At 33.2% G+C, this 47959-nt stretch carries 40 protein-coding genes (1 of these 40 running past the window's edge); 18 read left to right on the forward strand and 22 right to left on the reverse strand.

What is annotated here, in order from left to right; genetic code table 11:
- Positions 1-1494 carry the 5' end (the start) of an immunoglobulin-like domain-containing protein gene (locus HHX25_RS17190; protein WP_169676059.1) on the reverse strand. 2364 nt of this gene lie to the left of the window's left edge, so the window shows 1494 of its 3858 coding nt (coding positions 1-1494); its start codon is at positions 1492-1494; its stop codon lies off the left edge, out of view.
- 208 nt (positions 1495-1702) lie between these two features.
- Between HHX25_RS17190 and HHX25_RS17195 the strand changes: the two genes are divergently transcribed.
- A complete protein-coding gene (locus HHX25_RS17195; RefSeq protein ID WP_169676061.1) occupies positions 1703-2416 on the forward strand; it encodes a 3'-5' exonuclease in 714 nt (237 codons plus the stop codon).
- Complete coding sequence (locus HHX25_RS17200; protein ID WP_169676063.1) at positions 2416-4095, forward strand: ABC transporter ATP-binding protein; 1680 nt, start codon at positions 2416-2418, stop codon at positions 4093-4095. The genes HHX25_RS17195 and HHX25_RS17200 overlap by 1 nt, the downstream gene beginning before the upstream one ends.
- A gap of 390 nt (positions 4096-4485) precedes the next feature.
- Here the strand turns inward: HHX25_RS17200 and HHX25_RS17205 are convergent, their stop codons facing one another.
- The 9 genes from HHX25_RS17205 to trhO form a co-directional block, all read right to left on the reverse strand.
- Complete coding sequence (locus HHX25_RS17205; protein ID WP_169676065.1) at positions 4486-5139, reverse strand: 3-oxoacid CoA-transferase subunit B; 654 nt, start codon at positions 5137-5139, stop codon at positions 4486-4488.
- A gap of 95 nt (positions 5140-5234) precedes the next feature.
- The gene (locus HHX25_RS17210; protein WP_169676067.1) at positions 5235-5936 is read right to left on the reverse strand and encodes a CoA transferase subunit A; all 702 of its coding nucleotides are present in this window, start codon (positions 5934-5936) and stop codon (positions 5235-5237) included.
- Positions 5937-6101: 165 nt separating this feature from the next.
- On the reverse strand, positions 6102-8432 hold the full coding sequence (locus HHX25_RS17215) for a penicillin-binding protein 1A (RefSeq protein ID WP_169676069.1): 2331 nt from the start codon (positions 8430-8432) through the stop codon (positions 6102-6104).
- 267 nt (positions 8433-8699) lie between these two features.
- Positions 8700-11006 carry a penicillin-binding protein 1A gene (locus tag HHX25_RS17220; protein ID WP_169676071.1) on the reverse strand — a complete coding sequence of 769 codons (2307 nt, stop codon included), beginning with the start codon at positions 11004-11006 and terminating at the stop codon, positions 8700-8702.
- A gap of 69 nt (positions 11007-11075) precedes the next feature.
- The gene (locus HHX25_RS17225) at positions 11076-11570 is read right to left on the reverse strand and encodes a gliding motility lipoprotein GldH (protein WP_169676073.1); all 495 of its coding nucleotides are present in this window, start codon (positions 11568-11570) and stop codon (positions 11076-11078) included.
- Positions 11557-12750: a PSP1 domain-containing protein gene (locus HHX25_RS17230; protein WP_169676075.1), complete on the reverse strand. Its 1194-nt coding sequence runs from the start codon at positions 12748-12750 to the stop codon at positions 11557-11559. The genes HHX25_RS17225 and HHX25_RS17230 overlap by 14 nt, the downstream gene beginning before the upstream one ends.
- Positions 12751-12864: 114 nt before the next feature.
- Complete coding sequence (locus HHX25_RS17235; protein WP_169676077.1) at positions 12865-13095, reverse strand: ferredoxin; 231 nt, start codon at positions 13093-13095, stop codon at positions 12865-12867.
- Entirely contained in the window at positions 13095-14339 is a 1245-nt protein-coding gene (locus tag HHX25_RS17240; RefSeq protein WP_169676079.1) for a peptidase U32 family protein, read from the reverse strand. The genes HHX25_RS17235 and HHX25_RS17240 overlap by 1 nt, the downstream gene beginning before the upstream one ends.
- A gap of 1 nt (position 14340) precedes the next feature.
- A complete protein-coding gene (gene trhO / locus HHX25_RS17245; protein ID WP_169676081.1) occupies positions 14341-15369 on the reverse strand; it encodes an oxygen-dependent tRNA uridine(34) hydroxylase TrhO in 1029 nt (342 codons plus the stop codon).
- Between the two features lie 673 nt (positions 15370-16042).
- On the opposite strand from trhO, the gene recA reads away from it, so the two are divergent.
- The 4 genes from recA to HHX25_RS17265 all read left to right on the forward strand — a co-directional run bounded on the left by recA (position 16043) and on the right by HHX25_RS17265 (position 19935).
- Positions 16043-17041, forward strand: coding sequence for a recombinase RecA (recA, locus tag HHX25_RS17250; RefSeq protein ID WP_169676083.1), 999 nt, complete (start codon positions 16043-16045; stop codon positions 17039-17041).
- Positions 17042-17149: 108 nt separating this feature from the next.
- A complete protein-coding gene (locus HHX25_RS17255) occupies positions 17150-17560 on the forward strand; it encodes a hypothetical protein (protein ID WP_169676085.1) in 411 nt (136 codons plus the stop codon).
- A 33-nt stretch (positions 17561-17593) separates the two neighbouring features.
- On the forward strand, positions 17594-18136 hold the full coding sequence (locus HHX25_RS17260; protein ID WP_169676295.1) for an RNA polymerase sigma factor: 543 nt from the start codon (positions 17594-17596) through the stop codon (positions 18134-18136).
- On the forward strand, positions 18136-19935 hold the full coding sequence (locus HHX25_RS17265; RefSeq protein WP_169676087.1) for a hypothetical protein: 1800 nt from the start codon (positions 18136-18138) through the stop codon (positions 19933-19935). The genes HHX25_RS17260 and HHX25_RS17265 overlap by 1 nt, the downstream gene beginning before the upstream one ends.
- A 169-nt stretch (positions 19936-20104) precedes the next feature.
- Here the strand turns inward: HHX25_RS17265 and HHX25_RS17270 are convergent, their stop codons facing one another.
- Entirely contained in the window at positions 20105-20848 is a 744-nt protein-coding gene (locus HHX25_RS17270) for a lysophospholipid acyltransferase family protein (RefSeq protein WP_169676089.1), read from the reverse strand.
- 67 nt (positions 20849-20915) lie between these two features.
- Here HHX25_RS17270 and HHX25_RS17275 point away from each other — a divergent pair, with 67 nt between their 5' ends.
- From HHX25_RS17275 to HHX25_RS17305, 7 genes are all read left to right on the forward strand, one after another.
- A complete protein-coding gene (locus tag HHX25_RS17275) occupies positions 20916-21158 on the forward strand; it encodes a GlsB/YeaQ/YmgE family stress response membrane protein (protein ID WP_169676091.1) in 243 nt (80 codons plus the stop codon).
- A 132-nt stretch (positions 21159-21290) separates the two neighbouring features.
- The gene (gene trpS, locus HHX25_RS17280) at positions 21291-22259 is read left to right on the forward strand and encodes a tryptophan--tRNA ligase (protein WP_169676093.1); all 969 of its coding nucleotides are present in this window, start codon (positions 21291-21293) and stop codon (positions 22257-22259) included.
- Between the two features lie 59 nt (positions 22260-22318).
- Complete coding sequence (locus HHX25_RS17285; RefSeq protein ID WP_169676095.1) at positions 22319-26260, forward strand: hybrid sensor histidine kinase/response regulator transcription factor; 3942 nt, start codon at positions 22319-22321, stop codon at positions 26258-26260.
- A gap of 116 nt (positions 26261-26376) precedes the next feature.
- Positions 26377-27432, forward strand: coding sequence for an NHL repeat-containing protein (locus tag HHX25_RS17290; protein ID WP_169676097.1), 1056 nt, complete (start codon positions 26377-26379; stop codon positions 27430-27432).
- A complete protein-coding gene (locus HHX25_RS17295; RefSeq protein WP_169676099.1) occupies positions 27433-29742 on the forward strand; it encodes a PSD1 and planctomycete cytochrome C domain-containing protein in 2310 nt (769 codons plus the stop codon).
- A 12-nt stretch (positions 29743-29754) separates the two neighbouring features.
- On the forward strand, positions 29755-31209 hold the full coding sequence (locus HHX25_RS17300; protein ID WP_169676101.1) for a DUF1501 domain-containing protein: 1455 nt from the start codon (positions 29755-29757) through the stop codon (positions 31207-31209).
- A 6-nt stretch (positions 31210-31215) separates the two neighbouring features.
- On the forward strand, positions 31216-33336 hold the full coding sequence (locus tag HHX25_RS17305) for an FN3 associated domain-containing protein (protein ID WP_169676103.1): 2121 nt from the start codon (positions 31216-31218) through the stop codon (positions 33334-33336).
- 3 nt (positions 33337-33339) lie between these two features.
- Here HHX25_RS17305 and dprA read toward each other — a convergent pair whose 3' ends face one another.
- Positions 33340-34443, reverse strand: a complete 1104-nt coding sequence (gene dprA, locus HHX25_RS17310; protein ID WP_169676105.1) for a DNA-processing protein DprA — start codon at positions 34441-34443, stop codon at positions 33340-33342.
- A gap of 105 nt (positions 34444-34548) precedes the next feature.
- On the opposite strand from dprA, the gene HHX25_RS17315 reads away from it, so the two are divergent.
- From HHX25_RS17315 to HHX25_RS17335, 5 genes are all read left to right on the forward strand, one after another.
- Positions 34549-35484, forward strand: coding sequence for an HU domain-containing protein (locus HHX25_RS17315; protein ID WP_169676107.1), 936 nt, complete (start codon positions 34549-34551; stop codon positions 35482-35484).
- A gap of 85 nt (positions 35485-35569) precedes the next feature.
- Positions 35570-36079 (forward strand): acyl-CoA thioesterase, encoded by a 510-nt coding sequence (locus HHX25_RS17320; protein WP_169676109.1) that lies wholly within the window; start codon positions 35570-35572, stop codon positions 36077-36079.
- 54 nt (positions 36080-36133) lie between these two features.
- On the forward strand, positions 36134-36346 hold the full coding sequence (locus HHX25_RS17325) for a DUF6515 family protein (protein WP_169676111.1): 213 nt from the start codon (positions 36134-36136) through the stop codon (positions 36344-36346).
- A 286-nt stretch (positions 36347-36632) separates the two neighbouring features.
- Positions 36633-37670 carry an alpha/beta fold hydrolase gene (locus HHX25_RS17330; RefSeq protein ID WP_169676113.1) on the forward strand — a complete coding sequence of 346 codons (1038 nt, stop codon included), beginning with the start codon at positions 36633-36635 and terminating at the stop codon, positions 37668-37670.
- 200 nt (positions 37671-37870) lie between these two features.
- Positions 37871-38413: a DUF7010 family protein gene (locus tag HHX25_RS17335; protein WP_169676114.1), complete on the forward strand. Its 543-nt coding sequence runs from the start codon at positions 37871-37873 to the stop codon at positions 38411-38413.
- Positions 38414-38420: 7 nt separating this feature from the next.
- Here HHX25_RS17335 and HHX25_RS17340 read toward each other — a convergent pair whose 3' ends face one another.
- From HHX25_RS17340 to HHX25_RS17385, 10 genes are all read right to left on the reverse strand, one after another.
- Positions 38421-39533 carry a murein hydrolase activator EnvC family protein gene (locus tag HHX25_RS17340; protein WP_240964563.1) on the reverse strand — a complete coding sequence of 371 codons (1113 nt, stop codon included), beginning with the start codon at positions 39531-39533 and terminating at the stop codon, positions 38421-38423.
- A 116-nt stretch (positions 39534-39649) separates the two neighbouring features.
- A complete protein-coding gene (locus HHX25_RS17345; RefSeq protein WP_169676118.1) occupies positions 39650-40417 on the reverse strand; it encodes a DUF4292 domain-containing protein in 768 nt (255 codons plus the stop codon).
- Entirely contained in the window at positions 40417-41778 is a 1362-nt protein-coding gene (locus HHX25_RS17350) for a tetratricopeptide repeat protein (protein WP_169676119.1), read from the reverse strand. Before HHX25_RS17350 ends, HHX25_RS17345 begins: the two co-directional genes overlap by 1 nt.
- Before the next feature lie 112 nt (positions 41779-41890).
- The gene (locus HHX25_RS17355) at positions 41891-42910 is read right to left on the reverse strand and encodes a sugar phosphate nucleotidyltransferase (protein ID WP_169676121.1); all 1020 of its coding nucleotides are present in this window, start codon (positions 42908-42910) and stop codon (positions 41891-41893) included.
- A 186-nt stretch (positions 42911-43096) separates the two neighbouring features.
- Positions 43097-43531 (reverse strand): dUTP diphosphatase, encoded by a 435-nt coding sequence (gene dut / locus HHX25_RS17360; RefSeq protein ID WP_169676123.1) that lies wholly within the window; start codon positions 43529-43531, stop codon positions 43097-43099.
- A gap of 1 nt (position 43532) precedes the next feature.
- Complete coding sequence (locus tag HHX25_RS17365) at positions 43533-44960, reverse strand: oligosaccharide flippase family protein (protein ID WP_169676125.1); 1428 nt, start codon at positions 44958-44960, stop codon at positions 43533-43535.
- Positions 44961-45019: 59 nt separating this feature from the next.
- On the reverse strand, positions 45020-45529 hold the full coding sequence (locus tag HHX25_RS17370; protein ID WP_169676127.1) for a hypothetical protein: 510 nt from the start codon (positions 45527-45529) through the stop codon (positions 45020-45022).
- A gap of 217 nt (positions 45530-45746) precedes the next feature.
- Positions 45747-46301, reverse strand: a complete 555-nt coding sequence (locus HHX25_RS17375) for a hypothetical protein (RefSeq protein WP_169676129.1) — start codon at positions 46299-46301, stop codon at positions 45747-45749.
- The gene (locus HHX25_RS17380) at positions 46298-46789 is read right to left on the reverse strand and encodes an RNA polymerase sigma factor (RefSeq protein WP_169676130.1); all 492 of its coding nucleotides are present in this window, start codon (positions 46787-46789) and stop codon (positions 46298-46300) included. The genes HHX25_RS17375 and HHX25_RS17380 overlap by 4 nt, the downstream gene beginning before the upstream one ends.
- A gap of 4 nt (positions 46790-46793) precedes the next feature.
- Positions 46794-47636 carry an alpha/beta fold hydrolase gene (locus tag HHX25_RS17385; RefSeq protein ID WP_169676131.1) on the reverse strand — a complete coding sequence of 281 codons (843 nt, stop codon included), beginning with the start codon at positions 47634-47636 and terminating at the stop codon, positions 46794-46796.
- Positions 47637-47959 lie beyond the last annotated feature (323 nt).

Raw genomic sequence — 47959 nt, forward strand, 5'->3', positions numbered from 1 at the left:
TGAAGACGAATTATTTCCAAAAGCAATAGCGTGTTGGTCGGCATGAACTTCTTGATGTCCAAAACCACCATACCAATGTGAAAGTTGTGACCAAGAAGTCCCCCCATTAGTTGTTTTAAATAAATCAATTCCCCCAACATAAACAATATTATCGTTTGAAGGATCTGTTTCAATAACTAAATTATAAAACGCTTGATCCCTACAAAAGTCGTTAGCCGCAATTCCAGGGTCTGCATCATTAGGAAGACTTGTAGAGGAAATGCTCGCAAAACCATTTGTAGTGCTATAAATATGAACCGGAGAAGCAACTCCCTGTGTTAGGGCATAGAATGTATTCGCATTGGTTGCAGATGGTTCAAGTTCAACCCGATTAGAATCTGTTAAAGGAGAAGCTGCAGCCTCGGTCCATATACTCCCATTTGTAGAGCTAAATACACGACCACCGCCTTCTCCAAGAGCAGAGCCTATGGTGCCCATCCATAATTTATTATCAGCACCTACCTCTAGATCATTAGGAATATAATAATAGGTTAAACCTCCAAACGTATGCTGCATGTTTGCAGATTCAATTCTACTCCAAGTTGCACCTCCATTAGTTGAGCGATATAATCCAGAGGATTGTAACCCCAACCAATTTGTTGGACTCGAAGAATCTCCGTAAGCATGAGCGCCAACAGCAACAAATAATTCTGTTGAAGTACCGTTATCCCAAGCTAGAATATCATTTACATAATAAATCCCTGAAAGAAATAAATTTGTTGCGCTAAAATTTATATCGCCACTATCTGCTGGAGGAATATTTATGGCACTCCATGTTGTTCCTCCATCTGTCGTTACATATACACCATTACCAACAACATCCCCTGCCGTGTACTGCTCCCCTGTTCCAACATACCAAATATTGGAATTTCTAGGGTCTACGGTAATCGAAGTCACTGATAAATTACCAGGAACATTTTCTATTCTGGTCCAAGTAGAAGTACTACTGCTTATATTCGTATTTTTCCATAAGCCTCCACTTACACCTCCTGCATAAACAGTGTTATTGGAAGTATCATTTGGATCGAACATAATCACTCTTGTTCTACCTCCTACATTATTTGGACCTCTTTCCTCCCAAACATTGGCAGCATTGCCAGGATTACGCTGGGTTAAACTACTTGAAAACCCTTTCTTTTTACGCTCTTTTTTTAATTGCTCTCTCAAATTAGTAAGTCCTTCAACATCTAGCTTTCCCGTACCTGGATTTATAGTTAATTCCCACATTTGTTCGAAATAACGGTTTGGAGGTAAGCCTTTTTGTTTTCTTGTTTTTTTATCCCAAGTAAGTGTCTCAATAAATGGGCTATTTTTCATAAATTCGGCATGTTGTTCTCTTTGTTTAGTAATTTCATCTTTCAATGACTTTTCATTACTCAAATAAAAGATAAATCCAACTGATAGACATATTAAAAAAAGTAAAAAGCTTTTTTTAATAATTGATTTTTTAGGCATAATAAATTGTTTTAGTTTTTTAAATTTAAACAATAAATTCGATGATTTAATAACAATTAATCAATGTTTTTTGCAAAACACCTATAATAAATCAATATTACGGGTTTTCCACAGTTTTAAAGAAAGAAAAAGATTACTTTTAAAAAATATTTTAACCTACAATAACAAAATGTAAAAGCTTACATTTTTTAAAGAATTAAGATCCATTATGATTTCAAAACTCCATTTAGAACACATTTTATTTCTGGATATTGAAACTGTTCCAGAAATGCAACACTTTTCTGAGTTAAATGAAGATAAGCAAGCACTTTGGGATAAAAAATCCCAATACCAGCGAAAAGATGATTTTACTGCAGAAGAATTTTATGATCGTGCAGGTATTTGGGCAGAGTTTGGAAAAATAATCTGTATCTCGGTTGGCTATTTTAATATTTTAAATGATGTTCGAACTTTTAGGGTCACTTCTTTTTATGGAGATGAAACCAAAATTTTAAAAGATTTTAAAAATTTATTGATATCACATTTTAGTGAAACAAAGCATCTGTTATGTGCACATAATGGTAAAGAGTTTGATTTCCCTTATATTGCACGCCGTATGATCATTAATAATATTGAGCTCCCTTATAAGTTAAACCTTTTTGGAAAGAAACCTTGGGAAGTACCTCATTTAGATACCCTCGAATTATGGAAGTTTGGTGATTATAAAGCCTATACATCTCTAAAATTACTGACTAATGTTTTGGGAATACCATCTCCAAAGGATGATATTGATGGAAGTGAGGTGTATCGTGTATATTATGAGGATAATGATATTGATCGAATTATTATTTATTGCGAAAAAGACACCATAGCTGTGGCTCAAATATTCTTGAGACTACGCGGTGATGACCTATTAATTGAAGATGAAATTATCCATATCTAATGCAGGACAACACTATCTTAGACATAAAAGGGCTTTCTATTACATTTGGTAAAAATGAAGTGATTCATAATATTTCCTACTATCTAAACAAAAATGAAATCTTGGGTATTGTGGGAGAATCTGGTTCGGGAAAATCAGTATCTTCCTTAGCTATTTTGGGTTTATTACCAAAAAAGATTTCAAAAATTACTTCGGGGAGCATTCATTATAACAATCAAGATTTAACCACAATTCCGCTTAAAACATTTCAAAAGATTCGTGGAAAAAAAATTGCAATGATTTTTCAAGAACCCATGAGTTCTTTAAATCCCTCGATGACCTGCGGAAAACAAGTTCAGGAAATTTTATTGCAGCATACTAAGCTTTCTAAACTAGAGGCAAAAGAAGAAACCCTTTTATTATTCGAAAAAGTAAAACTCCCAGACCCCAAAAGAGTGTTTAATGCTTATCCGCATGAGATTTCTGGCGGACAGAAACAACGAGCTATGATTGCTATGGCTATAGCCTGTAAGCCAGATATTTTAATTGCAGACGAGCCTACAACAGCACTCGATGTTACGGTTCAAAAAGAAATTATCAAACTATTAAAAGCATTACAAGTCGACACAAAAATGAGTGTTATTTTCATTACGCATGATTTGGCTTTAATTTCTGAAATAGCCGACAGGGTTCTAGTTATGTATAAAGGTGATATTGTTGAACAAGGTCCTGTTTCAACTATTTTTAACACCCCAAAACATATCTATACAAAAGCACTTATTAACTCACGTCCTTCATTAGATACAAGATTAAAAACACTCCCTACCATTGATGATTATCTAAACAGTAAAATCTCAAACGAGGTAATCACTGCAGAACAGCGTAAACTCCAGCATGAAAAACTATACAGTAACACCCCACTTTTAGAAGTTATAAATGTTGAAAAAGAATATATTTCAAAATCGGGTTGGTTTACTAAACCCCAATCATTTAAAGCGGTAAATAATGTTAGCTTTTCATTATATGAAGGAGAAACATTAGGCCTGGTAGGGGAGTCTGGCTGTGGCAAATCTACACTAGGAAATGCTATTCTTCAATTAGACAAAGCTACAGCAGGACAGATATTATATAAAGGTACAGATATTACCAAGTTACCCAATTCTGAAATTAAAACGCTTCGGAAGGATATACAAATTATTTTTCAGGATCCGTACTCTTCACTTAATCCTAGAATTCCAGTTGGAGAAGCCATCATAGAACCCATGAAGGTTCATAATCTCTATCATTCAGATAAAGAAAGAAAAGAAAAAGCCATTGATATTTTAAACCGCGTCGGCTTGTCTGAAGACTATTTTGATCGTTACCCTCATGAATTTTCTGGCGGACAAAGACAGCGGATAGGTATTGCTAGAACAATTGCGTTACAACCTAAATTAATTGTATGTGATGAATCTGTATCGGCCTTAGACATATCGGTTCAAGCACAAGTTTTAAACCTTTTAAACGAGCTTAAGGAAACCTTTGGTTTTACCTATATTTTTATTTCACACGATTTAGCTGTAGTGAAATACATGTCTGATCAATTATTGGTAATGAATAAAGGTCAAATAGAAGAATTGGATGATGCAGATGTTATTTATAGCACACCGAAAAAAGAATATACAAAGAAATTAATTGAAGCCATACCCAAAGGGTTATAGCATAAATATCTTTTTAGTTAAATACAGTAGGCTTTTTAAAAATCGTAAATTCTCCTTGAGAGTTTCTTTAAATTTACTTTCATTTAATGTAGGTTGTTCAGGTAGATTTGTTGCAAATTTCATAAGTTTTCAATTTATGGTAGATTTGGGGAAATCTATGTTTATTTGGTTTGGTTTTTTTGGGGACTGCTAATATGATATTTATTTTTAATATAATCGTTTAAAAACATAAAAAATCGATGAAATGCATTTTTATTTAACACTTTTCATCGATTCCAAATTATTTGTCTCTTTTTTATTTGCCTTTTTTACATTCGTTTCTAATTTATAGATCTTTTTTTAAGCAGGTAAAGCATATTTACACAATCATTATAGTAAGTGCTTAAACCTTTAAATATTCATTTCTGGAATATCACCTTCAACAATTAAATTCCCTTCTGTAGCTTCCTTAATGGCTTCCACAGTTACTCCTGGAGCACGTTCTAAAAGCTTAAAGCCCATGTTAGCTACTTCAAGTACTGCCATGTTAGTCACGATCTTTTTAACACAGCCCACACCCGTTAATGGTAATGAACATTGCTTTAAAAGTTTTGATTCACCCTTCTTATTAGTATGCATCATAGCCACTATAATATTTTCAGCACTAGCAACTAAATCCATGGCACCTCCCATACCTTTTACCATTTTACCAGGAATCTTCCAATTTGCTATATCACCATTTTCTGCGACTTCCATCGCACCCAAAATGGTGAGATCAACATGTTGTCCACGTATCATAGAAAAGCTCAGGGCCGAATCAAAAAAGCTAGCTCCTGCCAATGTTGTTATGGTTTGCTTTCCTGCATTTATAATATCGGCATCTTCTTCACCTTCAAATGGGAAAGGCCCCATCCCTAAAACACCATTTTCACTTTGAAACTCTACTTCTATATCACTTCTTACATAGTTTGCAACCAAAGTTGGTATTCCAATTCCAAGGTTCACATAATAACCATCTTTTACTTCTTTTGCTATGCGTTTCGCAATTCCTGTTTTATCTAACATAACTTTTGTTATTCCCGTGAAAACGGGAATCTTTTTAATTGAAACTTAATTTTAAATGCCAACTCCCGTCTTAACAGGAATAACAATCCCTCCCTTTAATCTCTTTGTCTTACAGTTCGTTGTTCAATGCGTTTTTCATAATGGGCTCCTTCAAAAATACGTTGCACAAAAATGCCTGGAATATGAATTTGATTAGGATCCAAAGCACCTAAAGGAACTAACTCTTCGACCTCAGCAACCGTTATCTTTGCAGCACCACACATATTCGGATTGAAATTTCTGGAAGTACCTTTAAAAATTAAGTTGCCCGCAGCATCACCTTTCCAAGCTTTTACAAAGGCAAAATCAGCTTTAAAGGCATGCTCCAATACATACATTTTCCCATCAAAGTTCCTGGTCTCTTTGCCTTCAGCGACTTCGGTTCCATAACCCGCAGGCGTATAAACAGCAGGAAAACCAGCTTGAGCAGCCCGACATCGCTCTGCTAAAGTCCCTTGAGGGATAAGCTCAACATCCAATTCTCCTGAAAGCATCTGGCGTTCAAATTCATCATTCTCTCCCACATACGATGAGACCATTTTTTTTATTTGTTTTTTTTGAAGTAGCAGCCCCAATCCAAAATCATCAACCCCTGCATTATTAGAAATACATGTTAATCCTTTCACTCCAAGTTTTACCAATTCGGAAATAGCATTTTCTGGAATACCGCTAAGTCCAAAACCTCCAAGCATACATGTCATGTTATCCGATACACCTTTTAGAGCATCTTGAACATGAGCAACCTTTTTATTAATCATTTTATTAAATTTTTACTGTATAAATGTACATATAAATGAATTATTTTTAAAATAATTACCAAATAAGTTATTTATCAATAAAATTAAGTGATTAGTCTAAGGTTAAATTCACAAAAAAACCATTCATTTTGAATGGTTTTTATTATTAGTAAAAATATATCTCTATTAGAATCCTCCTAAATCTTCAGGGATAATATCATCTGGGTCATCATCAGTGGCTCTTGAAACCTTAGAACAATCTACATTTATAGATAAGTTTTTCGGCTTTTCAAATGCTCCTTTAGAAATATTTAATGTCTCATCTGCGTAACAACTTTTCATATAAAGTCCCCAAATAGGTAGTGCCATGGCTGCCCCTTGTCCATAAGTTATGGATCTAAAATGTGCCGCTCTATCCTCAGCACCTACCCAAACACCTGTAACTAGATTAGGCACCATACCCATAAACCAACCATCACTTTGGTTTTGTGTGGTTCCTGTTTTTCCTGCTATAGGGTTTTTAAACCCATAAGGATAACCAGTAATAATTTCTTTATAATCTGTTCTACTGGCTGCATAGGTATGTCTTAATCTTGTCCCGGAACCTCCATGTGTAACACCTTCCATAAGTTGTACCGCGACGTAGGCCGTTTCTTCATTTAAAACATCACGGGTTTCTGGCTTGAACTGATATAAAATGGTTCCATTTTTATCTTCAATAGTGGTCACCATAACAGGTTTGGTATATACCCCTTTGTTAGCAAATGCTGCATAGGCACCTACCATTTCGTAAACGCTGATGTCTGGTGTCCCTAAAGCAATAGAAGGTACAGCAGGTATTTCAGATTCAATTCCTAATTTTTTTGCTAAATCAACAACAGGCTGTGGTCCTACCTTATCAATTAATCTCGCCGTTATGGTATTTACTGAATTTGCCAAAGCATTCTTTAAAGTTCTGGTGCCTCCATAATCATTTTCTCCTCCAGAGTTTTTAGGACACCATTCTTCAGGATTACCATGTTTATCTTTTTCTATACAGAAAGGAGTATCTGGAAATTCATCACAAGGGGAATAATGTAACTGATCTATAGCTGCTGCATACACAAGTGGCTTAAACGTAGACCCTATTTGACGCTTTCCCTGCTTCACCATATCGTATTGAAAATGCCTGTAATTCATACCACCTACCCATGCTTTTACATGCCCCGTTAAAGGATCCATAGACATCATACCAGGTTTTAAAAACGACTTATAATATCGCATAGAGTCATACGGCTTCATAATAGTGTCTACCTCTGAAGCTTTTCCTTCTTCCCATTTAAAAACAGTCATTTTGGTTGGTTTGTGAAACGATGCTTCAATTTCTTTATCAGACTTCCCTGCTTTTTTCATTATTCTCCAGCGTTCACCTAGTCTCATTGAACGTTTCATTAAGGCATCTATTTCTTTCCGTGTAAGCTCTAAAAATGGTGCTGTTGGATTACGTTTAGGTGTATTTTGATTAAAAAACTCCGCTTGTAATCTAGGCATATGCTGTCCCACTGCTGCCTCGGCATATCGCTGCATACGGGAATCTATAGTCGTATAAATTTTTAAACCATCGTTATATAAGTTATATTTTGTCCCATCTGGTTTTGGATTTTTCTTAATCCAATCTTTCATAAAACCATCTAAATACCCTCTAAAGTAAGTTGCGATACCATCACGATGTGATTGTGGGGTGTAGCGTAAATCCAATTCTGTTTTTTGAAGCGAATCTTTTACAGCTTCACTAATATAGTCGTAGTATTCTAGTTGATATAAAACAACATTTCTTCTGTTTTTTACGCCAACAGGATTTCTTCTTGGGTTATATAACGAAGAGTTTTTAAACATCCCAACCAGCATAGCCGATTCTTTCATGGTTAATTCATTTGGCTCCTTATTAAAATAGATTGCTGCCGCACTACGAATACCATCCGCATTATTTCCAAAATCATAAATATTAAAATATTGAGCTATAATTTCTTCTTTAGTATATTGACGTTCTAAACGAATAGCTATAATCCACTCTTTTATTTTTTGAGTAATCCTCCCTAAAGTACTTCGAGATGCCACACCAGTGAATAATTGTTTTGCCAATTGTTGCGATATGGTACTGGCTCCTCCTCCTGAACCTAAGGTAGCAATTGCCCTAAGTGTTCCCCTAGCATCTATGCCTGCATGATCATGAAAACGTATATCTTCTGTAGCAATTAAAGCATCTATTAAATTTTGTGGTAGCTCATTATAACCAACAGGTGTTCTATTATCATTTAAATAAAATTTGCCCAAGGTTTTTCCATCAGATGAAATAATTTCAGTCGCCAAATGAGTCTTGGGGTTTTCTAATACGGTATGATCTGGTAAATCTCCGAAAATAGATGTAGATAAGAAAAGAAGTGCCACAAAAAGGACGCCTCCTGCAAATAAAATCCAAAACCAACGTATGTATTTTGAAAAATCTTGAGTTGCTGTTTCTTGCTTTTTTTTCGCCATTTAACTTTAATAATATTTAATAGATATAATTCTTTATTTCTTTCGTGGTTTTTCAATTCTAAAACCAATATCGTGATTACCCCAAGCTCTACAACACCATTAATCAGCTATTTCCTCTCGTATTAGTACCTGTCCAAAACAAATACTTTAAAACTTATCAGACAACCTGCAAGACATAATATCTTACCTAATTTTACTCAAATATATCTTTTTTATTCTTTGAATATATTTTTTAATATGTGTCTAAACCTTCAGTCAGTGATACCATTACCAAAATTCATCATTAATAGTCTCTGGAACATCAGAACAGTTTATATTTATAGATAGATCCTTAGGTTTTTCAAATAGTTCTTTAGAAATATTTAATGTTTTATCTGCATAACAGCTTTTCATATATAAACCCCAAATTGGTAATGCCATGGCGCCACCTTGTCCGTAAGTTATGGACCTAAAATGTACAGCTCGATTTTCTGCACCTACCCAAACGCCTGTTACTAGATTAGGTACCATACCCATAAACCAACCATCACTTTGGTTTTGTGTGGTTCCTGTTTTTCCTGCTATAGGATTTTTAAATTTATAGGGGTAGCCCGTGATTATTTTTTTATAATCTATTCTGTTAGCTTTGTGATCATGTTTTAAGTTTGATCCTGAACCACCTTCTGTGACACCTTGTAGAAGGTTCACCACAACATAAGCTGTTTCTTCGCTTAATACATCTCGTGTTTCTGGTTTAAATTGATACAAAACATTACCATTTTTATCTTCAATAGTGGTCACCATGACGGGTTTTGTATATACACCTTTGTTCACAAAAGTAGAATAGGCACCCACCATTTCATAAAGACTTATCTCTGGGACCCCCAAAGCTATAGAAGGCATAACTGGAATTTCAGATTCAACCCCTAGGCTTCTTGCCAAATCTACAACAGGTTGCGGACCAACTTTATCGATCAACCTTGCCGTTATGGTATTTACAGATTTTGCCAAAGCATCTTTTAAAGTTCTACTACCCCCATAGTCATTTTCACCATTAGCATTTTTGGGGCACCATTCTTCTGAATTACCATATTTGTTTTTTTCTATACAAAAAGGTGTATCTGGAAATTCATCACAAGGTGAATAGTGTAATTGATCTATGGCTGTTGCATAAACAAACGGTTTAAAGGTCGAACCTACTTGACGTTTGCCCTGTTTTACCATATCGTACTGAAAATGCCTGTAATTCATACCGCCAACCCATGCTTTTACATGACCTGTTAAAGGATCCATAGACATCATCCCTGGTTTCAAGAACGACTTATAGTATCTCATAGAGTCTATAGGTTTCATAATGGTATCCAGCTCGGAAGGCTTACCGTCTTTCCATCTAAAAATAGTCATTTTAGCAGGCTTATCGAATGACGCTTCAATCTCAGCATCAGATTTTCCCGCTCTTTTTAATACCCTCCATCGTTCACCTTGCCTCATGGCACGCTTCATTAAAGCACTTATTTCCTTTTGACTGAGGTCTAAAAATGGTGCCGTAGGGTTCTTTTCAGGCGTGTTTTGGTTAAAAAACTCGGCTTGCAACCTAGACATATGCTGTTGTACGGCTTTTTCTGCATATTGCTGCATCCGTGAATCTATAGTGGTGTAAATTTTTAATCCATCGAGGTATAAATTATATTTTGTTCCGTCTGGTTTTGGATGCTTTTTAATCCAATCTTTCATAAAACCTTTAAGATATGATGTTCTAAAATAAGTAGCAATACCATCACTATGAGACTCAGGAGAATAATTTAAACCTAATGCTGTTTTTTGTAATGAATCCTTGACCTCTCCAGAAATATACCCATACTTATACATCTGTGCCAGCACCACATTACGCCTATTCCTTGTTGGCTCAGGTTTCGTCCTGGGGTTAAATAAATTTGAACTTTTAAACATCCCAACCAGCATAGCTGATTCTTTTAAATCTAGATCTTTGGGCTCTTTACCAAAATAAATACGTGCTGCGCTTCTAATTCCATCGGCATTATTTAAAAAGTCATAAATATTGAAGTACTGAGCTATAATTTCTTCTTTGGTATATTGACGTTCTAACCGTATAGAGATAACCCATTCCTTTATCTTTTGAGTATATTTATCCCACCCCTTTGACCTGACACCAACAAATAATTGGCGTGCTAATTGTTGGGAAATAGTACTAGCTCCTCCTTTTTTTCCTAGAAAGAAAAACGCTCTTAAAGTTCCTCTAGCATCTATACCCGCATGGTCATGAAAACGTGCATCTTCTGTCGCAATCAACGCATCTACCAAACTTTGTGATAATTCGTCGTAACTAACCGAGGTTCTATTCTCGCTTAGATAGAATTTACCTAAGGTTTTTCCATCGGATGAAATAATTTCGGATGCTAAATGGGTTTTAGGGTTTTCTAATACAGTATGGTCTGGCATGTAACCAAAAACTCCCCATGAAGCAAGTAAAAAAAGAAATGCTACAAAAAAGATACTTCCAGCAAATAACATCCAAAACCAACGTATGTATTTTGAAAAATCCTGAACTGCAGTCGCTTTCTTTTTTTTTGCCATATAACTTTTAAGTGCTAAATACTTACCAGATACAATTCTAATAAAACTCAGAATTATTGGAAATTCTATTTATTCGTTTCGTAGTTTTTCAATTCTAAAACCAATATCTGTAATACCTTCCAGCTCTATAACACCATTAACCTTCCCATTTTCCCGCATAGCATGCTGTATATTAACGTTATAGTCTCCTTTTTCTTTAAAAACGACCTCTTCTTTATACCAAAGTTTATTCTCCTTAATATCTGTAAGACCAGTGCCTAGTAATTTTCCGCTTGGATCTGCCATTCTATACTCTAAGGTGTCTTTAATAGTTTTACCATGAGGAAAGCCCATTTCAACAATTAAAAACAAGTTGTTGTACTTATAATCGTTAGTATTTCTTAGGTTTACAAATAGATTGTACGCATTCGTAGAATCTGGAGGGCTGACTTTAAAGCTGATTACAGAGTCTTTATGCCATTTATTGGGAACCGATTTATAGGTATCGAAAACGCGATTAGAATCACAGGATACACATACTAAAGAAGCCATTAAAAAAAATAATAAGACCTTACTTTGCTGCATTTTTACTGTTTTGAGGTTTTCTCTTATTTTTATTACTCTTATTGTTTTTGTTATTTCTTCTTCTATTATTTTTACGTTTATTCCTAGGCTTTGGACTATCGAAACGTGTTAAACTGTCTTGTCCTACAACGTTTTCAAACTCCGTTTTAGTATCTTCTACTAATTCTGAAGCGTATTCTTCCAGACTTGTAATTTTTTTATTCTTTTTGTTTAAATCTATAATTTCATTGGCCTGAACCGTTGTTATTTTATGCCAATGATTCCATTCTCCTTCATAGGCATACCACATATGACCTTTAAAAATATCCGTTTTTTGACACACCGCAGTACCCTTCTCCGTTTGTAGTTTTGTCTCTGTTTTTGGAAAGCTTTTCAAGGCATCCAGATAGGTGTCTAACTCATAATTCAAGCAACATTTCAACTTACCGCATTGCCCTGCCAATTTTTGAGGGTTTAAGGACAGTTGTTGGTACCTTGCTGCCGATGTGCTAACGGATCTAAAATCTGTTAACCAAGTTGAACAGCACAACTCACGACCACAAGATCCAATACCCCCAAGCCTGGAAGCTTCTTGACGAAACCCCACTTGTTTCATTTCTATACGCGTTCTAAACTCGCGAGCAAAAACTTTTATAAGTTCTCTAAAATCAACACGCTCTTCGGCGGTATAATAAAAAGTGGCTTTACTGGCATCTCCCTGAAACTCGATATCGGAAATTTTCATCTCCAGGTTTAAATCGATTGCAAACTGACGTGCCTTTACCTTCATAGGCTCTTCCTTATCGCGAGCAGATGACCAGATATCAATATCTTTTTGGCTTGCTTTTCGGTAAACTTTTAAGGCTTCTTCTTCATTATCCGATATATTTTTACGCTTCATTTGAATACGTACCAGCTCTCCTGTAAGGGTAATCATTCCTATATCATGACCCGCTTTTGCTTGCGTAGCAACTATATCTCCAATGCTAAGTGTTAAGTTTCCGGTATTCTTATAATACTCTTTTCTTCCGTTTTTATAACGTACCTCAACCCAATTGAATGGTTTTTCACCATTTGGTAACGACATATTTGCCAGCCAATCGAAAACAGTTAGTTTATTACAACTATCTGTACCACAAGTACCATTATTTTTGCAACCTTTAGGCTGACCGTCTTTAGTTGAGCAGCTCGCGCAAGCCATATATTTTATATATTGAATTCGTTAATAATAAGATTATTACGAATGAAGATTAATAATTCTTTCGAAATGTAAAGATATGATTATTATGTTGACTTTAAAAAGCCAAGATTTTATTTAAATATGCTTTACACTAATTATGTTAACAGGACAGGCTTTTGATGCTTGGTCACAGGCCTCAAAAATAATGTCATCATTAGATTTGACAGTAAAAAATCCTTTTTTATCTTTTGAATGTAAAAGCACCGATTTACCATCTTTCTTAGACATTTGAAACTGGTTTGGAGCTAACTCCACACAATAATTACAACCTATACACTTATTACGTTGTAGAGTAATAACAACCATTAAGCCTCTACTTTATTTTCGACAATTTTATATAATTTATCTGAAGGCCTTATTCTAAAATCCAATGGTATGGTGATCGTATCTCCTTTAGCACCCATTGCTAACTTTTCATCGTTTACCAACATCTCATCGACCTGCATTTCTTTTGCACCTGTTGTTGGGCCTGTTACCAAAATAGTATCTCCAATAGAAATATCATAAGCATCAATCTTAAACTCTCCTATTTTAGCCTTGGTATAAAAGTGTACGCCTTTACCAATATATACCTTCTTTTGTGTGGCATGCGATCCAGATCCCTTGCTCCATTCTCCTAACTTCTGACCTAAATAATAGCCGTTCCAAAAGCCACGGTTATAAACCTTTTCCAATGCTTGCATCCAGGACACAACCTTATCTTTATTATACGTTTTATTCTCAAGGCTATCTATAGCATCTCTGTAACATCTTATAACGCTGGCAACATATTCTGGAGCTCTTCCGCGTCCTTCAATCTTTAAAACTTTGATACCAGCATCTACAACCTGATCTAAAATATCTATGGTACACAGGTCTTTGGGAGACATGATATATTCATTATCCAATTCCATTTCAAAACCTGTTTCCTGATCGATAACCGTATACTTCTTTCTGCAATTTTGTTTACAAGCTCCTCTATTTGCTGATGAGTTTTGTGAATGCAAACTCATATAGCATTTCCCCGAAACGGCCATACAAAGTGCTCCATGACCAAATATTTCGATTTCAACCAAATTACCAGATGGCCCTTTTATTTGTTCTTTTTCAATAGCCTCGGTTATTTTTTTTACCTGGCGTAGACTTAACTCTCTACTTAATACCATAGTATCTGCAAAAAGTGCATAAAACTTAACTGTCTCTATATTGGTAATATTAATTTGTGTAGAAATATGTACTTCTAAACCCAACTCCCTTGCACATGCAATTACGGCCTGATCCATAGCTATCACAGCAGTAATATCTGCTTCTTTAGCTTTTTTAACTAGTGTTTTTACAATGGATAAATCATGATCGTAAATAATCGTATTTAATGTTAAATACGTTCTTACATTTTTTGCTTTACATCGCTTTGAAATTTCGGGCAAGTCATCTAAAGTAAAGTTTATGGATGCCCTTGCTCTCATATTTAACTGTTCTACACCAAAATATACAGAGTCAGCCCCATTATCTAAAGCTGCTTGAAGCGATTCAAAATTTCCCGCAGGAGCCATTAATTCTATCCGCTGCATGTTACTTAAATTTTAAAGCTTTAGACCTTCCTTTTTTAAATATATCGTTACTGTTCCCTTGCCCTTTACGTAACTTTTTTTGTTCTTCGTAAGGCAATCTGTTTATTTCCATACATTCAGAAGAGCAACAATTTTCCATAGCCTCTTTACAAGAATCGCACTGAATGAATAGTAAGTGACAAGCTGCATTAGCACAGTTGGTATGTACATCGAATGGGTTGCCACATTGGTGACAATTTGCAATAACGTCATCGCTAATACGCTCTGCTCTTCGGTCATCAAAAACAAAATTCTGACCTAAAAATTTATTTTCCAGGTTTTCTTCTTTAACCTGTCTTGTATACTCAATAATACCACCTTCCAATTGATACACATTCTTAAATCCTTTATGCTTAAAATAAGCACTGGCTTTTTCACATCGAATACCCCCAGTGCAATACATAACAAGATTTTTATCTTCTTTATGTGTTTTTAAATCATCTTCAATAATATCCAATGATTCTCTAAAGGTATCTACATCTGGTGTTATGGCATTTTTAAAATGTCCTATCTCACTTTCATAATGGTTACGCATATCTACCAAAACCGTTTTTTCATCTTCGATAAGCTTATTAAACTGTTCTGCTCCAACATGTACCCCTTTATTGGTCACATCAAACGTATCATCGTTCAAACCATCGGCAACAATCTTGTTACGTACTTTAACCTTTAACTTTAAAAATGATTTATTATCCTGCTCTACGGCTATATTTAACCGGATATCTTTTAAAAATGAAATGGTGTCCAAATGTGCTTTAAATTCATTAAAGCGGTCGGCTGGTAATGATAATTGTCCGTTAATACCTTCGTGAGCCACATAAATTCTGCCTAGAACATCTAAGGTGTCCCAAGTAATAAACAAATGGTTTCTTAAAATTTGTGGGTTGCCTATTTTGGCATATTGGTAAAAAGAAAGTGTTAATCGATTTTTCCCTGCTTTATCAATTAATTCTGCCCTTTCTTTTGCGCTTAGTTTATTGTACAGTTGCATGCTATACTAATTTATAAGGTTAAAGAATTCTCATCCTAACCTTCCCATTAAAGAGAAGAAAAATGAAACTAAAGTGCAAAAGTACAATTTTAAACAGAAGTGAGAAAGTAAAAGGGTTTTGTTATCTAATAAAGCTATATTGACAGAGAGGGGGAAGATTTAAATTATAGATTTGAGTTTTAAACATATATTAACCTTGAAATTAGGAAGCAGGGTTTAGTTCAACTTACAAATTTGAGTTCCAAAATAAGCTTTTGAGGTGTTCATCTTGAGATCCCGCTGAAAAAAGCGGGATTAGTTCAAACATCTGTTTTGAATGCATTGTTACACAATTTTTCAAAACAGGGTTTCACTAATAAAAAAAGCACTTTAGTAAACAAAGTGCTTTTCTTGACTAATCCGTGGTTAATATTAATTTAATTTTCTAACTAATATATCACGGTTTTAGCCACCATCGGCTTTACATTTACTATTTTATAGAAATAGTAAATGAAACACCTAATGTCATTATTAAAATTGTTAGTTTGAAAAATTTCATTTAGTTCTTTTTCATAGCAAAATTTTCCACTTTAATTAGTAGATGCAAAATGTGGAAAAAGGTTGCGTGATAAAATTGTATTCTGGAAAAAGATGTAGTATTTTAGCAAGCACAATTTCAGAAAAAATATTATAAATGAGCAGCGAAAAAGAAGCTAAATTAAAAGCACTTAAACTAACACTAGATAAATTAGACAAGGCTTACGGAAAGGGAACCGTAATGAAAATGAGCGATGCAGCCATTCAAGATGTAGAAGCCATTTCATCGGGTTCTCTAGGTTTAGATATAGCATTGGGCGTTGGTGGTTACCCACGCGGACGTGTTATAGAAATTTATGGCCCAGAGTCTTCTGGTAAAACCACGTTGACTTTACATGCCATTGCCGAGGCTCAAAAAGCCGGGGGGATTGCTGCTTTTATTGATGCCGAACATGCTTTTGATAGATTTTATGCTGAAAAACTTGGAGTAGATATCGACAACCTAATTATATCGCAACCAGATAATGGAGAGCAAGCACTTGAAATTGCAGATAATTTAATTCGTTCTGGAGCTATTGATATTGTAGTGGTTGATTCTGTGGCAGCATTAACGCCAAAAAGTGAAATTGAAGGCGAAATGGGAGATTCTAAAATGGGCTTGCATGCGCGTTTAATGTCTCAAGCTTTAAGAAAACTCACCGCTTCTATTAGTAAAACCAATTGTACGGTTATATTTATTAACCAGTTACGTGAAAAAATAGGAGTTATGTTTGGTAACCCAGAAACAACTACAGGTGGTAATGCATTAAAATTCTATGCTTCTGTTAGATTAGACATTAGACGTTCTACTCAAATTAAAGAAACCGATGGGAGTGTTGCTGGAAACAAAACCAGAGTAAAAGTGGTTAAAAATAAAGTCGCGCCTCCTTTTAAAACCGCAGAATTTGATATTATGTATGGAGAAGGCGTCTCTAAGGTTGGTGAAGTGTTGGATCTTGCCGTACAACATGAAATCGTAAAGAAAAGTGGTTCTTGGTTTAGTTACGGAGATACCAAACTAGGACAAGGGCGAGATGCCGTTAAAGCACTCATAAAAGATAACCCCGAGCTCATGGAAGAACTCGAAGGAAAAGTTAGAGAAATAGTAACAGAATAGTAAAAAAATCCCGTTAATTCGGGATTTTTTATTTTTATACGCAACCTTTTAACTACTAACGCATCTACAAAGAGCAAAACATGTATTTAACCCCTAATTTTTTTTGCTATGAAAAAGTTTGTTGTTCTTTGCTTTACAGTACTATTATTTGCATCTTGTACTGTTGATGATGATAGGCAAAATTTTAGTTTTGAAATTCTGCCAGTTGAGAGTGTTGATATCCCTAGTGAATTTACTATGGGAGAAACGTATCCTATCACAGTTTCTTATTTTAGACCCACAACATGCCATACGTTTAAAGAGTTCTATTATTTAAAAGAAAATAATGAACGTACGGTCGCTCCTATAAATTATGTTTTTGAAAGGGATAACTGTGAGCCTCTACAAGAAGAACTGGTAGAAGCGAAGTTTAACTTTATAGTGACAAGCAATGGTTCTTATATTTTCAAATTTTGGCAAGGAGAGGACACTGATGGAGAAGACCAATTTTTAGAAATTGAAGTACCAGTCGTTAACTAAAGAAATTAAGTATTAATTAAATACATGTTTAATTTGAGTTTAAATCAACTCATAGAAAATTGTAAAATTGATGATACTAAAGCCCAAGGAGAATTATATAAGCTCTTTTCGAGTAAACTTTTCTCTGTATGCTTAAAGTATTCACGAAATCATGCTGAGGCAGAAGATAATCTGCAAGACGCATTTTTAACAATTTTTAAAAAAATTGGACAGTATAAAAATAAAGGCTCTTTTGAGGGATGGTTAAAACGCATTACTATAAACACAGTATTGCAGCGCTATAGAAACGAAAAAGTTTTTGATATTATAAATGAAAATATAATTGAAGATGTTGAATTAGAAGTTGATGAAGATATTGTATCCATCGATTATCTTTTACAAATTATTCAAGAATTACCAGACCGGTACAGATTGGTTTTTAACTTATATGTATTGGATGGTTATTCACATAAAGATATAGCAGAAATGCTAGGTATAAATATAGGGACTTCAAAATCTAATTTGGCTCGCGCCAGACAAAGCTTGAAGGAAACTATTGAAAATTATAAGGCAATACAAAGTTTACAATCATTATAATGAATGATAAAAAACACATAGACAGATTGTTTCAGGAGGGCTTTAAAGATTTTGAAGCAGTACCAAGTGATGCTGTCTGGGAAAATATAGAAGCTAAACTTAAGCAGAAAAAGAAAAAACGTCGTGTTATCCCCATATGGTGGCGCTATGCTGGTGCAGCAGCTCTGTTATTACTTCTATTAACGATTGGTGGTACTTATTTTAATACGACTGACGATTCTCCAACTAATCATATCTCTGAAACAGAAAACACAACGTTTTCAAATCCTAAAAAAGATATCCCTGATAATTTGAACCGTGCAAAGGAAACTATTGCGGATACTAATTCCAATGAAAGTAAAGATTTAAATGATGATGAGTCACAGCAAATATCTAATAAAATAAACTCTTCGAAAGAATCGTCAATTACTGAAACTTCTGCTTCAAGACATAATAACGAAAGTAAGAGTAAATTGGGTGCAACAAATCAGATCTTGAACACAGAAAATGGCAATACCGTTGCGAATACATTTGAAGAAAAAAACGATAACGAAGAAATTGCTAATAAATCTAAAAGCAACAATGCCGTTGCGAATAACTATTCTGAAAAAAATAAAGATGCAGGAAACCTTCAAAAAACATTAAAGAATGCTACTTCTGTAGCTTCAGATCCTAAAGAAGACAATCAAGCAAATCAGCAAATCGGGAAATCATCAATTAACAAAAAACAAACAAAAGATATTATTAATAACACTTCAAAAAATAATAATGTCGTTGCTAATAATAATTCTGAAGAAAACAAAGATGTAGTAAACCATCAAAAAGCATTAAAGAGTGGTACTTCTGTAGCATCTTCTGATTCTGAGAAAAATAATCCGCAAAACAGCGAATCATTAATTGATAAAAAGCAAGCGAAAGACATCATTAATAACGCTTCAAAAGACAACAATGCTATAGTAAAAGTAGAAAAAGCAACTGATGAAACTGTAATTAATGATAAATCCGAAGAAAAAGACAATCTTACTATAGAAGAAGCCATAGATAAAACTAAAGATATTATTGAAAAAGAAGAAAACGTAAATAGGTGGAGTATCACCCCAAATGCTGCGCCTGTTTATTTTAATACTTTAGGAGAGGGCTCTTCAATAGATCCTCAATTTAATAGTAATTCTAAAAGTGGTGAACTTAATATGAGTTATGGTATTGCAGCTAGCTATGCTATAAACAAAAAATTAAGTGTCCGCTCTGGTATTAACAGAGTTAATTTGGGCTATAACACTAATAATGTTGTAGCTTTTCAATCTGTAGGGGTCGCCTCAAGCAGTCGTGCGCTACAAAATGTCAGTTCTGTTAAAACTAGTGATAACACCAGTAATAGTTTATCGGCAGACAATGTCTCTCTTGTTAGTAGTGAGAGTTTTAATTCGGCTGACATTCCTGAAGCATTTTCGACATCCAACACATCTATTAATCAAGATTTAGGTTATATCGAGATTCCTTTGGAAATTCAATATGCACTTTCAGATAAAAAACTAGGAGTAAATCTTATTGGAGGTTTTAGTTCTTTCTTTTTAAGCAATAACAAAATATTTTCGGAATCTGAAAGCGGTACAAGAACCCTTATAGGTAAAGCAAATAATATAAACAAAATAAGTTATAGTGCTAATTTGGGATTAGGTTTAAATTATCAGGTATCTAAAAAGATAGATCTGAATTTAGAACCTATGTTTAAATATCAAATTAACACATTTAATAATACATCTGGCGATTTTAAACCTTTCTTCATAGGGGTTTATACTGGATTCGCCATAAAGTTCTAGGTTTTTGGTTAGATCTGGATATTGATTTTTATTAAGCTCAAAAATCAATATCGAAAAAAAACTGCTCTTCCCCTGAGCAGTTTTTTGTTTATACGTATTGAATAAATGTGTAAGTTATTTTTTGCTTAGAGGGTGAAAAGAAACGAACTATTTGGCGTTGTTTTGGCGTTTAATCGGTTTTATTAAAAGCTTCCAATTGTTTCAAGATAATAGTTCTGGCCTTATCATTTAAAAATCTTGTATCATCCGTCGTTAAATTTTCTGTAAATAAGAACTTGTGGATCTTAACACGCATCCTTCCTGGTCTACCGCTAAAAAACGTATATGAAAACCGTTTTTTGTTATCGGCAAAAGTTAATGGTGCAATAGGTATTTGATGGTTTATTGCCAATCTAAAAGCACCGTCCTTAAATTCATCTAAATCTATATGTTCATCGGGCACACCTCCTTCTGGAAAAATACAAATACTTAAGCCAGATTGTAATCTGCGCTGTGCTCTCAAAAAAACAGCTTGCCTACTTTTAGCAGAGCTTCTATCTACTAAAATACATGTACGTTTATAAAAAAACCCAAAAAGAGGTATTTTAGCAAGCTCTTTTTTTCCAACAAAAACAAATGGATTTTTAACCGAAACGAGCATGAGCATAATATCGGTCATGGAAGTATGATTGGCTATAAACATATAGCTCTTATTTTTTTCGGGAGTTTGTTCTCGCTCAATACGATACCTAAAACCCATACCTATTAAAATTATTTTTGCCCAAATTCTAGCAAGCCTAAAGAAAAATGGGTACCATGATTCTTTTAAAATAGAAATTAAAAGTATAGGGAACATAATAAGTATTGGTAACCCTACAAGAATATAAAACCAAATACGGTAAAATATCCAAAATATGTATTTTACAATTTTCATGCTCACCAAAAATACTATTATAAATTGATTATCTTTAAAAGATACTAACTTTTAAAATTATTAAATTATGAGCTTACTTTATTCATTATTGATTGGAGCCATTGCTGGTTGGTTAGCTGGAAAGCTAATGAAAGGTGGTGGTTTTGGATTACTTTTAAACATTGTTATTGGTATTATTGGAGGCATTGTTGGTAATTGGCTATTTACCAAACTTAACATTTCACTTATGGGCGGTGTTATTGGTGATATTTTAACTGGCGCGATTGGAGCTTCGGTCATATTATTTGTAGCAGGCTTGTTTAAAAAATAAAATTGGAGCTTCTATATTTTTTATAAAAAAGTGGCTTAGTCCACTTTTTTTATTGTTAAACAAATACGTATTTTCGCGTCATTGTTTAATTAACAGATTCCTCTTGAATGGAGCCGAAAGGCAGGAAATAATATGGCAAGAATACTTACAGGTATACAAAGTACTGGAACACCACATTTAGGTAATATTTTAGGCGCTATCATGCCCGCTATTGAGATGGCTAATAATCCAGAAAATGATTCTTATTTATTTATCGCGAACATGCATACTTTAACTCAAATTAAAGATGCCAAAGTATTGCGCACTAATACCTATTCTACAGCAGCTACCTGGTTGGCTTTTGGATTGGATATAGAAAAAACCGTGTTTTACAGACAAAGTGATATCCCACAAGTTACAGAACTAACCTGGTATTTAAGTTGTTTCTTTCCCTACCAACGTTTAACATTAGCGCACAGTTTTAAGGACAAGGCAGATAGACTGGAAGATGTAAACTCTGGTTTGTTTACCTACCCCATGCTTATGGCTGCCGATATTTTGCTATATGATGCTGAAATTATTCCTGTTGGAAAAGATCAACTACAGCATATTGAAATGACACGTGATGTGGCTTCTCGTTTTCACGCTAAAGTTGGTGATACATTTATATTACCAAAAGAAAAAATACAAGAACACACGATGCTCATTCCTGGAATAGATGGTGAAAAAATGAGTAAGAGCCGGAACAATATCATCAACATTTTTTTAGATGATAAAAAACTGCGCAAACAGATCATGACCATTCAAACGGATAGCACACCATTAGAAGCGCCAAAAGATTGGAAAAGTTGTAACTGTTTTGCTATTTATAGTTTATTAGCTAATGATGAACAAATTGCAACCATGAAAGCTAATTATGAAAATGGTGGCTATGGTTACGGACATGCCAAACAAGCCTTGTTCGAATTGATTGTTGAAAAATTTGCCAAACAACGCGAGCGCTATAATCACTATATGAACAATCTTGGTGAGATTGATAAGGCCTTGGCTTTAGGAGCCGAAAAAGCAAAAGTCGTTGCTAATGACGTTTTGAATAGGGTTAGAGAAAAAGTTGGCTACTAAAAAAATTGGCTTATTTAGTTTTATGTATCTTTAAAAACTAAATTTAAAGATATGCATTAATGTCTATATCTAAAGACATAAAATACACTCTTTTATTACTTGCAATCCTGCTTGTTTTTATAGGAAATATTCACGCACAAAAATTCATAGATAATTTTAAAATTACTCAGTTTAAATTACCCACTGAAACCACTACGCTTGATATTTTAGAGGATTCATATGGTTTTGTCTGGATAGCTTCAATAAATGGTTTGTGGCGCTACGACGGAAGTAATTTTAAAAATTATGTTAAAAATGAAAATGATAAGGCTAGCATTACAGATAATGATATCTCATCACTTTTTGAAGACCAACAAAAAACATTATGGATAGGCACTAACGGAGGCGGTTTGCTGAAATACGATAGAAATTGTGACTGTTTTCTGAGGTTTATTCATGATAATGAAGATGAAAAAAGCATAAGTTTCAATGAGGTTAAAACGATATTCGAAACCAAAAATAATCAATTTTATATTGGAACAGATGGTGGCGGATTAAACCTCATGAACCGTGAAACCAATACATTCAAATCTTTTAAATTTAATATCAATGACTCTACAAGTATAAGCCATAATAATGTACTTTCTATTGAAGAAATAGCTGACGGAAATTTAGCGGTTGGAACTTGGTTTGGTCTCAATATCTTTAATCCAAAAACGCAACAATTTGAACGTAATTATAAAAACTCTATCACTGAACCTCAATACAATTTTACATTAGAATATTATAATGGGAAATTAATAACAAACTCTCTTCGGTTCTATACTTATGATGCCAAAAATAAATTCTCACCATTAAATACCATTAGAGGTTTTTCTCGTGATGTAAAAAAGCAAAATGATGAAAATTGCTGGTTTTTAAGTAATAAATCTGTAATTATCACAGATTCAGAATTGAAAATAAAACAGCAAATAAATCTTAATGAACTATTCTATTCAGAAAAAGATTTTATTCCCTATCGCTTACACCATAACAAATCCAATAATTCAACATGGCTATTAGACCGACTTGGCAATTTCTTTCTTATAGAAAAAAAATCATCTCTTTTTAAACCATTTTTTAAAGAAAACTTTAAAGGAAAAATCTCTAAAACCAATAACGGTTTTTGGATTTCTCAAGGCAACCGAATCTACCTGTTAGATAAAAAATCGAGACTACTAAAAAAATTGAAAATAGATTTTAATAAAATACCACATATAGCTACATATGAAAATAGGAGTATTTGGGTTGTAGACGAAAAATCTTATTATGAATTTTCATCATCAGGAAATTTAATCCAAAAAATCAATCATGATACATGGTCAACCAATGTAATTCAAACATCAAACAAACAATTGTGGATTGGTGAAGTTTTAGGGGTCTCTAATTATGACATCCTCAATAATAAAAACACACAATATAAATGTGATTGGAATCCTCCAAAAGGTATTGGGTATTTTCATCGTGCTTCCATCATATTTGAAGATAGTGAAGGTTATATTTGGATTGGGACTCAAGGCGATGGTTTAAAAAAACACATTCCAGAATCTCGAGAATTTGTACATTACAGGCATAAGATTGGTGATAAAACTACACTTAACAACAACTTTGTAAACGAAATATTTGAAGACAACAAACACAATTTATGGATTGGTACAAAAGCTGGTCTTTGTAGGTTAGACAAAACATCTAATACTTTTATTCAAAGTGAAAACCCTATACTTAAAGATAAAATAGTTAAATCTATAGAACAAGATGTCGATAATAATTTGTGGATAGGAACCCCTAATGGACTCATAAAATTTGATTACATAAATGACAAAATAAGAACTTTAACCAAACAAGACGGGTTACTATCTAATAACATAGGCTCATCTAGTTTATCTTTAGATAATAATGAGCTGGTTTTCAATACAGACAAAGGGCTAATGGTATTTGACCCTAAAAAAGTAAAAGAAAGTAATAAAAACCCTAAACTATATATTTCAAAGTTATTAGTTAATAACGAAGTTATAAGCTCAAATAGTAAGTACATCTCCAAAAATATTGAAGTTGAAAATGTAGTAAACCTGAACTACAATGATAAAAAGTTTGAATTTGAATTTCAAGTTATTAATTATAATAACAATGGGCGCTGTAAATTTGCTTATAAATTAGATGGATATGATAAATCTTGGATTCAAGTACAAAACAACCAAAAAGCTACTTACACCAATATTCCATCTGGCGATTACACTTTTATGGTTAAAGCAACGAATGAACATGGGGTTTGGAGTGATAGCATAAAACAAATAAGCGTATCTATAAAACCTCCTTTTTGGGAGTTACTTTGGGTTAAAGTACTTGCTCTTTTTTTAATGTTATTTATATTTGGTTTAATACTTTGGTTAGTCATTAAAAAAGAAAGAAATCGTTCAAAATTTGAAATTGAAAAAGAACGTGTGTTACAGTTTGAAGAACTAACCAAAATGAAATTGAAATTTTTCACAAATATTTCTCATGAATTAAGAACACCTCTTTCCTTGATAACATCGCCTTTAGAGAAGTTTGTACAAGAAAACACTAAACCTAATAACAAGGTTTTAGAGATGATGCACCGCAACAGTTCTCGTTTGCTAGAACTGGTAAATCAAATTTTGGATCTTAGAAAGCTTGAAAGTAATCCAAAACTACAAACTACATCACAAAAAGACTTTTCGGTTTTTAACAATATAAACACCTCTTCGCATTACTGGTCTAAAGAAAAAGAAATAACCTATAATTTCAAATGTCCCTCAAACAAACATGAATTGTTCTTTGATGCCGATATATTAGAAAAAATAGTGACTAACCTAATTTCAAATGCCTTTAAATACACACCTAAAAAAGGCAAAGTAGAACTCATAGTTAACTTTCATAATATAGAATTAAAAAATGACAAGGTTGTAAATGGCACTATGGAAATCAATGTCATTGATAATGGCTCAGGAATACCTATTGAATACCAAGAAAAAGTGTTTGAACGTTTTTATCGGTTAGATGAAAACCCAGATTTTGGCTATAGTAGTGGTATTGGTTTAGCACTAACATCAGAATTAGTCAAATTGCACAAAGGGTACATAGAATTAAAAACAAGTGAAGAAAAAGGCTGTCATTTCAAAGTAAAAATCCCAGTTGGGTATAATGATTATTCAAAAGAACTCTTAGAAAAAAAAGATAATCTGCAAGAAATTGACACAAAAAAAACATTGGTACTAATAGTTGAAGATAATAATGATATTAGGAATTATATTCATGATGAGCTAAAAGAAAACTATCAAGTCATTGAAGCTAAAAATGGAAAAGAAGGTATACAATTAGCTATGGCAACCTTACCCGATGTAATCATTAGTGATATTATGATGCCACAATCAGATGGCATTCAATTAGCCAATCATTTAAAGAGCAACGATTTAACAGCTCATATCCCTCTATTATTTCTAACTGCTAAAACGGGGCTTGAAAACAAAATAGCGGGACTTGCCACTGGGGCAGAAGACTATATTCAAAAACCCTTTAATATCTCTGAAATAAAGCTTAAAATCAAAAATGTTTTAGAAAGCAGAAGTCAACTACTTAAAAAGTTCAAACAAGAGAATATTAATTATGTAAATAATTCAAACTCTCAAACTGTAGATAAATACTTAGAAAAAGTAAATCAAAAACTGGATGAACATCTTGAAAATTCAGAGTTTTCGGTAGAACAACTTTGTACTGAATTAGCAATTGGTAGATCTCAACTTTATAGAAAAATTCAAGCCCTTACGGGAAAATCTATTATTGAATACATTAATTTCCACAGGCTTTCCATTGCTATGCAACTAATAAAACAAGGCAATTATACAATGAAGGAAATATCTTATAAAGTAGGATATAACGATAACCGTTACTTTAGTCGTTCCTTTAAAAAAGAGTTTGGAAATCCACCATCTCACTTCCTCCCTAAAAAGAATACTGTCAAGTAATTGCTCAATATTTGCAACATTTTTAATAAAAAGTCCACCTCAATTTTTAAGGTTACATCTTAATTTTGAGAACCCTTTTCTATTTGAAGGCTTTACTTATTATTAAAACATTAAAAATGGCACATTCGCGTAGAGATTTTATTAAAAAAACTGCACTAGCTAGTGCTTCTTTATCATTACCAACATATGGCTTTACAATATTAAAGAAACCTGAATTACATGACGAAATTATAGGTCATGGCCATTTTAAATACCGTGTTCATAAAGCATGGGGCAACCTAAATCCAGCTAATACACCTGTTAAAAACTGCCATGAAATGGTCATGGATTCAAAAGGCAGATTAATAATGGTTACCGATGAGGTTAGAAACAACATTATAGTTTATGATAAATCTGGGAAGCTTTTAACTTCTTGGACGTATAATATGAAATCTGGTCATGGACTTACATTATTTAAAGAAGGCGAAGAAGATATGCTATTCGTTCTTGATAATAGTGGAAGAATCATTAAAACAACTATTACTGGTAAGATAATCATGGAATTACCAAAACCTCATGATATTGGTGTTTACACCAAAAAAATGCGATACAGGCCTACAGAAACTACAGTTGCCCCAAATGGTGATATTTATGTGTCTGATGGATATGGATCAGATTGGATTTTACAATATAATAAGGATGGGGAATTTATTAGAAAATTTGGTGGTAAAGGCCATAAAGATGAGCAGCTAAACAATGCACATGGCGTTGCTATAGATGACAGAGATCCTAATAATGTAACGCTTTTATGTACCTCTAGAGTTCAGAATTCATTTAAAAGGTATACATTAGATGGAGAATATATATCTACCATTTTCCTTCCTGGAGCTTATGTATGTAGACCTGTAATTGATGGTGAAAACATCTATTCAGGTGTATGCTGGTCCAGAATGAAATATTTAGAACGTGTTCCTAATTCTGGTTTTGTTACCATATTAGACAAAAATGATGAAGTAGTGTCAAACCCAGGTGGCACTAAACCTAAATACAAAGGAGGAAAGCTACAATTGATGCTTCAAAACACCTCTCTTTTTAATCATTGTCATGATGTTTGCGTAGATGAAGATAAAAACCTTTATATCTGCCAGTGGAATGCCAACAGGTCATACCCTATTAAACTAGAACGTGTATAAATGGAAGTGAGACATATCGCATTAGTAATTCTATTAATATTGTTTTCTTGTAAAGAGAATATTTCTGACTATACCAATATACCTGATAAAAAAGTACCAAAAGTTATAGATTACAATTTTGATGTACGCCCCATACTTTCTGATAAGTGTTTTAATTGTCATGGCCCAGATGCTAACAAAAGAGCTGCAGACCTTAGATTAGATACTGAAGAAGGTGCATATAAGACTTTAAAGGACAACAAAAACAAACATGTTATTATAAGTGGTAAACCAGATAAATCTGAAGTTATGTTTAGAATCACAACTAAAGACACATCTAAGGTTATGCCTCCCAAAGAGACTAACTTAAAACTTTCTGAATACGAAAAAAAGGTTATTAAAAAATGGATAGAACAAGGCGCTAGATATCAAAAACATTGGGCTTTTGTTACTCCAACAAAACCTAAACTTCCAGAAGTAAAAAATGATGAATGGGTAATTAATGAAATAGACTACTTCATATTAAATAAAATTGAAAACATAGGTTTACAGCCAAACCTAAAAGCTAAAAAAGAACGGCTTTTAAAACGTGTTGCTTTTGATTTAATAGGCTTACCCCCTTCTATAGAGCTACAAAACGAATTTCTAAATGATACCTCCGTTAATGCCTATGAAAATGTTGTAGATAAACTTTTAGCAAGCAAACATTACGGTGAAAAAATGGCTAACCATTGGTTAGATGTAGCACGATATGCCGATTCTCATGGCTATCAAGATGATGGCGCTCGTACCATGTGGCCATGGAGAGACTGGGTGATACATGCTTTTAATGAAAATTACCCCTATGATAAGTTTGTAACATGGCAATTGGCTGGAGATTTATTACCTCAAAAAAATATGGAAGCCATTCTAGCTACTGGGTTTAATAGAAACCATAAAATTACTCAAGAAGGTGGTGTTATAGATGAAGAATATCGCATAGAATATGTAACAGATAGAACAAATACCTTTGGCAAAGCTTTTCTAGGTTTAACCTTTGAATGTGCCAAATGTCATGATCACAAATACGATCCTATTTCGCAAAAAGACTACTTTAAAACATTTGCTTTTTTTGACAAGGTTCCTGAAAAAGGCTTGGTAGGGACCATAGGAAACTTTGCTGATCCTCCCTATATTACTATAAACGATACGTTAATAAAAGAAAAATTATCTTTTATAAATAAAAAATCTACGCATGATGTAAGAGTTATGGTAATGGAGGATTCCGTTGGTATTAGAACTACTCATGTTCTAGAAAGAGGTGCGTACGATGGAAAAGGCGAAATTGTTGAGTTTGATACCCCAAAAGCGATCTTAGAATTTGATAAAAATAAATTTGAATCAAATAGACTTGGTTTAGCAAAATGGTTATTAAATAAACAAAACCCATTAGCTTCTAGGGTTTATGTAAACAGGGTTTGGCAGGATATATTTGGTATAGGTATTGTGAATACTCCTGGAGATTTTGGCATGCAAGGAGACTTGCCTTCTCATTTTGAATTACTTAATTGGTTAGCGATTGATTTTCAAGAAAATGATTGGAATATAAAGAGATTACTCAAACAAATTGTTACCTCTGCAACCTATACACAATCAACCATTGTGAATTCTAAAAAATTAGAAGTAGACCCTGAAAATATTTATTTGTCTAGAATGCACAGAACACGATTAAACGCCGAAATGATTAGAGACCATGTTTTAGCCAGTAGTAGTTTATTAAATGATGAAATAGGAGGACCAAGTGTAAGGCCATATCAGCCAGATAACTTATGGGCAGCGGCAAGTTCTAGGCGTGGTCTATTAGCTCAATACATTCAAGACCATGGTGATAAATTATACCGCAGAGGTATCTACACATTTATAAAACGTACTGTTTTACCTCCAGTTCAAACCACCTTTGATGCAGCTACAAGAGATCAATGTGAGGTAAAAAGACATAGCACTTCAACACCTCTTCAAGCATTAATTATGCTAAATGGGCCAACAGTACTAGAATCCTCTCGTGTGCTATCTGAAAAATTAAACGAAGAAGATTCATCCTTAGAACAAAAAATTGAAAAAGCCTTTCAACTTATAGTGTGCCGCAACATAAAACCAGAAGAAAAAGACATTCTATTAAAATATTATGAAGATCAAAGGGGCGTTTTTACAGCAAACCCTGAAAACGCTTCATCTTTTATTGATGTGGGAGAATATCCAATATCTAAAAACAGAGATGATATAAAAGTGGCATCTCTAATGCAAATTATACATACTATGTATAATATGGAAGAAACAATAATGAAAAGTTAAAGACACATTCACATGGATAAAGAGTTTTTTGAACATCGCTTAAATATAAATAGAAGACATTTTTTAGGTAAAATGGCTATGGGTGTTGGAGGTGCAGCTTTGGGATCATTATTAATTCCTAACTTATTCAAAGGGTCTAAAGCTACTAACACAGAATTACCTCTTGGGATTAAGCATTTTGCAAGCAAAGCAAAACGCATTATTATGCTTACTCAAAATGGTGCGCCTTCTCAATTAGAAAGTTTTGATTTTAAACCTAAACTTAGAGAAATGTTTGGTGAGGACTTACCAGACTCAATTCGTCAGGGCCAGCGATTAACTGGAATGACTGCAAATCAAAAAAGTTTTCCCTTAGTGGGCTCTAAATTCGATTTTAAACAACATGGAAAATCTGCAACTTGGGTTAGTGATTTGTTTCCTAATATAGCGAAAATAACCGATGACATTTGTGTTATTAAAAGCATGCATACAGATGCTATTAATCATGATCCTGCTTTAACTTTTTTACAAACAGGGGCTCAACAAGGTAATAGACCAAGTATGGGATCTTGGTTTAGTTATGGTTTAGGTAATGAAAATAAAAATTTACCTGCTTTTTGCGTCTTACTATCTAAAGGTTCTGGTAATGGACAAGGCGTATATTCAAAATTGTGGTCTAACGGTTTTCTTGATAGTACACATCAAGGTGTACAATTAAGTGCAAGTGAGGATCCTATCTTATATTTAAATAACCCGAAAGGCATGGATAAAGCCCAACGGAAAAAAATGTTAGATCATTTAGCCGAACTCAATAACCTAGGATATTCTGAGTTTGGAGATCCCGAAATACATTCTAAAATTAAGCAATATGAAATGGCTTTTAGAATGCAAACTGCTGTTCCAGAAATTACGGATTTATCAAAAGAACCTGCCTATATTACTGAAATGTATGGAGCAGATTCCATGATACCAGGCACTTATGCATCTAATTGTTTATTGGCTAGAAAATTATCAGAATCTGGTGTTCGTTTTGTGCAATTATATCATCAAGGTTGGGATCAACATCAAAACCTTATAAGGGATATGCCTAAACAGGCTAAAGACGTTGATCAGGCATCTGCTGCATTAATTACCGACTTAAAACAAAGAGGATTATTAGATGAAACTTTAGTGATTTGGGGTGGTGAGTTTGGGCGTACCAACTATTGCCAAGGAAAACTTACTAAAGATAATTATGGTAGAGATCATCACCCTAGAGCCTTCAGTATATTTATGGCTGGTGGAGGTGTTAAAGCAGGCATGTCATATGGAGAAACCGATGAGTTTGGTTATAATATTATAGAAAACCCAGTTCATATTCATGATTTGCATGCCACTATTTTACATCTTATGGGACTTGATCATGAAAAATTAACTTACAAACATTTAGGAAGGCGCTTTAGATTAACTGATGTTCATGGACATGTGGTGAAAGATATTTTGGCGTAAGAGCGTATGAAAAAATTAGAATCCTTTGTCTTGAACATATTGTTCTTATTACATTGCTTTTTAGTAATGATGTTAATTTTTGAGAACAGCGTAACGATTCCTTATTGGTTACAACCCTTAGGTAGAATGCATCCGCTCGTTTTACATTTCCCTATAGTTTGTATCTTTTTTCTGGTTATTTTAAGCTTTTTTAAAAAGCGAATAGACCTTAACACCTTTAAAAAGATAAAACGCTTTCTAGTTTTATTTACAGCATTTACCACAACTTTAGCAACTATAATGGGTTTATTCCTTTCTATGGAAGGAGATACTACCAAATTAATGATATTGCATAAATGGATTGGTGTTGGTATTAGTTTTTTAATCTATTTACTAATATTCGTTAAAAAAGATAACGTATTTAACGCCATACTTTATATCAGTTTTGTAGGCGTCATTTTTGCAGGTCATTATGGAGCTGGATTAACTCATGGTATCAATTTTATTACAGAACCACTGGCTAAAAATAAAATTGTTGAAATAAACGAACACACACCTATATTCAAGGGGTTTGTCAAACCTATACTTGATGCTAAATGTGTAAGCTGTCATAATTCTGAAAAACAAAAGGGCGATTTAGATATGAGTACTTTTAACAGAATGATTTTGGGTGGAAAAAATGGCGAGTTATTTATTGCATATAATACAACCCAAAGCGCTTTACTTAAACGTGTTCATTTACCCATTGAGCATAAAAAGCATATGCCTCCACAAGGAAAAAAGCAACTTACTAAAACTGAAATCAAGCTACTTACAGCTTGGATTGACCAAGGTGCAAATAACACAGTTTCCTTAATCCAATTACCAAAACAAGATACTTTAGGATTAATAATATCAAAACTATTACAAACAAAAAAAGAAAAAGTAGAACCAGAATACGCTTTTAACTTTGCAAAAGAAAAAGACATTATAGCTTTACAAAACCCCTTTAGAACAGTTATTCAAAAATCGCCATTTTCTCCAGCTTTGGATGTGGTTATTCATGGCAGACAGACCTATGAACCTGAATTTCTAACTGATCTTGCTATTGTTAAAAAACAAATAGTATCCCTCAATTTATCGTATTTACCCATTGATAAAAGCAGTATTAACTTTGTAAGCTCTCTAACCAATTTAGAGAACTTAGTATTAAATTTTACAAATTTAACCAGTGAAGGTTTACAGCCTATAAAAGCTTGCAAAAAATTAAAGACATTATCTATATCAGGTACTAAAATTGATGTCACTATTAGCACTACTTTAAATCAGTTACCTAATCTTAAAAAAGTGTACCTCTGGAATACCTCTATTTCAGAAAATGATATTAAAACTCTAAAAACACAATTTCCTAATATTTACATTGAAACTGGTTTTAAAGGTTCTGATGAAAAACTAAAACTCGCGTCTCCTATTCTAGTAAGCAAAAATACCGTTATTTCTAAAGATGATTTTATAGAACTAGGTCATAAAATTCCAGGTGTAGAAATTAGATATACTGTAGACGGTTCAAAACCCAACAAATTGTCACTCTTATATGAAAAACCAATAAAAATAGATTTAAATAGAAATAAACCTATTAAAACCATCGCATATAAAAACAATTGGTTACCAAGTAAAATACAAAACTACAGTTTTGTTGATAAAGGTTTTACTCCTGTAAAATTTGATGTTGTTTACCAAGGATATAGTAGTGCATTTATAGGTGACGCTGAAACAATTCTTATAGATAATAATAAGGGAAAAATCACTTTCAATATTCAAGCATCACCATTTTGGGTTACTTTTAATAAAAAACATCATTTAAATGCAATAGCCGACTTTGGAGAAAATGCTCCAGATATTCGCAAACTTGTTCTTAGTTACGGCATGCATAATAGGCAAAAAAAAGAACCTTTAGAATCTTTTGAACTTTGGGCAGGGTATGATAAAGATAATTTAAAATTAATAAAACAAGTAAAAAAGACATATCGAAAAATAGACAAGAATAAAGAGGGTAAATACAGAAAAATTGAAGTAAAAATATCTAAAAACAAATACAGATATTACAAAATTATAGCGGTGCCTTTTGAAAAGGAAGCACTTTATGTTGATCAAATTTATTTTTATTAAAGTTTAAATTAATTCAAATAATTTACCTGGTAACGGACGAACCACACCTTTTAATTCCATATTTAATAACGTACTGGAAACCTTGAATATGGGTAAATTACAGTTTAAAGCAATAATGTCTAACTGTTGTTTTTCATTCTCTTTCAAATACGAATAGATTACCTTTTCTGTCGTATCCAACTCAACAAACAATTGTTTTTGTACAACTGTTGTTTTCTCTTCTTCTAATTGCCAATTGAGCATATAAGGTATATCTAAGGGGGTAGTAAGCATGTGTGCTTTTTGATGCTTTATTAAATTATTGCACCCCATACTCTGGCTGTCTGTCGTTCTACCTGGAACTGCAAATACATCTCTATTATAGGAGTTTGCTATATCTGCAGTAACCAGGCTCCCTCCTTTTTCCGCAGATTCTATAACAATGGTCGCTTCGCTCAAACCTGCAATGATTCTATTTCGTTTTAAAAAATTGTTTCTGTCAAATGTATCACTACTCCAGAAATCGGTAAAAAAGCCTCCATTTTTTTCTATATCTGCTATATATTTTTTGTGTACTTTGGGATACATTTGGTTCAATCCATGTGCTAAACAACCAACTGTTTGCAAATTATTTTTAATGGCTGCTTTGTGAGCAGTAATATCGGTTCCGTAGGCAAAACCAGAGACAATAACTGGACTGTAAGGCGCTAAAGTTTCTACCAATGCTTCACAAAATGCGATGCCATTAGTTGTTATTTTTCGAGTTCCAACAATACTTATAATATGTTGTTGTTTTAAATTGATATTTCCTGATTGAAACAATAAAATAGGACCATCTATACAATGCTTAAGCTTTTCAGGATAACTGGCCTCCTTAAAATAAGAAACTTGGATCTTATTAGATTCTATAAAGGCCATTTCCTTTTCTGCCACCCTTAAATGATTGGCTTCAAATAAACCTCCCAAAATAACACTTCCTATGCCATCAACTTTTAGCAAGTTCCGTTTCTTTTCTTTTAAAACGGCTTCTGCAGTACCACAATGCGAAATAAGACGTTTGGCCGTTATATCTCCAATATTCGGAACATGTTGTAAAGCCAGAGTATAAAGCAATTCATTTTCTGTCATTCTATGTTATTGATTTTGAATCTGCAATAAAAGAATTTTTATTTTGTAAATAAATACTTTCAATGAAATTTTACTTGAAAGCATAATTTTTTTTAACTTTGTTTTATGCAATTAGAAACCTATATAAGCGATTTATTATACAGATATGAGTGTGTTACCATTCCTGAGTTTGGTGCTTTTTTAACACAACGTGTCTCTGCTACCATTCATGAAACTACCAATGCTTTTTATCCTCCAAACAAAATGGTGTCGTTTAATGAGCAAATCCAAAAAAATGATGGGTTATTAGCACATTATATTGCTGACGTAGAAAAAATCCCTTTCGAAATTGCCAATAAAAAAATTGCAAAACGCGTAAAGGTCTTAAAGTCTTATTTAACCCAAGGCGAAACACTTACTTTTAAGAATATTGGAGACATTGTTTTTAATAGTGAGGGCAAGATTTTATTTGAACCTTCAAACCATCTTAACTATTTAACAGATTCATTTGGTCTGTCTCAATTTGTATCACCAGCTGTTGCTCGTGAAGTTTACAGAGAAGAGGTTGAAAAGATTGAAAAAGTAGTCCCTATTACGGTTACTCCAGAGAAGCGCAAAACCAGACCTTACTTAAAATATGCAGCAGTTGCTTTAGTTGCTTTAACACTTGGTGGTCTTGTAGGATCTAATTACTATATAAATCAAATTGAGCAACACAATCAATTAGCGCAAGAAGAAGCTACACAGCAATTGGATACTAAAATACAACAGGCAACATTTAATTTAAATCCACTTCCTGCCATAAACCTAAATGTTACTAAGCAAACAGGTAACTACCATATTATTGCAGGCGCTTTTAGAGTTGAAGAAAACTGTGATAAAAAAATCTCGCAATTAAAGGCTGAGGGTTTTAAGGCTAGAAAGATTGGTGTTAATAGATATGGCTTGCATGAAGTTGTTTATGCCAGCTATGAGGACAGAATTGAAGCACTTCAAGCACTAAGGGCTATTAAAAAAACCCATGACAAAGCTGCATGGTTATCCGTTAAGGAATTGAACTAAGTTACGCTTCCTAATTATATCTTAAATAGTACTTAATAACTCCTAGAATCGTTTTACCTTTGCGAAATCATTAAATTATTATATAATGAAAGCAAAGACTCCTGAACAATCGAGAACCATACTAACCGATATGGTTTTACCTGGTGAAACCAATCCTTTAAATAATTTATTTGGTGGTGAATTATTAGCGAGAATGGATCGCGCGGCAAGTATTGCTGCGAGACGCCATTCACGACGTATTGTGGTTACAGCATCGGTAAATCATGTTGCTTTTAACAGAGCTGTTCCCTTAGGAAGTGTTGTAACCGTTGAAGCAAAAGTGTCTCGCGCTTTTAACACCTCAATGGAAGTGTTTATTGATGTCTGGATAGAAGATAGGGAGTCTGGTGATAAGACAAAAGCGAACGAAGCTATTTATACCTTTGTTGCTGTAGATGAAACAGGGCGCCCCATAGCAGTTCCTGAAGTCATTCCAGAAACCACTTTAGAAAAAGAGCGCTTTGATGCAGCATTACGCCGAAAACAATTAAGTTTATTATTAGCAGGAAAAATAAAACCAAATGAGGCTACAGAGTTAAAGGCCTTATTTGAGTAATTAAACCTTTTACTTTTCATTAAGTCTTATAGTAAAATCAAATCTAAAAAAGCTATGAGATTATTTATTATTTTATTTTTCGTTTTATGCACAATAAATTTATCCTCTTGTGCTACCCGTGTCGCTACTAAGCCTGCAAAAATAACGGTTGTAAAAAAAGCCCCAAGGCATTACAAAATTGTAAGGGTTAAAGGGAAACGTTATTACTTTTGGAACGGAAATCATTACAAGAAAACAAGCAGAGGCTATGTTATTGTTAGGGTATAAACTTCTTTGAAAATTATGTTTAAGAGAACTACTTAAAAAATAGGGCATTATTGCTCTTGAAAGAAATTTTCTTAATTTTTACTATACATAACAAAAAGAGGGAGTCTAAAAAGTCTTTGTAATTTGATTTGTCAGGTTGAGCCTGTCGAAAACAACATTGATTATCAGTATTTTAAAAATATTTCGACAAGCTCAATATGACATAGAACATACTTTTTAGACACCCCCTTTTTGTGGGTATGTAACAATTTAGTCTATGTACCGTCTTATATGAAAATCATATAAAATGAAAAGTTCATATTTTGCTTCCCTATTGCTGTTCTTAATTGCCACTTTTTCAGTAGCACAAAACAAATCTATTAAGGAAGAAAAATTTGTTTCCATTGGGGGTATAGAGCAATGGATAACTATAAAAGGAGAAGACAGAACAAAGCCTATTGTTCTCTTTATACATGGTGGTCCTGGAAGTGCTATGAGTCAATACGACAATGCTATTTATGGTAAGTGGGAAAAAGATTTTATTTTGGTCCATTGGGATCAAAGAGGAGCAGGAAGAACTTATGGACGTAATGCTCCAGCACAATTAAATGAAGCATATTTGATAGAAAACCCATTGACCGTAGAACAGATGACCAAAGATGGTATTGAACTCACAAAATATCTTATTGACTACCTAAAGAAAGATAAAGTCATACTTCTTGGCTCTTCATGGGGCTCTCTCCTTGGTACAGAGATGGCTTTGAGTAATCCAGAACTTTTTTATGCTTATGTCGGGCATTCACAAATTGTCAACCCTTCAAAAGGTTTTATCTATGCCTATGAAAAAACGTTTGCAATGGCAAAAAAAACAATTGATACTAACGCCATTGAAAAACTTGAGTCTTTTGGAAAGCCTCCATATAACAACCCAAGAAGTTATGGACAAATATTGCGCATTGTTAAAAAATACGAAAGGACCAATTCAACTCCAGCGCCAAATACTTGGTTTAAACTAGCCCCCGAATATGACAATGAAAAAGATAACAAAAACAGATATGAAGGGGATGATTATTCATTTTGTAATTTTGTTGGTTTTAAAAAATTGGGTGTAAAATCAATGGTAGCAGAAGTTGATTTTAACAAAACTGGTTTAGAGTTTAAAATTCCTATTTATCTCATACAAGGCGAAAAAGATATATTGACGCCTAAAGAAATGAGCAAACCTTATTTTGACAAAATAATAGCTCCAAAAAAAGAATATTTTTTATTGCCTAATGCTGCACATGGTTTTAATCAATCAGTCGTCGATAAACAATATGAGGTGATAAAAAAAATTGAATATTAAAAAAGTCCTCTCATAACCCAGACCCAGACTACTATAGTCAACCTGAGCAATACTGTTATCATTAATTACAACTGAATTCTTAATCGGATTCATATCTGTTTTTGTTATCTTTCCAGTCACGACGAAAATAATCCTGTGGATTTTCTCGCAACAATTCAAGAACAAGAGCGTTAGGCCTTATTAAAACAACTGATATTTAAATGAATTTTATTGATGCACAAAAAGATATGCGCAAATCTTACTTTGGCGGTGGCCCAGGTGCTTTTGTGTCTGGAATTGTATGGCTAACATCTGGGATTACGGCATTAATTGGTACAAAACAAATTAGCGTACTTGTCTTCTTTTTTGGAGGCATGTTAATTCACCCCTTAGGAATAGTGCTATCCAAAGCCTTAAACAGGTCTGGAAAGCATAAAAGTGGTAACCCCTTATCTTATCTAGCGCTAGAGAGCACTTTTATATTATTTATTGGACTATTTATAGCTTACTTCTCATTACAAGTTCGCCCTAATTGGTTTTTTTCAATAATGATATTAATTATTGGAGGTCGGTACTTAGTATTTTCTTCAATTTATGGAATGCGGGTTTACTGGATTTTTGGGGCAACATTAATTTTATCGGGAATTGGTGGGTTGATTTTTAATACACCTTTTCATTTAATTGGATTAATTGGGGGCATCATAGAAATTCTATACTCATCTATTATTATATATCTAGAAAAGAGTAATCTTGAAAAAAACTAAGCACTTATCACATCTTATAAATCCAAGAAGCTGGGTTTTCGGTACTTGTTCCTTTAGATATTGTAAAGCTTAAAATGGTTTCACCATTGGACGGATTGGTAAAAACCTTACCTATCTCCTGTTTGGTAGATACTTTATCTCCTTTTTTAACAAAAACGCTGGATAGGTTCTTGTATATGGTTAGATAATTTCCATGGCGAATCATCACGATGGGGTTAACATTTTTCATCTTGAGTATTTCGCTCACTTCACCATTAAAAACAGCTCTAACTTTAGACCCTTTTTGTGTTGCAATTCTAACACCATGGCTCTTAATGGTTAACGACTTATCTATAGGATGTCTTTGTGTGCCATAACCCAACCTTACCACACCTCTTTCAACTGGCCAGGGTAATTTACCTTTATTCGCTATAAAGTTGGATGCTAAAACTTTTTCTTCTGCCGTAAGCGCGAAACTTTTTGAAGTTGCTACCTTTCCTGCTTTTTTATTGGACCTGGCAATAGCCGCTTTAATAATACGATCTATTTCTCTATCAATTCTATTGGCTTCTCTTTGTTTTTGTCTTATTTGAGACGTGTATCGCGACAGGTTCTGCTTAATTGACCTCATTAGGACCTGATGTTGCTTGCGTTCTGATTCTAATGATTTTTGAATGACTTTATTATCGGCAATCAACCGTTTTTTATCTTCTTTCTGATCTTGCAAATCTCTATTTGTAGTTTGTAACTCGGATGTTTTAGCTTTTATAGTTTCCCCTTGCTGTTTTTGATGATCGGAATACTGTTTTATATACTGCAATCGTTTGTATGCTTGTTTAAAATCATCAGACGACAGCAAAAACATAATTCTACTTTGTTTATTTTTACTTTTATAAGACTTCACAATCATAGCAGCATAATCTTCCTTCAGTTCCTTTAATTCTCCCCTTAAAGCCGTTATTTTCTTTTGGTTCGAATTAATCTTACGTGTTAACAAATTAGCTTGCTGGTTAGTCACTTTAATAAGGTTAGAAAGCACATTTATCTTATAATTAAAATCTTCTATTAATGATAATTGTGATTTTTCTTTTGATTTGTTTTCGGCACGTAGTTCATTAATTTTCTGAATTTCTCTGCGCAATTCTTGTCGGCGGGATTCTAACTGCTTTTGTTTATTATTCTGGGAAAAAACAAAAGCCCCACATAGTAAAAACACTATACAAAATATTATTTTATATGAAGAATCCTTATTTAGCATTAAAGTTTTATTTCTTTAAATCCTGATGGTATTTTAAATGGAAACCGCAATTCTTCATTTAGAGTTACGTTTTTAAACTCTAAATTTATAATGGTTTCTTCATTAGTTTCTAAAGCAATAACTTTTATCTTTTCTGGAAGAATCTGTTTCTCAACATCTTGATGCGATAGGTAATCTATTTGTAGATGCCTAAACTCTTTTGGTTGCGATATTTGTTGTGATTTTACTTTAAAATGTGATGGATCTAGCAAAAAGAATATCTCAAAAAGCTCACGTTGTTTTTTAGGTTGGAGAATATAAGATTCATCATCAACAGAACCTTTGTAAGCACCATCTTTTAAATTGAATATAGCCTCTCCCAATAGTAAATTTTGAACCTTTTGAAAATCTAACTCTGTTCCTAATAAATCACTTAAATACTTATAATCGCCATCAAAATAAGTGTTATCCAACTTATTGTAAAAGCTTACTTTTTCTGGTGTAATTAATGCTTTTACTATCGAAAATGTAGCACTCATCCATAAGACTTCATCTTTTTTAGCCCTAAAGCTTACCGAATGTGATTGCGAATCCCCTTTTTGTGTATAGGTTATTTTAAGGGTAGACTTAAACGTTTTAAAATTAGGAGTCTGTTTGGCATTTTCTTTTATTAATTGCTTTGTGGAGAGCTTAAAATTAGCCTCTCCCGCAGTAATTGTCCTTGATGATTTACAATTAAATACCAATAATACTAAAAAGGCTAAAGTGAGCTGAAGGCGTATATTCATTAATTCGAACTTTCTAATTGTTTTGCTTTATCACTAAACGTTTTGGCTTTAGCTGTATTGTTTAATAGGGTATGGGCTTTACTTAATTGATTGTAAAAATCCGTTTTCATTTTAGTATCATCAATAATATAATCCAGTCCCGCTTCCAAAATATCTATGGCTTTTTTAGGTTGATTTAATTGGTTTAATGCAACACCATTTATTAAATAAAATAAGGGTTGGGACGGATATTTTTGAAGAGCCTCACTACTTTTTTCTTCAGCTAAATGATACTTCTGTAAATCAATATAAAGTAATAGTACATTACGAAAAACACCAAAATTATTTGGCTCTAACTTTAAGGCCTCTTCAAAATACTCTAAAGCCTTTTCTTTATTCTTTTTAGTTAGATAGTACTGACCTAATTCAATGAGCGATTTGCTATTATCCTTATTATCAACCATAGCTGTAGCTTCTACCAAATCTGCTTCATATTGTGGGTTATTGCCAACAAACTTCACAAAATCTGTTAACACTTTTAGTTTCGCTTCTGGTTTTATTTCGTTGCTTTTAACAACAATTTTCATAGATTCAATAGCTCTTTCTGCATCGTTGTCGTCTAAATAAAATTTATAAAGTGCTAAATGGACTAATTGCGAATTCGGATTAATTTTTAAAAGCTCCTTCGCTGTTTCGAAGGCTTTTTCTTTTTCATCGTTTTCACTGTAACGAAAAATTAAAGCTAAATAATTAGATTCTTTATCTGGATGATCCTCAACACGCTTTTCAAGATTTTTTATTTGATCTTTTTTACGTCCTGTTGCTTTGTAAATCTGATCACGCATTCTATCACGAGACATGGAAATACCAAATTTTGAATCTAATTCATCTAAAAGCTTTAATGCTTCATCATATTTTTTAGATCTAAGATAAAGTGATGCTAAATCTTCTTTATAATCTGGATGGTATTTAACAAGTTGCTTAACCGTTTTTATAGCTTTATCAAAATCATTTTGCGATGCATAAAATCCGTATAATTCATCTAAAAACCATTCGTTATCTGGTTCTTTGTTTACGGCTTTTTTTAAGGCTTCTTCTGCTGCTTGATAATTTTTGAGTTTCTTGTAGTTTTTACCTAATTCATAGTACAAAACGGGTACCGAATTATCCAGTTCTATACATTTTAAAAGCGATTCAACCGATCTGTCATAATTTTCAATACCCTTTTGTTTCAAGGCTTCATAGAAAAGCTCTTGAAATTTGTCTTCAACATTGCCTAAATCGTCATCGGGCTTTTTATTAAAATCTACCTGTGCATAATTAATCTGTGGAAAAATTAACATTCCAAAAAACACAAATAATATGTAGATTTTATATTTCATCTATTAATTTATCACGTACGTTGCTTTATTCTGCATAATGAATAGGCTTCAAATACCATTCCGAAAATTTGCTTAATTAGGATTAATTCCCTCCTACTAGGGAACAACAATATTACTCTAAAACTGAATAATCGCCAATACTAATAGATGTATAATCGCCATCATATTTAACATGATTACCTATCATAGCATCATCTAAATTAGCATTTTTAATTGTGGTATGTGTTTGAATTAAGCTATTCTTAACACTTGAATTCTCGACTACACTATCATTTCCTATAGATACGTAAGGCCCTATCGTACTATCTTTAAGGACAACGTTTTCACCAATAAAACAAGGATCTATAATAGTTGAATTATCTAATTTCGCCGAGGCAGATACCAATTGCTCTTCACCATCTGCTTTTAAAAAGCCTAGCATCCTTTGATTCGTTTCTATGGTTATAACTTTATTACCGCAGTCCATCCATTCATCAACAGTTCCTGTTTTAAATATTTTTCCCTCTGCCATCATACGTTTTATACCATCATTAATTTGGTACTCGCCACCATTCATAATGTTTTCATCCAGAATTTCTTGTAGCTTTCCTTTTAAAACAGCGACATCTTTAAAATAGTAAATTCCAATAACTGCCTGATCGCTTACAAAGGTTTCTGGTTTTTCAACCAACTCAACAATTTCATCGTTTCCATTTAATTTAACGACTCCATAAGCTTCTGGGTTTTCTACTTGTTTGGTCCAAATAACACTATCTGCTGTCTGGTCTAAATCAAATTTAGCTCTAATTAGTGTATCTGCATATGCAATCACTGCTGGACCAGAGAGTGATGGTTTTGCACACATAATGGCATGACCTGTTCCTAATGGTTGATCTTGACGATAGATAGACGCTTTAGCTCCTAACTCCTTTGCTAGATCCTCTAAACTTGAAACCACATCGTCACCGAACCAAGCTGGGTCTCCTAAAACAAAGGCTATTTCTTCTATAGGTTGTTTTAAAACTTTAGCAATATCTTTTACTAGTCTGTGAACAATTGGTTGTCCAGCTACCGGGATTAATGGTTTTGGAACTGTTAAACTGTGCGGACGTAAACGAGAACCTCGCCCTGCCATGGGTACTATTATTTTCATCTATAACATTTTTGTCATTCCCTCGTAGGAGGAAATCTTTTTAATTAAATTTCTATTTCCAAATAGGTTTCTACAAGCTCAACCTGACAATGTAACTTCTTTATATCCTTCACGGAAACCTTAAGTTTTTTTAGCCAGGAATACACGAAAGTTATATTTCAAAAATCGTTAATCGTAATTCTTCAATCACTTCACCCCCGTACTACCAAAACCACCTTTTCCTCGTGAGGTTTCAGATAGCTCTTCTACTATAACCCATTCGGCACGTTCGTGTTTTGCAATCACTAATTGCGCCACACGCTCTCCATTTTCGATAGTAAAATCGTCATTTGAAAGATTTACCAAAATTACACCTATCTCACCTCTGTAATCGGCATCAACCGTTCCTGGTGCATTTAAAACTGTAATCCCTTTTTTTGCAGCCAAACCGCTACGAGGCCTTACCTGCGCTTCAAACCCAATGGGAAGCTCAATAAACAAACCTGTTTTAACGATGGTACGTTCTAAAGGCTTCAATATAATGGCTTCCGAGATATTAGCTCTTAAATCCATACCTGCCGATGCTATGGTCTCATAGTTTGGCAAATCATGATTGGATTTATTTATTATCTTAATTTGCATGCTATCGCTTTAATAATTGTTTTATTTGATTTTTTTCCAGTAATGTTACAGATACCAAAAATAAACACAAAAATACAGTTCCTATAAGAATATCTCTTTCAAAAATGTAAAAACTTAAAAAGGATAATAAAGTACTAAACCCTAAGTAGAAACTAATCCTTCCAACTGCATACGGTACTTTGTAATGTTTTTTACCTAATAAATAAGAAAGAAGCATCATAATACCATAAGCTAGTAGAGTCGCATAGGCACAGGCCATAAAACCTAAGATAGGGATATAGATTATATTAAAAACAATGGTTATGATGGCTCCTACTATAGAAATATACATGCCATAACGTGTTTTATCTGTAAGCTTATACCATACAGATAGGTTGTGATAAATTCCCAAACATAAATTGGCCAATAAAACTACTGGGACTATATTCAATGCTACTAAATAACTCTCTTTTTTTATGAATATGGGGCGCAACCAATCAATAAAACATGTAACAATTAATAAACCTAATGCTCCTACTATAGTAAAATATTTAAGAATCGTAGCGTAAGTTTTTTTGGCATTATCTTCTTTGGAATGATTAAAGAAAAATGGCTCGGCTCCCATTCTAAAAGCCTGAACGAACAGAGTCATGAATACAGCAAGTTTGTAACAAGCACTGTATGCACCATTTATATACTCTCCTTCGTAATTTGGTAGTAACCATTTGTCTAAATTCTCATTAATTACAAAGGCCAATCCAGCAACCATTATTGGCCAGCCATAATTAAGTAATTGCTTTAATATACTTAAATCGAATTGTAATTTGTTTTTGAAGTAATATGGAAACACTAGTAATAGAACCATAATACTTGCTATAAGGTTTGCTATAAAAATGTATTCAACTTTATCTCCTACTTTAAATACGTTCTGTAGACTCGCCACCCCGTACGATGTGGATAAAAACAAGATGTTCAATATCACAATAATAAATACATTAATAAGCTTTATAGATGCAAACCTGATAGGGCGTCCAGTTACCCTTAAATAAGCAAACGGGATTACTATTAGCGTATCAACCAGTGTAATAGCAACCAATAAACTATAAAAGTTGGTGTTTATGTGTAATGCATGAGAAATGGATTCTCTAAATATAAATAGGGTTGTTCCTAAAATAATTGTACTGAAAATAATTGAAACGATAGCCGTTGATAGTACTTTCCCCTTTTCCTTATTTTTACTAAAAAACCTAAAGAAAGCTGTCTCCATACCATAGGTTAAAATAACATTAAAAAAAGCTGCTACGACATAAAACTCTGTATTTTCAGAATAGGCCTCGTTGGGCAATACATCGGTATGTAAACGAACCAAAAGAAAGTTTATAAGACGTGGTAATACAATTGCTAAACCGTAAATAATTGTGTCTTTAAAAAAAGTTTTAAGGATCCCCAAAGGCTCATTTTTTATTCTGCTAAAAATACGTTTTTAGCTAATGCAAACCAAAAGATAAGCTATTGCCTATTTTGCGGAATGTTGGGATGTTTTTCGGACGCTTTTCTAACTATATTAGAAATCTTATAATATAACGTCTTATTGCCTTTCTGATAACTAACTACACATTCTGTATCATTTAATTCAAAAGGCATTTTTTTAGCAACTTCTGGAACGCGATTGCCATATTCGGCTAATGAGTCACTACTCATAATAATATCGTGCCTTTGGTTCACTTTAGATTTGAAGCGTCCAACAAAAAGGGATGCATTCTTTAATTCTAATTTCGCACGTTTTCCATTAAAATAAAGGCTGTCCAGTACTATTTTATCGGGATTTGATTTAACTGGGATGAACAAATTATAGCCAGATCCACCACCTCTAACACCTGAAACCCAATGTCGGGCATAAACATCTCCTATTTCTAAAGGCAATTTATCCTCTAATTTTTGAGTGCTTGCACATTGCGAAAAACCTACAGCAATTAGTAAAAACAGTAAAATATTCTTTATATTTTTCAATGTATTCATTTCAAAAAATTCAATATTATAAATAATACCTGACTAAAGACACAAAACCGCTTTGCTATTAGAATCAATAACAAAGACTGATTCTATCTATTAATTGTATTAACCTTAAGTATTATTATAGATTAGTTTCTATTCTGACTACAAAGATACATTTCAAAATTGATGCCATAAAAAATGCCTCATTTAAATGAGGCATTTTTTCGTAATCATGACAATTTTAACTACTCAATCCTTTCAATATTTTCATTTCTTTGGCTATTTGTTTACCAATTAAAAGAACTAGAACAAATAAAGTCATGAATCCAGATACTTGAATATACGTATAAAAGCCTGTTGATAGGCCTTGTTTAAAATACGGCATTAGAATCATAAAACCTGTGATGTATAATATTATTAGAATGGGTGTAATAACATAGTGCGTAGTGATACGCGACTTATAATAATAAACTACTTTTTGTCTAAATGTCATATTATTAGCTGTTACATCTAGTTTATATAGTTTTCTAATACTTAATTTTTCTACAATTATTCTTGCTAGCACTGCACCAAACATTAATAAAAGTGCCATGGAGACTTTTGTATTGTTATACGCTGCAATATAAAAGAAGAATCCTAGCAAAATTATAGCTGTTATAGTTAACACAAAATTTGTTATACGCTGCTTTCTTTTAAGAAAAGTTACCTTCTCAATAATCATTTTAGATCCATTATCTGGTGTTTTTAATTCTGGTTGGTTGTCCCATTGGGATTTTAAATTTTCAAAAGTTGTCATAATTTAACGCATTTAGTTAATTGATTTTTAATTCTGTGAACTCTTACCCTTACTGCTTCGTGGCTTAATCCCATAATTTCTGCTATCTCTTTTTGTGGCAAACCTTCTAACTCTAATAGTATAATACCCTTACCATCTTTGTTTAATTTATTAATACAATGATATAGCTGTTTTAATTTAAGCTCTTTGTCTGTTTCTGTGGGTGAATCATCTGTGTTTTCCAAATAGCTTAAATGATCTGAAACATCAACTGTTTTTTTATTTCTGAGACTTACTAAGCATGTATTTACCGTAATTCTGTATATCCAAGTCGATATGCTGGATTCTTTTCTAAAGGATTTTAAATTTTCCCAAACCTTGATGAAAACCTCTTGGGCTAAATCCTTTGCAAGCATATCATCGCCATTAGAATAACCCAGACACAAGCGAATGACCTTAGGATAATTAGTTGTATAAATTGTATCGAATTTAGATTCTAAACCTTCCATTCACTTATTTTAATTCCGATTTAATAGTTTTTATAAGGTATTCTGGTTGATCATACATAATAAAATGTGCTGAGTCCTTAACATATTCAATCCTATAATTACTTAGGTTCTTATATTGCTCTGTGTAAGTTCGTTTAGCGTTCTCTTCTCCAAAAGGATGTGTAGCTCCTAAAATAAATACTGGCGCTTTTATTTTAGCTACATCTTCTCTAAGGTCCAATTTCATTAAATCGGTATAACCATAAACATAAGTCTCTCTATCTGCTTCCAAAATCCATGTTTTGATTTGATTGTGTTTTTCTTTGTTCAAAGACATTCCTGTCGCAAATTGCACCGCTTGTTTTTCAAAATTTTCGGCATTCATTTCAAGCATTTGTTTATTATAAGGATTATCATAGACAACATGTTCGCTCTTAAAATTAGGCATCATTAATGCTCCTACAGAGGGAAGCGCATCCAATACAATAATTTTATTGAAATCATATAGATCTTCAGTAGCAAGCCATAAAGCTAATGATCCACCCAAACTATGCCCAATTAAAGTTGCTTTTTCTAAGTTGTTCTTGGCAATATACTCTTCTAAGCCTTCTTTAATTTTTGGTAACCAAGGTTTCTCTATAGCTGGTACACCTCCAAAACCTGCAAAGGTAAATATATGGCATTCGTTTGTTTTAGATAATTCACCCACAACACCCTTCCAAACGTCACCAGTACAAGTAAACCCTGGGAATAATAAAACAGGTGTTCCTTTACCTATCACATCTACCTTAAATCTTTTTTCTTGTGCATTTAATGAGATTGTAAATAAAATAATTGCTATTAATACTATTTTTTTAATTGTTTTCATGGTATACATTTTAAATTGATTTTCCCTTTAGATTCAAAATCAAAAAAATGTTACATAAGAAATCAAAAAAAAAACCTCACTTAAAAGTGAGGTTTGATATAATGTATTGTAAATAAGCTAAATAAATACTTAAAAACGTTAGATTTTTTTGAACATTTGACTCGCTGCGCTTCGTCTAATTGTTCAACGCTTCTGGTCTTTTTGAACATTTGACTCGCTGTGCTTCGCCTAATTGTTCAACGCTTCCGATCTTTTTGAACATTTGACTCGCTACGCTTCGTCTAATTGTTCAACGCTTCCGATCTTTTTGAACATTTGACTCG

The sequence above is a fragment of the Flavivirga algicola genome, assembly GCF_012910715.1.
GTDB classification, from domain to species: domain Bacteria; phylum Bacteroidota; class Bacteroidia; order Flavobacteriales; family Flavobacteriaceae; genus Flavivirga; species Flavivirga algicola.

Coding starts and splice junctions, on each gene's coding strand:
- HHX25_RS17195 (WP_169676061.1), top strand. CDS start 1,703: ATGATTTCAAAACTCCATTTAGAACACATTTTATTTCTGGATATTGAA.
- HHX25_RS17200 (WP_169676063.1), top strand. CDS start 2,416: ATGCAGGACAACACTATCTTAGACATAAAAGGGCTTTCTATTACATTT.
- HHX25_RS17205 (WP_169676065.1), bottom strand. CDS start 5,139: ATGTTAGATAAAACAGGAATTGCGAAACGCATAGCAAAAGAAGTAAAA.
- HHX25_RS17210 (WP_169676067.1), bottom strand. CDS start 5,936: ATGATTAATAAAAAGGTTGCTCATGTTCAAGATGCTCTAAAAGGTGTA.
- HHX25_RS17215 (WP_169676069.1), bottom strand. CDS start 8,432: ATGGCGAAAAAAAAGCAAGAAACAGCAACTCAAGATTTTTCAAAATAC.
- HHX25_RS17220 (WP_169676071.1), bottom strand. CDS start 11,006: ATGGCAAAAAAAAAGAAAGCGACTGCAGTTCAGGATTTTTCAAAATAC.
- HHX25_RS17225 (WP_169676073.1), bottom strand. CDS start 11,570: ATGCAGCAAAGTAAGGTCTTATTATTTTTTTTAATGGCTTCTTTAGTA.
- HHX25_RS17230 (WP_169676075.1), bottom strand. CDS start 12,750: ATGGCTTGCGCGAGCTGCTCAACTAAAGACGGTCAGCCTAAAGGTTGC.
- HHX25_RS17235 (WP_169676077.1), bottom strand. CDS start 13,095: ATGGTTGTTATTACTCTACAACGTAATAAGTGTATAGGTTGTAATTAT.
- HHX25_RS17240 (WP_169676079.1), bottom strand. CDS start 14,339: ATGCAGCGGATAGAATTAATGGCTCCTGCGGGAAATTTTGAATCGCTT.
- trhO (WP_169676081.1), bottom strand. CDS start 15,369: ATGCAACTGTACAATAAACTAAGCGCAAAAGAAAGGGCAGAATTAATT.
- recA (WP_169676083.1), top strand. CDS start 16,043: ATGAGCAGCGAAAAAGAAGCTAAATTAAAAGCACTTAAACTAACACTA.
- HHX25_RS17255 (WP_169676085.1), top strand. CDS start 17,150: ATGAAAAAGTTTGTTGTTCTTTGCTTTACAGTACTATTATTTGCATCT.
- HHX25_RS17265 (WP_169676087.1), top strand. CDS start 18,136: ATGAATGATAAAAAACACATAGACAGATTGTTTCAGGAGGGCTTTAAA.
- HHX25_RS17270 (WP_169676089.1), bottom strand. CDS start 20,848: ATGAAAATTGTAAAATACATATTTTGGATATTTTACCGTATTTGGTTT.
- HHX25_RS17275 (WP_169676091.1), top strand. CDS start 20,916: ATGAGCTTACTTTATTCATTATTGATTGGAGCCATTGCTGGTTGGTTA.
- trpS (WP_169676093.1), top strand. CDS start 21,291: ATGGCAAGAATACTTACAGGTATACAAAGTACTGGAACACCACATTTA.
- HHX25_RS17285 (WP_169676095.1), top strand. CDS start 22,319: ATGTCTATATCTAAAGACATAAAATACACTCTTTTATTACTTGCAATC.
- HHX25_RS17290 (WP_169676097.1), top strand. CDS start 26,377: ATGGCACATTCGCGTAGAGATTTTATTAAAAAAACTGCACTAGCTAGT.
- HHX25_RS17295 (WP_169676099.1), top strand. CDS start 27,433: ATGGAAGTGAGACATATCGCATTAGTAATTCTATTAATATTGTTTTCT.
- HHX25_RS17300 (WP_169676101.1), top strand. CDS start 29,755: ATGGATAAAGAGTTTTTTGAACATCGCTTAAATATAAATAGAAGACAT.
- HHX25_RS17305 (WP_169676103.1), top strand. CDS start 31,216: ATGAAAAAATTAGAATCCTTTGTCTTGAACATATTGTTCTTATTACAT.
- dprA (WP_169676105.1), bottom strand. CDS start 34,443: ATGACAGAAAATGAATTGCTTTATACTCTGGCTTTACAACATGTTCCG.
- HHX25_RS17315 (WP_169676107.1), top strand. CDS start 34,549: ATGCAATTAGAAACCTATATAAGCGATTTATTATACAGATATGAGTGT.
- HHX25_RS17320 (WP_169676109.1), top strand. CDS start 35,570: ATGAAAGCAAAGACTCCTGAACAATCGAGAACCATACTAACCGATATG.
- HHX25_RS17325 (WP_169676111.1), top strand. CDS start 36,134: ATGAGATTATTTATTATTTTATTTTTCGTTTTATGCACAATAAATTTA.
- HHX25_RS17330 (WP_169676113.1), top strand. CDS start 36,633: ATGAAAAGTTCATATTTTGCTTCCCTATTGCTGTTCTTAATTGCCACT.
- HHX25_RS17335 (WP_169676114.1), top strand. CDS start 37,871: ATGAATTTTATTGATGCACAAAAAGATATGCGCAAATCTTACTTTGGC.
- HHX25_RS17345 (WP_169676118.1), bottom strand. CDS start 40,417: ATGAATATACGCCTTCAGCTCACTTTAGCCTTTTTAGTATTATTGGTA.
- HHX25_RS17350 (WP_169676119.1), bottom strand. CDS start 41,778: ATGAAATATAAAATCTACATATTATTTGTGTTTTTTGGAATGTTAATT.
- HHX25_RS17355 (WP_169676121.1), bottom strand. CDS start 42,910: ATGAAAATAATAGTACCCATGGCAGGGCGAGGTTCTCGTTTACGTCCG.
- dut (WP_169676123.1), bottom strand. CDS start 43,531: ATGCAAATTAAGATAATAAATAAATCCAATCATGATTTGCCAAACTAT.
- HHX25_RS17370 (WP_169676127.1), bottom strand. CDS start 45,529: ATGAATACATTGAAAAATATAAAGAATATTTTACTGTTTTTACTAATT.
- HHX25_RS17375 (WP_169676129.1), bottom strand. CDS start 46,301: ATGACAACTTTTGAAAATTTAAAATCCCAATGGGACAACCAACCAGAA.
- HHX25_RS17380 (WP_169676130.1), bottom strand. CDS start 46,789: ATGGAAGGTTTAGAATCTAAATTCGATACAATTTATACAACTAATTAT.
- HHX25_RS17385 (WP_169676131.1), bottom strand. CDS start 47,636: ATGAAAACAATTAAAAAAATAGTATTAATAGCAATTATTTTATTTACA.